The sequence below is a fragment of the Microcoleus sp. A6-C6 genome (assembly GCF_036705955.1).
GTDB lineage: Bacteria > Cyanobacteriota > Cyanobacteriia > Cyanobacteriales > Microcoleaceae > Microcoleus.
Genome location: NZ_JAUBVR010000031.1, coordinates 1 through 57,671, shown reverse-complemented (window position 1 = coordinate 57,671; position 57,671 = coordinate 1). Strand labels below are relative to the sequence as shown.

50 protein-coding genes and 1 tRNA gene are annotated in these 57,671 nt (G+C 45.5%); 37 read left to right on the top strand and 14 right to left on the bottom strand.

Translation table 11 applies throughout. The features are described 5' to 3' along the window. Positions 1-413: 413 nt before the first annotated feature. On the bottom strand, positions 414-1,487 hold the full coding sequence (locus QUB52_RS14650) for a radical SAM protein (protein ID WP_332972849.1): 1,074 nt from the start codon (positions 1,485-1,487) through the stop codon (positions 414-416). A 452-nt stretch (positions 1,488-1,939) separates the two neighbouring features. On the opposite strand from QUB52_RS14650, the gene QUB52_RS14645 reads away from it, so the two are divergent. The 3 genes from QUB52_RS14645 to QUB52_RS14635 all read left to right on the top strand — a co-directional run bounded on the left by QUB52_RS14645 (position 1,940) and on the right by QUB52_RS14635 (position 4,640). Then, entirely contained in the window at positions 1,940-2,734 is a 795-nt protein-coding gene (locus QUB52_RS14645) for an ABC transporter permease (protein ID WP_442923173.1), read from the top strand. Positions 2,735-2,936: 202 nt separating this feature from the next. Then, positions 2,937-3,800, top strand: a complete 864-nt coding sequence (locus tag QUB52_RS14640; RefSeq protein WP_265235928.1) for an aldo/keto reductase — start codon at positions 2,937-2,939, stop codon at positions 3,798-3,800. Positions 3,801-3,962: 162 nt separating this feature from the next. Continuing rightward, positions 3,963-4,640, top strand: a complete 678-nt coding sequence (locus QUB52_RS14635; protein ID WP_265235926.1) for a GIY-YIG nuclease family protein — start codon at positions 3,963-3,965, stop codon at positions 4,638-4,640. An 85-nt stretch (positions 4,641-4,725) separates the two neighbouring features. Here QUB52_RS14635 and QUB52_RS14630 read toward each other — a convergent pair whose 3' ends face one another. Continuing rightward, the gene (locus QUB52_RS14630; RefSeq protein ID WP_265235924.1) at positions 4,726-4,848 is read right to left on the bottom strand and encodes a hypothetical protein; all 123 of its coding nucleotides are present in this window, start codon (positions 4,846-4,848) and stop codon (positions 4,726-4,728) included. Between the two features lie 60 nt (positions 4,849-4,908). Between QUB52_RS14630 and rseP the strand changes: the two genes are divergently transcribed. From rseP to rpsN, 4 genes are all read left to right on the top strand, one after another. Next, positions 4,909-6,009 carry an RIP metalloprotease RseP gene (gene rseP, locus QUB52_RS14625; protein ID WP_265235922.1) on the top strand — a complete coding sequence of 367 codons (1,101 nt, stop codon included), beginning with the start codon at positions 4,909-4,911 and terminating at the stop codon, positions 6,007-6,009. 311 nt (positions 6,010-6,320) lie between these two features. Next, positions 6,321-7,100: a Uma2 family endonuclease gene (locus QUB52_RS14620; RefSeq protein ID WP_265235920.1), complete on the top strand. Its 780-nt coding sequence runs from the start codon at positions 6,321-6,323 to the stop codon at positions 7,098-7,100. A gap of 58 nt (positions 7,101-7,158) precedes the next feature. Next, positions 7,159-7,803 (top strand): endonuclease III, encoded by a 645-nt coding sequence (gene nth / locus QUB52_RS14615; RefSeq protein WP_265235918.1) that lies wholly within the window; start codon positions 7,159-7,161, stop codon positions 7,801-7,803. Between the two features lie 144 nt (positions 7,804-7,947). Continuing rightward, a complete protein-coding gene (rpsN, locus tag QUB52_RS14610) occupies positions 7,948-8,250 on the top strand; it encodes a 30S ribosomal protein S14 (RefSeq protein WP_265235916.1) in 303 nt (100 codons plus the stop codon). A gap of 223 nt (positions 8,251-8,473) precedes the next feature. On the opposite strand, the gene QUB52_RS14605 is transcribed toward rpsN, so the two are convergent. Then, complete coding sequence (locus QUB52_RS14605; RefSeq protein ID WP_265235908.1) at positions 8,474-8,803, bottom strand: hypothetical protein; 330 nt, start codon at positions 8,801-8,803, stop codon at positions 8,474-8,476. A 64-nt stretch (positions 8,804-8,867) separates the two neighbouring features. Here QUB52_RS14605 and aat point away from each other — a divergent pair, with 64 nt between their 5' ends. From aat to QUB52_RS14585, 4 genes are all read left to right on the top strand, one after another. Further along, complete coding sequence (aat, locus tag QUB52_RS14600; protein WP_332972850.1) at positions 8,868-9,446, top strand: leucyl/phenylalanyl-tRNA--protein transferase; 579 nt, start codon at positions 8,868-8,870, stop codon at positions 9,444-9,446. 100 nt (positions 9,447-9,546) lie between these two features. Beyond that, positions 9,547-10,206: a Uma2 family endonuclease gene (locus QUB52_RS14595; protein ID WP_265235904.1), complete on the top strand. Its 660-nt coding sequence runs from the start codon at positions 9,547-9,549 to the stop codon at positions 10,204-10,206. 250 nt (positions 10,207-10,456) lie between these two features. Next, positions 10,457-13,015 carry a leucine--tRNA ligase gene (gene leuS / locus QUB52_RS14590; RefSeq protein ID WP_332972851.1) on the top strand — a complete coding sequence of 853 codons (2,559 nt, stop codon included), beginning with the start codon at positions 10,457-10,459 and terminating at the stop codon, positions 13,013-13,015. Continuing rightward, positions 12,972-13,985 (top strand): alpha/beta hydrolase, encoded by a 1,014-nt coding sequence (locus QUB52_RS14585; RefSeq protein ID WP_332976205.1) that lies wholly within the window; start codon positions 12,972-12,974, stop codon positions 13,983-13,985. Before leuS ends, QUB52_RS14585 begins: the two co-directional genes overlap by 44 nt. 141 nt (positions 13,986-14,126) lie before the next feature. Here the strand turns inward: QUB52_RS14585 and QUB52_RS14580 are convergent, their stop codons facing one another. Then, positions 14,127-14,957 (bottom strand): SAM hydrolase/SAM-dependent halogenase family protein, encoded by an 831-nt coding sequence (locus QUB52_RS14580; protein WP_332972853.1) that lies wholly within the window; start codon positions 14,955-14,957, stop codon positions 14,127-14,129. Positions 14,958-14,975: 18 nt separating this feature from the next. On the opposite strand from QUB52_RS14580, the gene QUB52_RS14575 reads away from it, so the two are divergent. The 4 genes from QUB52_RS14575 to QUB52_RS14560 all read left to right on the top strand — a co-directional run bounded on the left by QUB52_RS14575 (position 14,976) and on the right by QUB52_RS14560 (position 19,253). Continuing rightward, on the top strand, positions 14,976-15,824 hold the full coding sequence (locus QUB52_RS14575) for a DUF3598 family protein (protein WP_332972854.1): 849 nt from the start codon (positions 14,976-14,978) through the stop codon (positions 15,822-15,824). Positions 15,825-16,323: 499 nt separating this feature from the next. Then, entirely contained in the window at positions 16,324-17,001 is a 678-nt protein-coding gene (locus QUB52_RS14570; RefSeq protein ID WP_265235894.1) for an ATP-dependent Zn protease, read from the top strand. A gap of 380 nt (positions 17,002-17,381) precedes the next feature. Beyond that, a complete protein-coding gene (locus tag QUB52_RS14565) occupies positions 17,382-18,806 on the top strand; it encodes an MFS transporter (RefSeq protein ID WP_332972855.1) in 1,425 nt (474 codons plus the stop codon). Positions 18,807-19,127: 321 nt separating this feature from the next. Further along, positions 19,128-19,253 (top strand): hypothetical protein, encoded by a 126-nt coding sequence (locus tag QUB52_RS14560; RefSeq protein ID WP_265235889.1) that lies wholly within the window; start codon positions 19,128-19,130, stop codon positions 19,251-19,253. A gap of 121 nt (positions 19,254-19,374) precedes the next feature. Here the strand turns inward: QUB52_RS14560 and QUB52_RS14555 are convergent, their stop codons facing one another. After that, complete coding sequence (locus tag QUB52_RS14555) at positions 19,375-19,725, bottom strand: hypothetical protein (RefSeq protein ID WP_265235888.1); 351 nt, start codon at positions 19,723-19,725, stop codon at positions 19,375-19,377. 206 nt (positions 19,726-19,931) lie between these two features. Between QUB52_RS14555 and QUB52_RS14550 the strand changes: the two genes are divergently transcribed. Further along, a complete protein-coding gene (locus tag QUB52_RS14550) occupies positions 19,932-22,310 on the top strand; it encodes a GumC family protein (protein WP_332972857.1) in 2,379 nt (792 codons plus the stop codon). Between the two features lie 22 nt (positions 22,311-22,332). Here QUB52_RS14550 and QUB52_RS14545 read toward each other — a convergent pair whose 3' ends face one another. After that, a complete protein-coding gene (locus QUB52_RS14545; RefSeq protein WP_332972858.1) occupies positions 22,333-24,792 on the bottom strand; it encodes a CBS domain-containing protein in 2,460 nt (819 codons plus the stop codon). A 357-nt stretch (positions 24,793-25,149) separates the two neighbouring features. On the opposite strand from QUB52_RS14545, the gene QUB52_RS14540 reads away from it, so the two are divergent. Beyond that, a complete protein-coding gene (locus tag QUB52_RS14540; RefSeq protein WP_332972859.1) occupies positions 25,150-25,824 on the top strand; it encodes a HEAT repeat domain-containing protein in 675 nt (224 codons plus the stop codon). Positions 25,825-25,904: 80 nt separating this feature from the next. On the opposite strand, the gene QUB52_RS14535 is transcribed toward QUB52_RS14540, so the two are convergent. Together QUB52_RS14535 and QUB52_RS14530 are read right to left on the bottom strand one after the other, a co-directional pair. Further along, positions 25,905-26,330: a PIN domain-containing protein gene (locus QUB52_RS14535; RefSeq protein ID WP_332972860.1), complete on the bottom strand. Its 426-nt coding sequence runs from the start codon at positions 26,328-26,330 to the stop codon at positions 25,905-25,907. Beyond that, on the bottom strand, positions 26,330-26,557 hold the full coding sequence (locus tag QUB52_RS14530) for a hypothetical protein (protein ID WP_332972861.1): 228 nt from the start codon (positions 26,555-26,557) through the stop codon (positions 26,330-26,332). Before QUB52_RS14530 ends, QUB52_RS14535 begins: the two co-directional genes overlap by 1 nt. A gap of 133 nt (positions 26,558-26,690) precedes the next feature. On the opposite strand from QUB52_RS14530, the gene QUB52_RS14525 reads away from it, so the two are divergent. The 20 genes from QUB52_RS14525 to urtE all read left to right on the top strand — a co-directional run bounded on the left by QUB52_RS14525 (position 26,691) and on the right by urtE (position 45,941). Then, the gene (locus QUB52_RS14525) at positions 26,691-27,290 is read left to right on the top strand and encodes a hypothetical protein (protein ID WP_332972862.1); all 600 of its coding nucleotides are present in this window, start codon (positions 26,691-26,693) and stop codon (positions 27,288-27,290) included. Between the two features lie 83 nt (positions 27,291-27,373). Continuing rightward, on the top strand, positions 27,374-27,628 hold the full coding sequence (locus QUB52_RS14520) for a hypothetical protein (RefSeq protein ID WP_332972863.1): 255 nt from the start codon (positions 27,374-27,376) through the stop codon (positions 27,626-27,628). A 99-nt stretch (positions 27,629-27,727) separates the two neighbouring features. Continuing rightward, positions 27,728-28,087 (top strand): ArsR/SmtB family transcription factor, encoded by a 360-nt coding sequence (locus QUB52_RS14515; protein WP_332972864.1) that lies wholly within the window; start codon positions 27,728-27,730, stop codon positions 28,085-28,087. Between the two features lie 116 nt (positions 28,088-28,203). Next, positions 28,204-29,232, top strand: a complete 1,029-nt coding sequence (locus QUB52_RS14510) for a PstS family phosphate ABC transporter substrate-binding protein (RefSeq protein ID WP_332972865.1) — start codon at positions 28,204-28,206, stop codon at positions 29,230-29,232. Positions 29,233-29,268: 36 nt separating this feature from the next. Beyond that, positions 29,269-30,420, top strand: coding sequence for an ACR3 family arsenite efflux transporter (arsB, locus tag QUB52_RS14505; RefSeq protein ID WP_332972866.1), 1,152 nt, complete (start codon positions 29,269-29,271; stop codon positions 30,418-30,420). A 6-nt stretch (positions 30,421-30,426) separates the two neighbouring features. Further along, positions 30,427-31,047 carry an arsenical resistance protein ArsH gene (gene arsH / locus QUB52_RS14500; RefSeq protein ID WP_332972867.1) on the top strand — a complete coding sequence of 207 codons (621 nt, stop codon included), beginning with the start codon at positions 30,427-30,429 and terminating at the stop codon, positions 31,045-31,047. A 224-nt stretch (positions 31,048-31,271) separates the two neighbouring features. Next, a complete protein-coding gene (arsC, locus tag QUB52_RS14495; protein WP_265235879.1) occupies positions 31,272-31,673 on the top strand; it encodes an arsenate reductase, glutathione/glutaredoxin type in 402 nt (133 codons plus the stop codon). Positions 31,674-31,833: 160 nt separating this feature from the next. Next, positions 31,834-32,820 (top strand): arsenosugar biosynthesis radical SAM (seleno)protein ArsS, encoded by a 987-nt coding sequence (gene arsS, locus QUB52_RS14490; RefSeq protein ID WP_332972868.1) that lies wholly within the window; start codon positions 31,834-31,836, stop codon positions 32,818-32,820. Beyond that, on the top strand, positions 32,799-32,996 hold the full coding sequence (locus tag QUB52_RS14485; protein WP_265235877.1) for a hypothetical protein: 198 nt from the start codon (positions 32,799-32,801) through the stop codon (positions 32,994-32,996). Before arsS ends, QUB52_RS14485 begins: the two co-directional genes overlap by 22 nt. Next, positions 32,989-33,717, top strand: coding sequence for a TVP38/TMEM64 family protein (locus tag QUB52_RS14480; protein ID WP_265235876.1), 729 nt, complete (start codon positions 32,989-32,991; stop codon positions 33,715-33,717). The genes QUB52_RS14485 and QUB52_RS14480 overlap by 8 nt, the downstream gene beginning before the upstream one ends. A gap of 472 nt (positions 33,718-34,189) precedes the next feature. Then, positions 34,190-36,694, top strand: coding sequence for an ATP-binding protein (locus tag QUB52_RS14475; protein WP_265235875.1), 2,505 nt, complete (start codon positions 34,190-34,192; stop codon positions 36,692-36,694). Positions 36,695-36,821: 127 nt separating this feature from the next. Beyond that, positions 36,822-37,721: a class I SAM-dependent methyltransferase gene (locus tag QUB52_RS14470; RefSeq protein ID WP_332972876.1), complete on the top strand. Its 900-nt coding sequence runs from the start codon at positions 36,822-36,824 to the stop codon at positions 37,719-37,721. Between the two features lie 432 nt (positions 37,722-38,153). Continuing rightward, positions 38,154-38,873 (top strand): HAD family hydrolase, encoded by a 720-nt coding sequence (locus QUB52_RS14465; protein WP_332970112.1) that lies wholly within the window; start codon positions 38,154-38,156, stop codon positions 38,871-38,873. Positions 38,874-39,002: 129 nt separating this feature from the next. Next, a tRNA-Ala gene (locus tag QUB52_RS14460) sits at positions 39,003-39,075 on the top strand. 475 nt (positions 39,076-39,550) lie between these two features. Continuing rightward, a complete protein-coding gene (gene urtA, locus QUB52_RS14455; protein ID WP_332972869.1) occupies positions 39,551-40,873 on the top strand; it encodes an urea ABC transporter substrate-binding protein in 1,323 nt (440 codons plus the stop codon). Positions 40,874-41,052: 179 nt separating this feature from the next. Continuing rightward, the gene (locus tag QUB52_RS14450; protein ID WP_332972877.1) at positions 41,053-42,210 is read left to right on the top strand and encodes an ABC transporter permease; all 1,158 of its coding nucleotides are present in this window, start codon (positions 41,053-41,055) and stop codon (positions 42,208-42,210) included. Positions 42,211-42,236: 26 nt separating this feature from the next. Further along, positions 42,237-43,379 carry an urea ABC transporter permease subunit UrtC gene (gene urtC, locus QUB52_RS14445; RefSeq protein ID WP_332972870.1) on the top strand — a complete coding sequence of 381 codons (1,143 nt, stop codon included), beginning with the start codon at positions 42,237-42,239 and terminating at the stop codon, positions 43,377-43,379. Positions 43,380-43,470: 91 nt separating this feature from the next. Then, positions 43,471-44,199 carry a TIGR00266 family protein gene (locus tag QUB52_RS14440; RefSeq protein WP_332972871.1) on the top strand — a complete coding sequence of 243 codons (729 nt, stop codon included), beginning with the start codon at positions 43,471-43,473 and terminating at the stop codon, positions 44,197-44,199. A gap of 227 nt (positions 44,200-44,426) precedes the next feature. Continuing rightward, entirely contained in the window at positions 44,427-45,173 is a 747-nt protein-coding gene (gene urtD, locus QUB52_RS14435) for an urea ABC transporter ATP-binding protein UrtD (protein ID WP_332972872.1), read from the top strand. A 69-nt stretch (positions 45,174-45,242) separates the two neighbouring features. Then, complete coding sequence (gene urtE, locus QUB52_RS14430) at positions 45,243-45,941, top strand: urea ABC transporter ATP-binding subunit UrtE (protein WP_265235868.1); 699 nt, start codon at positions 45,243-45,245, stop codon at positions 45,939-45,941. Between the two features lie 216 nt (positions 45,942-46,157). Here urtE and QUB52_RS14425 read toward each other — a convergent pair whose 3' ends face one another. The 6 genes from QUB52_RS14425 to QUB52_RS14400 form a co-directional block, all read right to left on the bottom strand. Further along, positions 46,158-46,295 (bottom strand): hypothetical protein, encoded by a 138-nt coding sequence (locus QUB52_RS14425; RefSeq protein ID WP_265235866.1) that lies wholly within the window; start codon positions 46,293-46,295, stop codon positions 46,158-46,160. Further along, on the bottom strand, positions 46,228-46,935 hold the full coding sequence (locus tag QUB52_RS14420; RefSeq protein ID WP_332972873.1) for a pentapeptide repeat-containing protein: 708 nt from the start codon (positions 46,933-46,935) through the stop codon (positions 46,228-46,230). Before QUB52_RS14420 ends, QUB52_RS14425 begins: the two co-directional genes overlap by 68 nt. Before the next feature lie 193 nt (positions 46,936-47,128). Beyond that, positions 47,129-47,605 (bottom strand): chemotaxis protein CheW, encoded by a 477-nt coding sequence (locus QUB52_RS14415; RefSeq protein WP_265235864.1) that lies wholly within the window; start codon positions 47,603-47,605, stop codon positions 47,129-47,131. A gap of 124 nt (positions 47,606-47,729) precedes the next feature. Next, positions 47,730-50,534, bottom strand: coding sequence for a hybrid sensor histidine kinase/response regulator (locus tag QUB52_RS14410; RefSeq protein ID WP_332976204.1), 2,805 nt, complete (start codon positions 50,532-50,534; stop codon positions 47,730-47,732). Positions 50,535-50,772: 238 nt separating this feature from the next. Then, complete coding sequence (locus QUB52_RS14405; protein ID WP_332973293.1) at positions 50,773-56,565, bottom strand: PAS domain S-box protein; 5,793 nt, start codon at positions 56,563-56,565, stop codon at positions 50,773-50,775. Between the two features lie 138 nt (positions 56,566-56,703). Beyond that, the gene (locus QUB52_RS14400) at positions 56,704-57,201 is read right to left on the bottom strand and encodes a chemotaxis protein CheW (RefSeq protein WP_265234632.1); all 498 of its coding nucleotides are present in this window, start codon (positions 57,199-57,201) and stop codon (positions 56,704-56,706) included. Positions 57,202-57,671 lie beyond the last annotated feature (470 nt).

Here is a 57,671-nt window from a genome sequence, read left to right as displayed (position 1 = left end):
CTAACAGCTTATAATGTTTGGTACAACTAAACGTTTTGTGAGTCAAGCATTGCTTGCTATGAGTTAAAAAAGGCTAGGAAGTTTGGTATCGCAGGGGAGGCTTTACTCAACCATGTAATTATAGTTCATTTGATCTGCTATATTTTCGCCTCACTCGTGAGTGTCAGTAACATGATATCTCATCTTTTTGAAAAAGGCTATAGTTGAGGTTCTGCTACTTGTTGATACTGGGTATCCTGGTGCTGGCAAGGAAAATTTTCTCCAAGTGTTTGTAGTGAAGACTCAAGTCCTCATTTTTTGAATAAAACTAAACTCCTCAGTACGAACCAAAATACAATTCATCAAACAGAAAACCGGGTTTGTTACCAAAACCCGGCACCATGAACACAAGCAATTTTAACACTGCTCAAACCTCAATTTTTTAATAACTTCATCCCCATTTTTACCTTGTCGAAAATCGTCTTTTGCGACACACAAGTAATCAGACAAAGCTTGCCACAATTCAAAGTATCCCGGCGAACTTCTTGAGCTTTTTCGCCGTACCAAATCGCGCGGGCGCTGCCTTCTTTCACATTGCCAATCACCGGATATTCATCACACAATTTCACGTCGCCGCGCGTATCGATCCAGTAATTACGCAGTCCAACGCGACAAGGGCGAGTTGAATCGGGAGCTTTTTCTTCTTGGAAGTGAGGAACCATCAAACGCAATACTTCATCGCTGTTCATAATTGGCGCGCCGTTTTTCTTCATCTCAATTAAGCGCTCAATCACCTGTGAAAATTCTTCCCTGTCTGCTTCTTCAATCCACAATTCCGAATAGGTTTCTGGTGTCCAGCGGTTGACTGGTTGGAAGTTCACCGTTGTGGCTCCAATTCCTTTCGCCCAGGTGACAATTTCCTCTAAGTGGCGGAAGTTGAGGCGGTTGATAGTTGGTTTGACGTTAATCGGAAACAGGACATTTTGCTTTTCTTGTTCGGCGCGCAGATAACCGATTCCTTTGGATAGTCTATCGAACAATCCGGGTTGACCGCGCAAATAATCGTGCAATTCTGCATTCGGCCCGTCAACGGACATATTCACATTAAAAGGACGCGCCGCCACAGTTTTAGCAGCATTTTCCTTGGTCATGCAATAACCGTTGGTGGTTACGCCGGCGTGGATGCCGTTTTTGTTTGCAAAAGCTAGCAAGTCTAGAAAACCTTTTTTAATATAAGGTTCGCCGCCGCTAAAGTTGATCGAAAATTCGCCCACAAATTCTTTGACGCTGAACAGGGCATTTTGCCAATCTTCGATTGTCATTTCGTCTTTATATTCTTTGAGCCGCCAATACTCGCACTGGCGGCATTTAACGTTGCAGCGTTCGTTAACAATGCCGTAAAAAGTGACGGGGCTTGTCACGTCGAATCCTGTATTAATCCTGAGCGATTCGGCTACTGCACTCTGGGTGTGTTTTACGCCCAGTCTGGATAATGTTAAAGCATCCATGTCTTGTTTTCCTTATGTGTTGTTACTTAAGTTGATTTATCGAACAGATTTTTGTACGTATTATTACGCATTGCTCCTTACGTATTCCTTACGAGTACGTAAGCACCATCCTAAGCGTTGGTTTTGGGTATGGCTAGATGTTTTTCAAAGATTTATAATGTTAAGCGTTGTAATATATTAGTTTTATTAATGTATTTAGCGATATTTCGTGTTCAAAGATGAAGTTTACTGAGTTTTTGGCAAAGCATCATATACGCTTAAAGCTGAGTTCAGCCCCAAAAATGTAACTTTAGTTAAAATTTGTTAAATTAACTTAATATTTTTCTATGTAATAATACTTAAGTATATTGTATTAATAACTTAAAGTTATCGTCAAATAAGCAGCTCGTACAAAAGTTGGCTTCACACCAGCTTTACAATAGGAGAGAATTTAAGTATTTGAAGAGCAAAAAATGGCGATAAATATGGGACGATATTTGCAGGTACTGAAATTGTTTTGGGGTGCGGCGATCGCAGCGGAACTCGAATACCGCATCAACTTTGTCCTCGCGACCCTGAGCAGCCTCGGAAACCTGGCTGGTAGTTGGTTCGGGCTGTCGCTGTTCTATCGTACTGGCTACAGCTTTTCAGGCTATTCGTGGGAGGAAGCTTTGGTTGTACTCGGCATTTTTACGATTTTGCAGGGGTTTTCGTCAACCTTTCTCGCGCCTAACCTCAACCGTATTGTCGATCGAGTCCAGCAAGGTACTCTCGATTTCGTACTCCTCAAACCCATCAGTTCCCAATTCTGGCTATCTGCAAACACAGTTTCGCCTTGGGGAATCCCAGATCTAATTTTCGGCGCGCTATTGCTGCTGTATGCTGCTAACAAGTTGGGAGTACAAATCGGCAACTATTTTTTAACAGCAATCCCGCTGTTATTTGGCACTATTACTCTTTACAGTATCTGGTTTATGTTAGGTGCAACGAGCATTTGGTTTGTGAAGATTTACAACGTGACCGAAGTCCTGAGAGGATTGTTAGAAGCGGGTAGGTTTCCGATGGCAGCTTATCCCGCAGCTTATCGATTTTTCTTCACTTTTGTAGTTCCCGTTGCCTTCTTGACGACTGTGCCGGCAGAAGCCATGCTGGGTAGAGGTGAAATCGTTTGGATCGCAGGGGCGGGCATATTGGCGATCGGGCTTTTATTTTTCTCTCGCTACTTCTGGCAATTTGCACTCCGCTTTTACACCAGCGCTTCCAGTTAGTTAAGTGTAAATAAACTGACCTACAAGCAGGTTTTGCATCAATAGACAGCCTGTTGGTAAAAATTCTGGCTAAATCCGCCTCCACAAATCTATACAAAATATTTTTTTATCTACTTGTATACTTCAAAATAAAGTAAAATTTCAACATATCCTTATATTGAAATCTCAACTCTCAATCAACCACGCAAACGAGGGCAAACGAATGAAAACAAAAAAACTGGGCAACAGTAATTTCAATATCAGTCCGATCGGTCTTGGATGTATGCCAATGTCCTTAAGCGGCAAGCCGCCGGAATCGCAAGCAATTGCGGTAATTCACCGCGCCCTCGATTTGGGTGTCACCCTGATTGACACCGCAGATTCCTATTGCGAAGATCAATCCGACAAACACCACAACGAGCACTTGATTGCCAAAGCTTTGCAAGAGTACACCGGAGATATTCGGGCGGTTACTGTCGCCACGAAAGGCGGCTTAATGCGCCCTCAAGGCGCCTGGACGCGCAACGGCAATCCCCACCATTTGCGTAAGACAATTCGCGAAAGTTTTGAAGCTTTGGGCGGTCAAAAGCCGATCGACCTTTGGCAGTACCACTCGCCCGATCCAGCCTATACAATCGAAGCAGCCCTAACACCCGCAAAAGAAGCAGTAGAAGCAGGAATGATTCGATTTATCGGAGTTTCCAACTTCTCTGTAGAGCAGATCAAACGCGCCCGCGACACAGTAGAAATTGTCTCGGTGCAGAATCAGTACAATCCGTGGCACAGACAGCCGGAATCCGACGGCGTACTGGAATATTGCGAAGCCGAAAAACTGACATTTTTCCCCTGGAGTCCTTTGGGGGGAAGCCGTCGCGCCACCAGCTTGCAAGATATGCCCGCGATCGCCAAATTAGCCGCAGAAAAAAACGTTTCAGTTTACTGTATAGTATTAGCCTGGTTGATGGCAAAATCCCCCTGCGTCGTTCCGATTCCCGGCGCGACAAAACTATCCAGCATTGAAGACTCCGTGGGGGCGATCGAAGTTAAATTGACTGACGAAGAATTGCAACAAATTGCAGCAAGTTAAATACGTAAGCTGTTGGGCATTTAAATTGCATATTTGGGGCGGGCTTGAAGCCCACCCCCCCACAAAATTTATTAATTTTTGATATACAATTTGAATGCAGAAGAGCTTATAATACCAGAGATTTAATTAGTTAAGTTACCCCTTTGTGAGGAAATGAGTTTTATGGAAGTCAATCAAGTGAATACCGATGGAGACGTAGCAATTGAACATCAAAACGTACCTATCGCCCATGAAGGACTGCACAATTTTTTATACAGTTCCGACTCAGAACATAGCGCATCGACGGCTATTTCGGAAGTAGAAAATGACGGTACGCAAGTAATGTCGATCGATACGTGGCGCGCTCTAGCAACTAACGCCAAAGTCGCCGGTGTTTACGCTGTAATCGACGCTTCCGGTAACACTCAATATGTAGGTTATTCGCGAAATATCCTGCTTTCAATCAATGGTCACATCGCCCAAAACGGCGAGGAAAATTGTGCTTTTTTGCGCGTGCAAACTTTCAAATTCCCCAAGCGGGAAGAAATGGAGAGTTTGCGGGATGCTTGGATAGCAGAACTCGGCACTATTCCGCCGGGAAACGATGTAGACAGCGAGATGTGGGCGAGTACGGTAGGTCAAGCAGCGCGATCGGCAATGTCGGCCACGGAGCAACAAGCTTATGAGGAAAAGAAGCTAAAATTGCGCAAAGCAATGGCAGATTCTACTCTTACTAAAGAGTTAGAAACAGCCGCTAAAATTGACGGCGAACGACACCAACATCTAGAAGCCGCAGTTAACAATGATGATTGGAGTGCGGTGATTCAATCGCAAACCCAGGAAACAAAGTCCGACGAATAAAATTCGCTGCTAGATCAACTTTCGTTTGTCGTAAAGCGGGGTGGGTTTTGTTCGGAGATTGCGTGCCGGATGCGAGGATTTCGCGCTAAAACCGCCCTACGAGTACGATCGCGCGATCGCTTGGTAGTGTCCGGTCGATCGCCACGCCGGGACTTCCCAAAAAAACATCATCTTCCAGTTTGACTGAAAATTGTTGATCGCCAGCCATCGATATTGAAAACAGATTAAAATAAGTCAAAGTCAAGTAAAAGCGTTAGTGGAATCCTTCATGTCAGTTTTGGCAGCGATCGCAGTTTTAGGTATCTTGATTGTCGTTCACGAACTCGGCCACTTCTTGGCGGCGAGACTGCAACACATTCACGTCAACCGCTTCTCCATCGGTTTCGGCCCCATCCTCTGGAAGTATCAAGGCCCGGAAACAGAATACGCCATCCGCGCCTTTCCCCTGGGAGGTTTCGTGGGTTTCCCGGATGACGATCCAGACAGCGCTATTCCTCCAAATGACCCGAATTTGTTGCGAAATCGCCCTGTGTTCGATCGGGCGATCGTGATTAGTGCAGGGGTAATTGCCAACTTAGTTTTTGCTTATTTCCTGCTGGTGGTGCAATTGACTACCGTCGGTGCAGCATCCCTGAACTACCTACCGGGTGTTAAAGTCCCGGAAGTGGCGGCGGAAGTTAGTTCGGCGGCGAAACAAGCGGGAATTCGATCGGGCGACATTGTTCTGTCCGTTGATGGCAAGGAATTGGGCGCTTCCGGCGAAGCAATCAAATCTTTAGTCGCAGCAATCCAAAATAATCCCAACAAAGCCCTGGCGTTGGAAATTCAGCGCGCAGAACAGAAATTTGTGGTCACAGTTACTCCTGAATTGTCACCTGACGGTAAAGGTAAGATTGGCGTGCAGCTAACTTCTAACGGTACTGTCGTGCGGCAGCGGGCGGGAATTGTAGAAGCATTTAGCAAGGCGGCGACTGAATTTGAGCGGATTGTAGTGCTGACGTTTCAAGGTTTCGGGCAGTTAGTTAGCAATTTCAGCCAGACTGCCGAAAAGCTGTCCGGGCCCGTGGCAATTGTAGCCATTGGTGCAGGGATTGCGCGATCGGATGCAGCGAATTTGTTTCAGTTTGCCGTGTTAATTAGCATCAATTTGGCTGTGATTAATATCTTGCCTTTACCTGCTTTGGATGGCGGTCAACTAGCTTTTTTGTTAATAGAAGCACTGCGTGGTAAGCCTCTGCCGAACCGCATTCAGGAAAATGTGATGCAGACTGGTTTGGTGCTGTTGTTGGGTTTGGGAATTTTCTTGATTGTTCGCGATACTGCTAATTTGGCTGGCTTTGATTTGGTGCGAACTCTCCGGCAGCAGTAGTCAGTTGACAGTAGTCAGTTGACAGTTGACAGTTGACAGTTGGCAGTTGCCAGTTGATAGTTGACAGTTGGCAGTTGGCAGTTGATAGTTGATAGTTATCATTAGTGATTAGTCAGCAGCCATTAGTCATGATCAGAAAGGATTGGTTTAAAGCCTCTCCTTTTTACGGAGAAATTAAAATCAGACGATTCATTACTCCAATCCTGTTCCTTCTAAGTAGAGTTCGCTGTCAACGGTCAACTGTCAACTGAATGAAATCACTGATGGCTGATGAGTAATATAAATCAACCAGTAAAATAGGAGAAACAGCAATGGTTACACAACTGCAATCTCCCGAAAAATCAAAAGTTATCTACCCAGATGATAACGGAGAACCAATGTCAGATAATACTGAACAGTTTAGATTGATCGTGTGGATCAAAGAAAATTTAGAACTGTTATTTGCCAGCATGGCCGATGTTTTTGTAGCGGGAAACTTACTGTGGTATCCAGTAGAAGGAAACAACAAAATTGCTCAAGCGCCAGATGTGATGGTAGCCTTTGGAAGACCGAAAGGTTATCGAGGCTCTTACCAACAATGGCATGAAGATAACATTCCGCCACAAGTCGCGTTTGAAATTTGGTCGCGGGGAAATCGCCTGACTCCGATGCTGCAAAAACTGAGATTTTACGAACAGTACGGCATAGAAGAATATTATCTTTACGATCCGGCAAATGTAGATTTAACTATATGGCAGCGCCGAGAGGAACGATTAGAACCAATCGAACAAGTCAACGGCTGGGTAAGTCCAAGAATGGGAGTGCGGTTTCAAGTATCAGAAACTGAACTGGAAATATTCAGGCCTGATGGAACACCGTTTGTGAGTTTTGTGGAGCTCGCTCAACTTCGAGAACAAGCAGAATCAAGAGCCGAACAAGAACAGCAAAGAGCCGAACAAGAACAGCAAAGAGCCGAACAAGCAGAATCAAGAGCGGAACAAGAACGGCAGCGCACTCAACAGGCAGAAACTATGCTGGAACAAGAACGATCGCGATCGCAGGCTTTAGAAGCTCGGCTCCGAGACATGGGAATTGACCCCAATCAGTTGTAAATGACTAAGATTAAGTTCGATCGATGACTAATGACTGATGACTAATGACTGATGACTAATGACTAAAAAGTTAAGTTTAAAACAAAAATCGCTCGAAATTTTGATTCGCCTCAAACGCCTGTATCCAGAAGCCCCTTGCACTCTCAACTACGAAACTCCCGTGCAGTTGATGGTGGCGACGATTCTCTCGGCTCAGTGTACGGATGAGCGAGTAAATCTGGTAACGCCGGCGTTGTTTGAGCGCTTCCCGGATGCGGTGGCTTTGGCAAATGCTGATTTGGATGAATTGGAGCGTCTTGTGCGATCGACTGGTTTCTACCGGAATAAGTCTAAAAATATTAAAGCTGCTTGTTGGGCGATCGTCAATAAATTCAATAATCAAGTGCCGCAGCAAATGGAACTGCTGCTAGAATTGCCCGGAGTTGCCCGCAAAACGGCTAATGTCGTTCTCGCTCACGCTTTTGGTCTTCATCTGGGCGTGACTGTAGACACTCACGTCAAGCGTTTGAGTCAGCGGTTGGGATTGACCGAACACGCCGATCCGATTCGGATCGAGCGGGATTTGATGCTATTGTTGCCGCAGCCGGATTGGGAAAATTGGTCGATTCGGTTGGTGTATCACGGTAGGGCGGTTTGTAATGCGAGAAAGCCGATTTGCAATATTTGCGAACTTGCAGATTTGTGTCCTTCTGCTAATAGTTAGATGTGGCACTATTTTCAGAGATAGGTAAGATCCCTGTGGCTAAAAATCTTGTTAAGAAAAAAATAATTAAAATAAAAGCGATCGCAAATGACCAGAATATAGTAAAATACTAGATTGTGATTTATCTAAGGATATAAACAGATTATGGCTAAAAAGAGCATGGTCGAGCGCGAGAAAAAGCGCCAAAGACTCGTAGACAAGTACGCTGACAAGCGCGAAGACCTGAAAGACCAGTTTGACCAAGCTGCGAATCAGATGGACAAAATGGCCATTCACCGCCAACTGCAACAGCTACCCCGCGGCAGTTCGCGCACTCGCTTGCGTAACCGCTGCTGGGCAACTGGTCGCCCCAGAGGTTACTATCGCGATTTCGGGCTGTCTCGCAACATGATGCGAGAAATGGCTCACGAAGGTCTTTTGCCCGGTGTTGTGAAGTCTAGCTGGTAGTAAAAAGAAGGAAGTTCGGCAACGGATTTCGTAACGAATTTAACGGATAGAAGAAAGAAGGGTTTAGTTATCGTCGCGAGAGAGGGAAGAAAGAAGAAGGAATGAAGAAAAACTTATGAATAATCGGCAAGATTATATTTAGGGTCAATTTTTGTTTCAGACTTTCTTCCTTCTTCCTTCTTCCTTCTTCCTTCTTCCTTCTTCCTTCTTCCTCTTTCTTACTTCATTGGCCGCAGCATTTATCGATGCCGAGACTTTCGAGTAATAAGTCACTGACGGCATTGGCGATCGCAAATTCGCCGTAAAAGCTTTTAGAAAAATCATAAGCCTGCATTTCGGTGACGATCGCAATTACGAGGCTGCCCACATCGTTTTCGCCTTCCATACGCTGGCGGAGGTAGATTTGGGCGGCTCTTTTAGCTATTTGCTGGTTGGCGGCTTCTGGGATAAACTCAGAGTCTAGCCATGCGAGGAGTGTTTCTTGCAGCCATTGGCTTTCCTGTTCGGGGTTTTGGGCGGGCGGTAAGGTAATAGGTTTGATGGTTTCAGACATAATTATTCCTAATTGCTAATGTTGACTTTGAAAGGTTAGTGAACAAAGGACAACTGATAAATATATGCAATATGATATACCGTCAATTATACAGGGATACGCGCAAGGCTACTTCTTGATGGCGAATGATGGCGAGGAGAGTTTGGGGTGGTATTCGAGCCGGCAGCGGGCGCTGATACCGCTGGATGAGAGATTTACCTATCCGCGCTCGCTCCGTCGGGCCTTGAATCAAAATCGGTTTTCGGTGGCTGTGAACCGCGATTTTGGGGCGGTGGTTGAGGGTTGTGCCGATCGAGAAACGACGTGGATTTCTAAGGAGCTCAAGCAGATTTACTGGGGTTTGTATGAGGCTGGTTGGGCTCACAGCTTCGAGACTTGGTGCGGCGACGAATTGGCGGGTGGTATTTTGGGATTGTCTATAGGTGGCGCATTTATCGGGGAATCCATGTTTTACCGCATTCCCGAAGGTTCTAAGGTGGCGATGGTGAAGTTGGTGGAGAGATTGCGCGATCGATCTTATCTACTTTTTGACGCTCAAATGAACAATCCCCACTTGGAAAGATTCGGAGCATATACTGTCAACCAAAAACAGTACAACACTCTTTTGCAAGCAGCTTTAAAGCGCCGCTGTTCGCTATTGTGAATATTCTTGTCAGGCAAATAGCACTGCCGCGTCCTCACCCGATATGCCTACTTCAAAAAATAGTATAATCAAGCATAAATACTTCTCGGACACAACCACAATGCAAGTCACAACCGAAGAAATCATTTATCCATCCAGCGACGGTGAACCAATGGCCGAAAGTACAATTCAATACAAATTAATTGTCACCATCAAAGAAGGTTGCGAGTCGCTATTTCAAGATAACCCCAACGTGTTTGTAGCAGCCGATTTACTCTGGTATCCGGTTGAGAGAAGAAATGACATTTCTCAAGCACCAGATACGATGGTAATATTGGGCAGACCAAAAGGCGATCGAAGTTCCTACATACAATCTCGCGAAGACAATATTGCTCCTCAAGTCGTCTTTGAGATTCGATCCCACAACGACAGCAACACAAAAATGCACAAAAAACTTTCATTTTACAATCGCTATGGAGTTGAGGAATATTACCTTTACGACCCCGAAATAAATGAGTTGGAAGGTTGGCAAAGAATTGAAGGAAGCTTAGAACCAATTGAACCGATGGAGGGATGGATAAGTCCGAGACTAGGAGTGCGGTTTGAGCTGCCAGAATCAGGGTTAGAAATTTATAAACCTGATGGAGAAAAGTTTCTTTCCCCTTCCGAAATAAATGCAGAGCGACTACTAGAGCGAGAGCGTGCCAAAGCAGCCTCGCAGCGTGCCGAACGTTTAGCCGCCAAACTGCGCGAATTGAACATTGATCCAGATAGTATCTAAGCCCAAACAACGAGTAGAAACCCGGTTTTTTAAAGAAATCGGGTTGCTACAGATTGCAGTTATTTACTTTTTTCAGGACAAACGGAGAGATTTGGTCGATCGCCCCCAACGAAAATCGCATATACTACAATATATAATACAGATATTTGAGCCAAAATCCTTGGGGGTGCAAAAGAATCCTAATCGTGGCCCCATGAATGTGCAAAAATACTGAAGCAAACATTACTAAACTCTGCACGGAGCAATTGCTGTGGACTCCAAATACAACCCCCAATCCATAGAAGAAAAATGGCAGCAGATATGGGCTGAGCAAAACTTAGACCAAATGCCAGAAGATACCGAAAAGCCTAAATTTTATGCCTTATCCATGTTCCCCTACCCGTCGGGAAGCCTGCACATGGGCCACGTCCGCAACTACACAATCATCGATGTAATTGCCAGACTCAAGCGGATGCAAGGCTATCGCGTACTCAATCCGATGGGATGGGACGCTTTTGGTTTGCCGGCAGAAAATGCTGCTATCGAGCGCGGAATTCCCCCCGCAAAATGGACGTATGAAAATATTGCCCAGATGAAAGGCTTATTTCGTCGCCTAGGTATTTCTTTCGACTGGACAAAAGAAGTTACAACCTGTTCTCCCGATTATTATAAGTGGACACAGTGGCTGTTCTTGCAATTTCTAGAAGCAGGATTAGCATATCAGAAAGAAGCCGCAGTTAACTGGGATCCGATCGACCAAACCGTCTTAGCAAACGAACAAGTAGACAACGAGGGTCGTTCTTGGCGTTCCGGTGCCAAAGTCGAGCGCAAATTATTGCGGCAATGGTTCCTCAAAATTACCGATTACGCCGAACAGTTATTAAACGACTTAGACAAATTGCCAGATTGGCCCGAAAGAGTCAAATTAATGCAAGCCAATTGGATTGGCAAATCAGTCGGCGCTTACTTAGAATTTCCCATTGTCGGCATGGATGAAAAAATCGCCGTTTTTACCACCCGTCCCGATACAATTTATGGCGTGAGTTACGTTGTTTTAGCACCGGAACATCCGTTAACTCAGCTCGTGACCACGGCAGACCAAAAAGCCGCTGTTGATACCTTCATCAAAGAAGTTGCATTGCAAAGCGAAATGGATCGCACAGCCGATGACAAACCGAAGCGTGGCATCCCCACAGGCGGCAAAGCAATCAACCCTTTCAACGATGAAGAAATCCCAATTTGGATTGCCGATTACGTGCTGTACGAATATGGCACCGGCGCAGTTATGGGAGTACCCGCCCACGACACGCGAGATTTCAAATTTGCTAATCAATATCAACTGCCAATTAAAGTAGTAATTGTGGATGATGATGAAGTTCCGCTGACGGAAGCTTACACCGAACCAGGAATTATGATTAATTCCGAAAGCTTCAACGGCATGGATTCAATTAAAGGCAAAGCAGCAATAATTAAATCTGCCGAAAATTCAGGTTGTGGCAAAGCGCGAGTGCAATATCGCTTGAGAGATTGGCTAATTTCTCGCCAGCGTTATTGGGGCGCTCCGATTCCGGTAATTCACTGTCCCAAATGCGGCACAGTCCCCGTTCCACAATCGGATTTACCCGTATTGTTGCCGGAAAATGTACAATTTACTGGTAAAGGTTCGCCCTTGGGAAAGATGCCAGAATGGGTAAACGTTCCTTGTCCAAGTTGCGGCACTCCGGCGCAGCGGGAAACGGATACGATGGATACTTTTATGGATTCATCGTGGTATTTTTTGCGTTATCCTGATGCTCAAAATCCCGATCAAGTCTTTGATTCTGCGAAGACGAATGATTGGATGCCGGTAGACCAATATGTCGGCGGGATCGAGCACGCAATCCTGCATTTGCTGTATTCGCGGTTCTTTACGAAGGTTTTGCGCGATCGGGGTTTAATCAATTGCGATGAACCATTTAAACGCCTATTAACTCAAGGCATGGTGCAAGCAAAAGCCTACAAAAATCCTGTGACTGGCAAATACGTTGCTGCATCAGATGTAGACCAGGAAAATCCTAAAGATCCGCAAACTGGCGAAGCTTTGGAAGTCTTCTATGAGAAGATGTCTAAATCTAAATACAACGGTGTTGACCCCTTGGAAGTTATGGGGAAATATGGGGTTGATACGGCGCGGATGTTTATTTTATTCAAAGCGCCACCTGAGAAAGATTTGGAGTGGGATGACGCTGATGTTGAAGGGCAATTTAGGTTTTTAAATCGCGTTTGGCGCGTGGTAACAGAGTTTGCTTCACCCCCCGCAGCCCCCCCTTACCAAGGGGGGGAGAAAGATGTGTTGAGTAAAGCTGAGAAAGATTTGCGGCGGGCGATTCACACGGCAATTAAGGAAGTGCGAGAAGATTTGGAGGGTGAGTATCAGTTCAATACCGCTGTTTCGGAAATGATGAAATTGAACAATGCGCTGGCTGATGCTAAATGTAAAGATTCGCCAGTTTATGCAGAGGGAATTAACACTTTAATTTTGCTGTTAGCGCCTTTTTCGCCGCACATTGCTGATGAACTATGGCACATAATTGGTAACAGCGAATCGGTTCACCTGCAAACTTGGCCGATTGCAGATTTATCTGCTTTAATTACTGATGAAATTACCCTGGTAATTCAAGTTATGGGCAAAACGCGCGGCACGATTCAAGTGCCTTCTGGTGCTGATAAAGCTGCTTTGGAAAATTACGCCCGCGAGTCGGATTTGGCGAAGCGTCATCTTGAAGGTAAGGAGATTAAAAAGGTGATTGTGGTTCCTGGAAAGTTGGTTAATTTCGTGGTATCTGGATAAAGATCAGAAACCCGGTTTGTTGGGAGTTAACCGGGTTTCTGATACTTGGAGTTACGAAGTAGGCGGCAAAATAATGAGTCAGCTAAAAATTAGAAAACCGCGTTTTTTGAGATGGCTATCGTCTTTAGTGAAATTTTTGACGATCGCCTATATCACCTGCTGCATACTATTATTTATTCTGCAAACTCGTCTCATCTTTAGTCCCACATCTGCGATCGCCAAAACACCTGATGCTTTCAACATCCCCTACGAAGAGGTTTGGTTGCCAGTTGGCGATCGATCGCCCAAAACAGAAAAAACAGATAAAATTCACGGTTGGTGGCTGCCAGCAGCCAATCCACAGCCACTAGGAACCCTATTGTACCTGCACGGCAAGGGCTTTAACATCGGCGCGAATATCAATCAATCTTACCGCTTTCGGCAATTGGGTTTTTCCGTATTGCTGATAGATTACCGGGGTTACGGGCGCAGTCAAGGCAGTTTTCCCAGCGAAAATCGGGTGTATGAAGATGCGGAAACAGCTTATAATTATTTAGTCAAACAGCGGCAATTGTCGCCCAGCGAAATATTTTTGTACGGCCATTCACTGGGAGGTGCTGTTGCTGTAGAATTAGCAGTAGCACATTCTGAAGCTGCGGGCTTAATCGTTCAAAGTTCGTTCACTTCCATGCTGAATATGGTAGAAAGCTACAGTATAATGCGACTATTTCCAGCGAGGCTGCTGCTGACGCAAAAATTTGATTCTTTGAATAAAGTTAAATCGATCAAAATTCCGGTTTTGTTCGCCCACGGAAGCGCTGACACTTTGATTCCCGCTGCGATGAGTAAAAAGTTGTATGCTGCTTCTGGTGAACCCAAGCAAATTTTGCTCGTTGCGAAGGCTAAGCACAATAATGGAGATACTTTTTTTAACAGCAGCGAATACCGCCAAACTATTGTTAATTTTGCAAAGCAATATAGAATTAAATGAATAAGGTGTTTTTAGAACCGATCTGAAATCTAGACTTACGAATCAAGACCAAAGAAACCGGGTTTTTCACCGATATTAAAAGCTATGATGCAATATTTTTGTAAAAAACCCGGTTTCTGCCTCCACGACTATAAATGCAGATTACACGTAATCTCTGTAAATTACTTCTACCATATCTCCAAATTGTAGCTGCAAAACGGATTGAGCGCTACCGCCATTAACGGCAATTTCTAGCCAACCGTCAGAACCAATTATCGCAATTAAATCACCGGGATTGCTATCGCTGTAAGTTTTACCGCTGGGAATGCGAATTGGATCGCAACTATTGCTAATTATCACTGACCAATTGTTAGATACAATGCAATTATTCGGGATATTAGTAATTAAATTGCCGAAGCGATCGACATATTGAACGCAACCAGTCGCACCTGTGGCTGTAACGGCGCAATTTGGTATCTGTAGCTGCACTAAACTCGCAGGGCTTACCGCCCTTCCCAACTCTTCCAGCGGCACTTCATTCGCCAAATGAGCGCCCACTGCTGCGAAAATATCGCGACCATGAAAGGTGCTGCTGGGTTCGGGTATACGCCAATATTGCGAATTCGTCAACTCCACAGCGGCGATCCTCTTCGAGGGCTTCGCTAACGCACTTTCCCGACTCAACACCCCGCTAAACAACCCGTTATCAGGCCCGACAAGGAAGCAATTAGCACATTTAATTGCAACTGCGCGTCTGTTGCTACCCACACCCGGATCAACAACCGCAATGTGTACGGTTTCCGCTGGAAAATAAGCAAAAGCAGCCATCAAACAAAACCTCGCCGCCGCAATATTTTGCGAGGGTATTTGGTGCGTAATGTCAATGACTTTTAACTGCGGGTTAATTTGGGCGATCGTACCTTTCATCACTCCCACATAAACATCACTTAATCCAAAATCCGTCAGTAGAGTTATAATTCTATTTTTAGACATAAATCCAAAGGTAAGAATATGGTAGCGCAGTGGGAAAACTTTTTGCAAAACTTAGGAGAATGGCACGGTTCCTTCACTCAGCTATCAGTGCGGGGAGAGGTAATGCAAGATACTCCAAGTATTATTTCTATCGAAGGACTCAACGAGAACAAAACTGTACGATTAAAACTGCGGCGTTTCTCCCCAAATCCTAGCGGTGTCGGCGAACCCCAAGTCAGCGAACTTTTTCGAGAATATCAAACTTTGGGACGAGATATCCTATTTTTTGAGAATGGATTTTTTTCTCAGGGTACTATTCAACTAGCGCCTTTTTCTGAGTGCGGTGCCGAGTTTGGTTTTATCTACAATAATCGCCGGTTGCGCTTCCTTATGATCTACAATACCGACGGCAATTTCTCACAACTTACCTTAATTCGCGAAAAACAGCTCGATAAAAATGTCCCCGAACGTCCGCCTTTAACTGTTGGTGATTTGCTGGGAGAATGGGAGGGCGAGGCCGTGATGATGTATCCAGACTGGCGTTCTCCCGATCGTTATTCTACCAAACTACAATTGGATTTGCAAAATGGCGATCGCCTCGTGCAGAAAATCACTTTTGGCAGTAATGCTAATGTTATCAGTTCTAGTGGCAGCATTGACGGCTCTGTGATTAATTTTAAGGAAAGTGCTTCGCCCGTGCAAGTTTTGCTACTTCCTGACGGCGGTTCTTGCACTTTACCTGTCAAAATTGAACTCAGAAAACCTATATTTTTTGAGGCCGGTTGGTTGGTAGAACCTGACTTGCGATTTCGGATGATTCGCAGTTATAATGACAAAGGTGAATGGGTCAGTTTGACTTTAGTTACTGAACGCAAAATTAGTCATTAGTCATTAGTTAGTAGATACCGCCTGTGTTTTTTTATGTGCGCCTGTCATCAGTAATGGGAGCTTATCTACGCAACAGACTTGTGATAGTCTAAGGGGCGGGCTAACTTCACCAATTTCTGATATCCGATCACAACACTTTTTACTCTCACCTGTACCTTAAGTAAGAAACTTTAATTGTTTCTTTATGTTTACTCCCGTTCCGGTTCTCTTGCCTGCGCTCTACGGTTATCTCACAACCGTGTTTGCGGTTCTCTTGCCTGCGGTCTGTGGTTCTCTTACCTGTCTCTTTCAAGATACAAGGGGCGGGTTTAGCTAAAAATCACTCCTATACAAGCGAGAAGAACAAGGCAAAACCCGCCCTCCCCATCTAAAAATCACTCCTATACAAGCGAGAAAAACAAGGCAAAATCCGCCCTCCCCATCGCCCCATCTAATGTTTATTTGTACCGACCTACCTACCAATTCCAAATTACCAATTGCCCATTACCAATTATCAAATATGAAAGACACTTCTTTGAATATTATCGCGATTTCTATCTTCGCCATCACCGTTTCGATTATATTGGGCCCCCTATTCAACTTACCAGAGGCCGTACCTGCGATCGCCACTTTTTGCCTATTGGGGCTAGCCACCCTCGACAGTTTCCAGTGGCAAGGTCAAGGCGGTACAATATTAGTAGATTGGCTGGGGGGAAGTTCCAAGCAAAAGCGCGATCGCATCCTCCATCACGAAGCCGGACATTTCCTAGTCGCGCACCTGTTAGGAATTCCCGTAACCAGCTACGCCCTCAACGCTTGGGAAGCCTTCAAACAAGGTCAAACCGCCCAAGGTGGCGTCCGATTTGAAGACAAACAATTAGCATCTCAACTACAAAGCGGCAATCTTTCATCCCAACTTTTAGACCAATATTGTACCGTGTGGATGGCCGGAATAGTCGCAGAAAACTTTGTTTATGGCAGTGCACTAGGCGGCGCAGAAGATCGCACCAAAATCAGCGCCATTTTAACACAACTCCGCCGTCCCAATTCCGAAATTCAACTCAAACAAAACTGGGGTTCGCTGCGAGCAAAAAACCTCATCGAAAGTCATAAGCCAGCTTACGAAGCTTTAGTCACAGCAATGGAAGAAAGAGCAACCGTTGCTGAGTGTTGCGACATTATCCAGCAAAACTTGTAAAAACCCAAAAATGATCTCAAAACAAAATTGTTTTTGGAGTAAGATGTTACGCATTTAACTTGAATATTCGGGGCGCTGTCGGAGCAACTGCCCACAATAGTTTGATTGCTTTTTGACATACAATAATTGAAACATAGAACACTTTATGACTTCGGAATTACCAAGTATTCATGCTCAGACCGATCGCTAAAAACAACTTAGTAAGCCCGCCCGCATCTAATTTTAACAATTCTATTTCTTGAAACCATGAGTGGACCGTTGCTCTGAGCAGCGCCCTGAAAAATTAAATCCAAATGCTGCAACAGGTGATTAAGCCATAGCATGAGTTATACTCCTACTGGAAAGACTGCGCCTGCCCAAAAATCCCGAAACAAAAGTTTATGAGCAACACTTCCCCGCCTGAACCAGCGGCCAATAACCCCGAAACCAAAAAACTCAGCTTCTCCACAAAATTAGCTTACGGTGCAGGAGACCTCGGCCCCGCAATTACGGCGAATGTTCTGGTATTTTTCCTGCTGTTTTTCTTTACTAACGTAGCCGGTTTGGCTGCGGGGACTGCTAGCAACATTTTGCTAATCGGTAAGGTTTGGGATGCCATCAATGACCCGATTGTCGGGGTTTTGAGCGATCGCACATCTCATCGCTGGGGCCGCCGCTATCCTTGGATGGTTTACGGCGCAATTCCTTTCGGCATCTTCTTCTTTTTGCAGTGGATTGTGCCCAGCAAAGACCCCACGATACTATTTTGGTACTATGTGGCGATCGGCATTTTGTTTAATACAGCCTACACCGCCGTCAACCTGCCTTACACCGCCCTCACCCCAGAATTAACCCAAGACTACAACGAACGTACTAGCCTTAATAGTTTCCGGTTTACTTTCTCGATCGGTGGCAGCATTTTGTCACTAATCATAGCGCAAATTATCTTTGCAATAGTTAAAGATGATACCCAAAAATACTTAATATTAGGCGCACTCTGTGCAGTGATTTCAGTATTGCCTTTGTACTGGTGCTTTTTGGGAACCCGCAAACACGTCTTATCTCAATTAGCAGAAAATCCCGTAGACGACTATTCAACTTCCTTGCCGATAGGAGAACAGTTGCGGATTGCTTTTAACAATCGTCCTTTTTTGTACGTAATTGGAATTTACCTCTGTTCTTGGTTGGGAGTGCAATTAACTGCTTCGATTTTGCCATATTTTGTCATCAACTGGATGGGACTGCCGCCAGCAACTTTTACTCAAACCGCGATCGCCGTTCAAGGCACTGCACTCGCCATGTTATTTGTTTGGAGTAGAGTCAGCGAGCGATATGGCAAAAAAGCCGTTTATTTTATGGGCATGAGTTTGTGGATTATCGCCCAAGCCGGACTGTTTTTCCTGCAACCAGGACAAGTAGTCCAGATGTACCTGTTAGCAGTTATGGCCGGTGTGGGAGTTTCTACTGCTTATCTCATACCTTGGTCGATGATACCGGATGTGATTGAACTCGACGAACTCCAAACAGGCGAAAGACGCGAAGGCGTGTTCTATTCATTTATGGTGTTGCTGCAAAAAATTGGTTTGGCGATCGGCTTGTGGTTTGTAGGCCAAGCATTAGAACAAGCTGGATTTCTCGCCACAATTCAGGGACAGGCTGCGCCCGTACAGCCTAATTCTGCGCTGTTTGCGATTCGAGTTGCGATCGGGCCGCTGCCCACAATTGCTTTAATTTGCGGCATGATTCTCACATATTTCTATCCGATTACCCGCGAAGTTCATGCAGAAGTTTTGTTGAAACTTCGAGAAAAGAAAGCACAGAATTAGTTGACAGTTGACAGTTGACAGCGACTTCTACCTGGAAGGAAGAGGAGTGGAGTAAGGAATCGTCTGATTTTAATTTCTCCCTACAAGGGTTCCGACTTTAAACCAATTCTTTCTGGTAATTAGTAAAGTCAAAAACCAATAACTACAAAAATCTCATCTGGGCGATATCCAGAGAAATTATCGCATCACTTGCGAACTCTTTCTCTTCCCTTAGGAATCTGTCATCAGCCTCTTTCATCTGTTCCTCAAAAAAAAACAGCCAGTTGCGCGTTTCCCGCTACTATTGGTGCGATAACTCTTCTCGGATGGCGAATCACAGCGATGGTTTTAGTAAGACTGGAAAAGCCCAGAAACCGCATATTTCTCCGACATCACATCGCCCAGCGCCATCCGCCCGCTAGCAAAACCCAGAAGGCTTCAGTTTTTCCAGATGTCGATCGAGTTTGAGCGCACCAAGTATTAATTTTTATGTCGTTTTCGTACTATCGAGATCAATTTGTGATACTATAATTAGGCTGTCTAATTATATAAATTTAAACACCTATCCATATCGTCAAAAAATTGACAATTAAAAGATAAAAGCAGATTTTTGTCGGAAATTGATTCGATTCCTTGCCGTTCCAAACATCTGCCCAATGGTGTTAATTATTATATCTACGTGGAAAATGTCAAACTTTTTAGCCGATTTCGCGGGTAAGTTAAACAGGTGCTGCTGTCGTTGGTGGCGATCGCCAAAATGGCAGAGATGAGAAGGCAATACCAGCACGATCGGTAGCCCAGGTGTGATCCGAAATTGTAAAATTTTGGTAAAGTTATGGCGCGAGCTGCGGTGAAGCTCAGCGATACCAGAAAAAGTTGGCAGAGTCCCCCAGAAACCCGGAATACAAGCAGAACACAGCCGACAGAAATACAGTCGCATACAACTCTCTCTTCAGTTAGTAAAATAACTTTTGCAGCCGGCACAAGATATGAATTTAGTTATTTTTGTATACTATGTGAAAGTAGTGACAACTATTGGCAGGAAATAGAGCCAACCAACCCAGAATCTCCTGTGATATCCTGAAGTCAAGGGTGAAAGTATCAAGCAGAAGGCTCGCAGAATCAAGCTGATTTTACCAAAAAAATATGAAAGAGGTCAACATGGAAAAAGAACAGGACGCTCATATCGTACCAATTAGCAACCAGAGCAGACAGGTGCAGCAATTTCCCGTTGACGAGGGAGAAGAGTTAAGCGGGCCGCCTCAGAAAGGATTGAATCTCAAGCCCTTGTTTAGAACTCTTGGGCGACAAGCCCTAGTCATCATTGGGATTGTCGCTCTAGCAGGCGGTGGAATTTATTTTCAGATCAAGCAAAGCAAAAAAACATATCAAGGCGATTTTCGGCTGCTAGTGGAACCCGTGACAACGGAGGCAAGAATTGCTGACCCCGCTGCTCTCGCCAATCGCAGCGAGGGGGGGGGAGTGCCCAGTCGAGATTTTTTTAGTTTGGACTACGCAACTCAACTGCAAATTCTCCAGAGTCCTCAGATGCTATCGGCTATTACGAAACAAGTCCAAAAAAAATATCCAAAAATGACCGAGGAACTTCTTCAAAAAGGATTAGTCGTTTTGCGCCTCGGAGAGAATGAGTTGACGCTAACTAAAATTTTGGAAATTCGTTTCCTGGGCAATGAACCTGAATTAATTAAGTTTGTTTTACAAGAAGTTAAAAAGAAATATTTAAAGTACAGCCTTGACGAACGCAAGAGTCGTATTGGTGAAGGTGTTAATTTTATTGAAAACCAGCTTCCTGGACTTAGCAAGCGCGTAAATGACCTGAAGTCGGAGTTACAGGTGATACAGCAGCAGCAAAAAATTACCGATCCTAAAGAACAAGGCGCGCAATTGATCGTGCAAGTTCGCGCCGTAGAAACTTTAGAGTTAGAAACTCAAAGGCTGCTCCAGGAACAGAAAACGCTGTACGCTAATTTGCAAAAGCAATTAGATTTTACACCAAATGAAGCTATTGCCGCTTCAGCTTTAAGCGAAGAACCTCAATATAAAGAGTTGCTGACCAAGGTTAAGGAAGTAGAAGGTCAGATTGCTATAGAAACAGCTCGTTTTAAATCTGCTAACCCGATAGTGGAAGCTTTAGAGCGCAAGCGGGCAAATTTAGTAGCTTTGCTCAACCAGCAAACGGAGCGAATTTTGGGGCAAAATTTAGTAGGCCCTCAAGCCAATGCTAAAGTTCAGAATTTTCAAAATTCGATTCGCATAGGTTTGATCAAACAATTGGTTGATACTGCTAACCAAGTTCAAGTTTTAGAAGCTCGCAGTCAGGCGATCACCCAAACAAAAAATGATTTGAGCCGACAAGCAAGAGAATTTCCCAGTATAGCTCGTCGCTACAACGAACTGCAACAGCAATTAGACATAGCAGCCCGCACCCGCGATCAACTTTTAACTCAGCGAGAAACTCTGCGCGTCCAAGCAGCTCAAAGCCAAGTACCTTGGGAAATAATTTCTGAGCCGCAGATACCGCGAGAGCCTAAGAGTGGCGAATATATTCCCGTGGCCTCGAAAAATGCCAACAAATTTTTCATGGCAATTGTTGGGGGGCTAGTTTTGGGTGTGGCCGTGGCTATCCTGATTGAAAAGTTACGCAATATTTTCTACTCTGCTGATGATGTTAAAGATGCGTTTGATCCACCTTTATTGGGAGTGATTCCTCGGGACAAAAATGCTAAAAAATTTCCGCCTTCTATTGCTAATGCCTATGCTTATCTTGAAGGAAAAGAGGGGGATAAAAAAATAGCTTCCGAATTTATAGAAGCTTTTGACTCTCTTTATACTAATATCCGTTTTCTTTCTTCAAATCGAACTATTGGATCTTTGGCAGTTGGTTCGGCTACAGTTGGCGAAGGCAAATCTACCGTTGCTTTAAACCTAGCCCACGTCGCAGCGCTGGCGGGCCAGCGAGTGCTGTTAGTAGATGCCGATTTGCATTCGTCCAGCTTGCACTTGCTCTTGGGACTGCCTAATATCAAGGGATTGAGCAACTTGCTCGACGACAGTAAACACGAACCCAATGAAATTATCCAGCGATCGCACCTAGCAGATAATCTGTTTGTATTAACTGCCGGTCTTCCTGTCCCCGGTACTGCCAGACGGCTTGCCTCATCTCAGATGCAGTATTTGATGGAAGAACTGCACGCAACATTTGACTTAGTTATCTATGATACGCCGCCGCTGGTTGACAGTAAAGATGCGAATTATTTAGCGGCGCGCACCGATGGAATACTGATGGTTGTATCAGTTCGCCAGGTCAAGTTTTCTGTAGTCAAAACAGTTTTCAGTCAATTAGAAAATTTTGGCATACCCTGCTTGGGCACCGTTGCGAATCACCCCACCAAAGGCAAGAAGTATCAAGTATCTAAATCATCACTTGTGGAAGATAAAAATGAATATTTGAATTTTGTACCAGTAGAGTCTGGCATCCGCAAACTAGCTCCCAAAAAAGAGTGAGAGCAAAAAAGATGACGGCGGACTAATTCTCATCCTGGTTAATAGGAAATGTTACGGTAAAATTAGTCCAGCCATTGCTGCTTTCAACCTCAATTTTTCCCTGCAACTGTTCGATAAGTTTTTGCACCAAAGCTAAACCCAAACCTGTACCTCCTTGTTTCCAGGGATCGGCGTTGGGAACTCGATAAAATTTCTCAAAAATTCGAGGCAATTCCTCTATCGAAATAGACGATTGATTGCTGAGTGTAAATTGAATTTCGGAAGCCAGAACACTTGCTTGTCGCGGATTTTTCTCGATTCTTCCTTTTTCCCAGTCTCTCTTTTTGCACTCAACTTTCAAAGAGATTTCGCCGTCATTGGCAGTATATTTACAGGCATTGTTGAGGAGTTCTGCTAAAATTCGTCCTAAACTAGCGCGGTTGGAACTGATCGTGGGGAGGTGGCGATCGCACTCGACTCGCAAATGCTGGTGGCGGTTCTGGGCCCTGGTGTAAAATGGCTCGATAATCGCAGGCAGCCAGATTTCTAAGTTTACTGGTTCGAGGTCGATCGGGCAAGCGGCTGCTTCGAGGCGCTGCAAATCGAGCAAAGCATTAATCAAATCGGTTTCTCTAGTACATTCTGTTTCTAAAATTTCTAAATAAATCTGCCGTCTGTCTGGTGTGGGAGAAACTTTCAGCATATGAATAGCCATTTTCATATTAGCTAAAGGCGTGCGTAGTTCGTGAGAAACTGTGCTGAGAAATTCATCTTTGAGAACGTTTAAATGCTGGAGTTCCTGCACTTTTTGCTGCAATTGGGCGGTGCGTTCTTGGACTTGGCGTTCGAGGTCGGTGTTGAGATTTTGTACTTGCTGGTAAAGTTGGGCTTGCTGAATGGCGATCGCGATTTGAGTTGCCAGTTGCAGCAGCAAATCCACTTCCGAAGGTTGCCAATGTCGCGATTTAGAACACTGATGGACGCACATCACGCCCCACAAATTGCTGTCTTGCAAAATTGGTACAATCAAATAAGCTTTGATTTGCGCTTGCTGCAAGCGCGCAGATGTTTCGGCATTTAAATTAGCTTGCTCGATGTCGGGGACGGCGTATATTTCCTGTTCGATCGCCAGCGAAGATTCATGCCACATTGTATCTGGCATGATTTCTCCCAAGATTGAAGACCATTTCGAGGCAACGGATTCTGCCACGACAATGCCCAAATCCTTCGACTCCAAACGCATGATCGCTACTCTGTCGGCTTGCAGAACTTGCCGGACTTCATCGACGCTGGCGTTGAGAATTTCTTCGAGGTTTAAGGATTGGTGAATCCGCAAGGAAATTTGAGTTAACAGCCGATCGCGCTGCACCTGTTCGTGGAGTTTGGCAGTCCGTTCGCGCACCTGCTGTTCCAATTTGGCATTGCGGCTTTGCAGCAGTTCCAATTTTTCTGCTTGTAGTTGATAAACCGACTGCTGCAACTGTTTGACAACTCGGTACATTTCTGTCGGATCGAGGACTCGGAGCAAGTTGGTTTGGGTAATAATTCCCAACAGTTCTCCGCGCCCTCCGCACACCACCAACCGCTGCACTTCTTGCTGCTGCATTTGTTTGTGCGCCGTCCACAGGGAATCGGAAGGTTGCAGAAACTGCAGGGGAGTTCTCATCACTTCTTGAGCTGGGGTTTGCTCGAAATTTACTTCAAGAAACAGTGCCTGCACGATGTCGTATTCGGTAATAATTCCCAGAGGTTGCTGAAAGGAATAGTGAAAAATGGAGGTATAGTCATCTTTGGGCTTCTCCATTGTCAATTCTTTGTTTTTTGTAATGACTACACAACTGACTTGATGCTCTGACATCAGTTCGGCTATGCTCAGCAGCGACGCGGTGTGGGGCGCTGTAATTGGCGTAGTCATCAATTCTGCTACCCGCCGCAATTTCAGAATGTTGGAAGGTTGCAATACTTGGCGAATTCTTTCCCTGGTGAGCACTCCTACCAAGTGCTGGAATTCATTGACGATCGGCAAATAGCGAATTTTGTGCTGGCGAAATAAGGATAAAGCGCCGAACACGTCTTGATCCTCGGATGCTGTGAGGACAACCGACACCGGAGACATGATGTCGGAAATTGGTATTTTGTGCAGGGCTCTTTTTTTGTGAGTGTCTATTTTGCCAGAAGCGATCGGCCTCACTAAGTCGGCGGGAGTTAATATCCCCAGTAACAGCCCGCGGCTGGGGTTGTCGGATAAGTTGTCTGTGGTAATAGTCTGCTGGTCTTGCACCACGAGCACGCAGGAGGCCCGCACCTGTTCCGGCGGGGAGATTTCGGTCATCGCCCCCGGTTCTGAGGGTAAAGGTGTTTTGGTGAGGGGACAACTATTTTCCAACTGACTCATCAGGGCGATCGCCGCTGCTAAGGAAGTTTCTGGTACGGCGGTTAGCGGGTAGCGGTCGATCGCCTGTTCTAATGCTGAGGAGTAAAAGGGTGGGTGGTAAAAGGACATAATTGATGGGGCAGGTTGTCAGAGGGCGGCTAATACCATTTTTGATTGTGGATGGGGAATGATTGATTGTATAAGGGTTTGGAGCGCGGGCTACCGAGTTGCATTTTTGGGAAAACTGGTATAAATATCGGCAAAGCGTTAGGGAATGACAGAAACACCAGAAACACTTAGCCTGTGCTTGGGATTTTAATAATAGACTTTCTAATTCATTATTTCCATTAATCCGAGCTTTCGATCGATAGTGCGATCGGTTTGCAATCTCAGATGGGGGCGGTTTTTACTGCCTGCTTTTAACCGGAGACTCACTTATAATCAAAATAACCAGAATGTAAAGTTTTACTACAAGATTTACTGATAATGACAACTTTAAGCTTAGAGCAAATTGCAGCCAAGTTAGAAAGCGAAAATTCTGCCGATCGCATGGTGGCCTTGGCTAACTTGCGGAACGTCCCTGCAGCAGAGGCTGTACCTTTGATTAAAAAGGTGTTGAATGATGAAAGTTTGCAAGTGCGATCGATGGCTGTGTTTGCTCTCGGAGTCAAACCGACAGCAGAGTGTTATCCCATTTTAGTCAAATTACTAGAAACTGACCCGGATTACGGCATTCGCGCTGACGCTGCGGGTGCTTTGGGCTATCTGGAAGATATCAGAGCTTTTGAGGCTTTGGTGCGGGCTTTTTACGAAGATACTGAATGGCTGGTGCGCTTTAGTGCGGCGGTTTCTCTGGGAAATCTCAAAGATCCGCGGGCTCGCGACGTGTTGCTGAAAGCTCTCGAATGCGAGCAAGTGGTGATCCAGCAGGCGGCGATTTCGGCTTTGGGGGAAATTAAGGACATTGGCGCGATCGATCGCATCCTCAACTTTGCTCAGTCGGAAGATTGGCTGATCCGCCAGAGGCTGGCTGAAGCTTTGGGCAATTTGCCGAGTGTTAAAAGCGTTTCGGCTTTGAAATACTTAGAAAAAGATAGCAATTCTCAAGTATCAGAAGCGGCAACAATTTCTCTCGATCGCCTTTCCAAAGCAGAAGAGTAACAGATATTTTCTACCTTATTTTGTAAGTGTTTCATTTCCGCGCTTTGAAGCCGGGATGAAACACCGATCGCCTAATTGATTTAGCCCTCTGCTAGGTCAACCGATTTCTCAGTTCTTGAGGTGAAAAAACGGGAATCGGCAAAGAGTGCGAATCCATTTATATCACGGGTAACGATCGCCTCTAACTCTAACTCGATCGCACACGCTATCTGCACCGCATCTTCAAAATCCGGCAATTCCAGCGCAATCGCTTGCTCCAGAACCTCTCGATCCACCGCACAAATTTCCATCAATGCCAACAGTCGAGTTACGGCGGCAATCGCAGATTCAGAACTCTTGGTTTGTCGTCCAACCAAATAATGCACATCCGTAACCGTTGTCGCCGACATAAACCCTTCAACTCGCCCTGATTCAACTGCATTCAGTAAAAAAGCAGCATCCGCTACAAAAGGTTCGCGGGCAAGCATTGCATCCAGTAAAACATTGGTATCGAATAAAACTTTCATCACAGATATTTTTGCACTAACCGCTCATCTAACATTGCCTTTACTTCGACATCTGTAGGTGGTGGCGCATCCGTTTTCGCAATGCCAATTAAACTAGCGGCTAAACCCTTCGGTTTTACCTTCGATCGGGGTTTCGGTTGGAGCGATCGCATCAAGGCATCGATCAACTGCCATCGCTCCTCGGCCGACAACCTCAGTGCTCGGTCTTGAAGTTCGCGTAACGTCATAGTAATTGTTTTTGACAGAAAGCATTGGACAATCAGGCAAGTATATAAATACCCCCGCTTCAAAATTTTAGCGCCTAAAGTGATATAATGTTAGCTGCTTAAAAACACTTAATTTTTCGGGAGAGGGAGTTAAATGCCCTACAGTCAATTTAGCGTCGAACAAATCAAGGCAACTTTCGGCATAACTTTTACTAGAACGGTTGGCTTGTTTGCCAATATCCCTGAAATAGAACCCAGCAATTTTTTGCAAGAAACTTTGCAATTCAATCTGCCTTTAGCATTAGAAATTAATTCCGAGAAAGCTCGCTCCGAGCTAATTGTCGCGCCAATATTAGTTGAAATCAAAAAAATGCTACCGGAACGGATGAGTTTATTTTCAGGTCGAGAATTCAATGTAGACGCTGCTAGGGGTTTGAGCGGTTATTGCGATTTTTTAATTAGCCGATCGCCCGAACAGCTAGTCATTGAATCCCCAGTAATCGCCTTGGTTGAAGCAAAAAACGACAACATTCAATCCGGCTTAGGACAGTGCATGGCAGAAACGATCGCAGCACAAATATTTAACCAGCGTCACGAAAATGATATTCAGACAATTTATGGAGTTGTGACAACTGGAAGTATCTGGAAATTCTTTAAGCTAAAAGGAATTGCGATCGAAATTGACACAGACGAATATTTTATCAACAATGTTGCTAAAATCCTCGGTATCTTAATAAATTTTATCGAGTGTTGAGTAAATCCAGAATTTATTATTTAAGCTGCGACGGCAAATCGCAAGTTAAAATAGTTGTTGATATCCTTTAACCAAAGCCAGCCATGAATCAAGCACCCAATCCTTTTAACTCAAATCCATCGAATCCGCTAGACCCCTTGGATCAAGAACTTGACGAGCAAGGTCAAGAGTTACCGAGCCAGTACCACCCGGCTACTAAAAAAACTCTCCAAAAAGGCTTTCTCATCCTGGTAGTTGTTGGGGCAATTATTGGGGGAATTTTATCTATAGGGGTGATTTCGCTGCTGCAAAAAGCCGGACTTACTGATGTGCCGGCGCGGGTACAGACTCCGAAGTAATATCGACTCGGAAGGATCTGTCGATGCTAAATGCACCAATGTTTTGGGATGAAGCTTGAGAAAATATGATGTTTTGTATGGATTTTTTCAAAATAATTGATGCTTAAAAATTCGACAGCCAAGCCCGATCGCACTCCACAACCCCCAATTGAGCAAAAACTGGTCTCCGCAGGCTTTCACGCTCTTTCTGACCCCCTGCGGATTCAGATTTTGGAGTTGCTGCGGGAACAGGAGTTGTGTGTTTGCGATTTGTGCGATCGGCTTTTGGTCTCTCAGTCCAAACTCTCTTTTCACCTCAAAACCTTGAAGGAAGCAGCTTTAGTCCGCAGCCGCCAAGAAGGCCGCTGGATCTACTACAGCCTCAATTTAGCTCAGTTTCTCGCCCTGGAACAGTACCTGTCGGACTACCGCCGATGCGGCCAGATTCTGCCGGCGCGCCCCTGTTCCGACGCAGATTAATCAATCAACATTTCTTAATGCGTTTATTGTCTGTTTGTCTTCTACCATACTTGACATATCAACTTTTATTGATATGATGCAACTGTACCCCTTAGTTATGGCATTGGGTGAGGTCAATGAACCCAGCAGAAAAGCCCAAGGTTTTCGCACTAAGTATAATTGCTTTGACAATAGGTGCGATCGCGCTCCTTAACTCCTGCACTCAAGTCCAGTCGCAAGAGTCGCAAAGCATTAAAATTGACGGTTCCAGCACTGTGTATCCCATTACGGATGCGATGGCCAAAGAATATCAAAATACGCATCCCAAAAAAGCACAAATTACTGTTGAATTTTCCGGCACTAGCGGTGGATTTAAAAAGTTTTGTGCTGGCGAAACTGACATCAGCAACGCCTCGCGACCCATCCGGCCCGGTGAGATGGAAGCCTGCAACAAAGCTGGCATCCGCTACTACGAATTGCCAGTCGCATTTGACGCGCTCACAGTAGTAGTCAATCCCAAAAATGACTGGGCAAAAGACATTAGTGTAGAGGAATTGAAAAAGATTTGGGAACCAGGAGCCCAAGGAAAAATTACTAGCTGGAATCAGATTCGACCAAATTGGCCAAATCGACCGATAACCCTCTACGGTGCAGGCAAAGATTCCGGTACATTTGACTACTTCACAGAGGCCATAGTGGGTACTGCTAAAGCCAGTCGCACCGACTATACAGCTAGTGAAGATGACACAGTTTTAGTGCAGGGAGTTATTAAAGACGAAAATGCTTTGGGTTACTTTGGATTTGCCTATTACGAAGACAATCAAAGTAAATTGAAAGCTGTAGCTATTGACAGGGGTAAAGGAGCCGTGCTACCGTCGCGCGAAGCTGTAGAAAAAGCTCAATATAACCCCCTGGCACGACCTCTATTTATCTATGTCAACTACAACTCTGCTCAAAAGAAAGTAGAGGTACGCAACTTTGTAGAATTCTACATGAAGAAAGCTCCGACCTTAGTTAGTTCTGTGGGTTATATTCCTTTACCCAAACAAGGTTATCAACTAATTTATCAGCACTTCTACAATGGCAAGGTGGGGACAGTGTTTGGTGGCAAGGCTCAGCTTGACTCGACGATTGAGGAGTTATTGCGACAGCAGGCTAAATTTTGATTTTTTCTCATGAATTTTCACTGACCAGTTAACTAAATGAACCATCCTCAAGCAACTAACTCACCTGTCCAAGCAGGAAGCAAGCTCAGTTTTTTTGAAAGATACCTCACCCTTTGGGTATTCCTTTGCATTTTAGGCGGTATTATTCTCGGTAAATTATTCCCCAGCGTCGCCGTCACCCTTGATGCTATGAGCGTTTATCAGGTGTCAATTCCTATTGCCATTTGTCTATTTTTTATGATGTATCCCATCATGGTAAAAATTGACTTTACCCAAGCGGCAAATGCAGCGCGAACGCCCAAACCAGTGATCTTAACATTAGTCGTCAACTGGCTCATCAAACCATTGACAATGGTAGCCTTTTCTCAGTTTTTCTTGGGTTGGCTATTTCGCCCCCTCATTACAGGCACCGAAATAATTGGTGGCAGTGAAGTTTCCATCGCTAGTTCCTACATTGCGGGTACAATATTATTAGGAATTGCCCCCTGTACTGCGATGGTTTTAATGTGGTCATATCTCTCCTACGGCAATCAAGGACATACCCTCGTTATGGTTGCTGTTAATTCCCTAGCCATGCTGTTTTTATATGCACCACTAGGCAGATGGCTGTTAGCAGCAAATGATTTAGTTGTTCCTTGGCAGACAATAGTATTGTCTGTATTCATTTATGTCGGTTTGCCCTTAGCGGCCGGAATGTATAGCCGTTTCTGGATTTTCCAACATAAAGGGCGAGAATGGTTTGATCGAGAGTTTATGCAATATCTGAGTCCAGTTGCTACGGCTGCTCTTTTGATTACGCTAATTCTTTTGTTTGCCTTCAAAGGAGAGTTGATTATTAACAATCCTCTGCACATTCTTTTAATTGCTGTGCCTCTGTTTATCCAGACAAACTTCATTTTCCTGATTTCTTATGTAGCAGCTTTAAAACTCAACCTGTCCTACGAAGATTCAGCACCTGCCGCGCTGATTGGGGCTAGCAATCATTTTGAGGTAGCGATTGCTACGGCTGTCATGCTTTTTGGCTTAAACTCAGGTGCAGCATTGGCCACAGTTGTCGGTGTTTTAATTGAGGTTCCAGTGATGTTAATGTTGGTAGAAGTCTGCAAGCGAACAGCATTTTGGTTTCCCCGAAAACCAGAAACTGCCTCGCTGCGAGACCCTCGTTGTCTTCCCAATTCCAATTGCTAGAATCTCATGAACGAATTTACTCATAAACCCCGAATTCTGTTTTTATACGGCTCTTTGCGAGAGCGTTCTTACAGCCGTTTGTTGGCGGAAGAATCGGCTAGAATTATTCAAGATTTTGGTGCAGAAGTTCGGTTTTTTAACCCTCTTGAATTGCCGATTTATGGCAGCGTTCCCGATACGCATCCGAAGGTTCAAGAATTGCGGGAATTGAGCTTGTGGTCGGAGGGTCAAGTGTGGTCGAGTCCAGAAATGCACGGCAATATTACGGGGGTTCTGAAAAATCAAATTGACTGGATTCCTTTAACTATTGGGGCTGTTAGACCGACACAAGGCCGCACTTTGGCGGTGATGCAGGTTAGTGGCGGTTCTCAGTCTTTTAATGCTGTTAATACTTTGAGGATTTTGGGCCGCTGGATGCGGATGTTTACGATTCCGAATCAGTCTTCGGTTGCTAAGGCTTATCAGGAGTTTAATGAGGATGGGACGATGAAGGATTCGCCTTTTCGCGATCGCGCGATCGACGTAATGGAGGAACTTTATAAATTTACCATGTTGTTGCGGGAGCAAACGGACTATTTGACCGATCGCTACAGCGAACGCAAAGAACAAGAATCACACGGCGATTGAAATCGCAACTACACAGACAAAACCCGCCTCCGCGGGTTGAAGAATCACCGGGCGATTGAAATCGCGGCTACACAGACAAAACCCGCCTCCGCGGGTTGCAGAATGAAAAATTTGGGATTTCTCTTCAGTCCGCGGAGGCGGACATCGTTTGTGTAGCCGCGGTTTCTAACCGCCGGGGCCTTAACTAACAACTAACAACCAATAACCAACAACTAACAAAAACCATGAAAAAAGTAATGTTCGTTTGCAAAAGAAACTCCTGCCGATCGCAAATGGCAGAAGGATTCGCTAAAACCATCGGCAAAGACAAAATTGCCGTCAGCAGTTCCGGCTTAGAATCAAGCAGAGTTCACCCGACAGCAATTCAAGTCATGTCAGAAATCGGCATTGATATCACCGACCAAAAATCTAACGCATTAAGCGAATTCAATGCCGAAGACTACGACGCAGTAATTTCTCTGTGCGGCTGCGGCGTGAATTTACCCGAAGCGTGGGTATTGCGAGAAGTATTTGAAGATTGGCAACTCGACGATCCCGACGGACAACCTATCGAAACTTTTCATCGCGTTCGAGGTGAAATTAAAGCACGAGTTGAAAAATTAGTTGACTCTCTCAAAACAGATTAATCTTGAAATTATCATCCTTGGCTTGGGGTGGCGATCGATTCTCAACTGACAGATTTTAACCTGTCGCTGTCGCATCCAAAGAATTAGTGCTAAATTATGAGAGGCGTTCCCCCGGAACGCCTCTATATTCGTTGCGAGCACAGACTAAAAAATTTAGCACATGATTCAGACAGCAATCACACCTTTCAAAAAGAAACTCAACTCAGCTTTAACTAAAAAGCCGATTACAGTTTTACAAATTAATCTAGGAAAACGCTGCAATCTCGCTTGCACTCACTGTCACGTAGAAGCTAGCCCAACACGAACAGAAGAACTTTCCCCGGAAATATGCGACCAATTAATCGAAATCATTCGCCGTTTTCCTCAAATTAAAACTGTTGACCTCACTGGCGGTGCTCCCGAAATGCTTTACGGTTTTAAACCGCTGGCGGAAGCTGCCCGGACGACAGGTAAAGAGGTAATTGTTCGTTCTAATTTGACGATTTACTTTGAAAAGGGTTTTGAAGATATTCCCGAATATTGCGCGCAACACCAACTTAGAATAGTGGCATCGCTTCCCTGCTACCAAGCTGATAATGTTGACAAAATGCGCGGTAGCGGTGTTTTTGACAGTTCGATTCGAGCGCTGCAAAAGCTAAATCAGTTGGGATACGGGAAAAACCCCAATTTGATTCTGGATTTGGTGTACAATCCGCAAGTGCCGGCAACAGATAAGTTTTCGCTAACAGCGGAACAAGGTAAGTTACAGCAAGATTACAAGGTTTATTTAGCCGAACATTTTGGGATTTGTTTTAATCACTTGTTCGCGATTACTAATTTGCCCGTGGGACGGACTAAGTTTCATTTGGAACATAAGAAACTTCACAAGCCTTATCTAGGATTTTTGGAGGATAATTTTAATCCCGGTACTCTGGAACATTTAATGTGTCGCAACGAATTGTCGATCGACTATTTGGGCAATGTCTACGACTGCGATTTTAACCAAATGGAGAATCTGCCGGCTAAAACTGGCAGCGGGGAAAGGATAACTGTTGCTAAATTGCTAGAATCTGGTAGTTTAGATGTAATTCCAGAGGTGCAAACTGCTGCTTATTGTTACGGCTGTACGGCAGGTTCCGGTTCTAGTTGCGGCGGTACTTTGATTTGAGAAGGAAGAAGGAAGAAGGAAGAAGGAAGAAGGAAGAAGGAAGAAGGAAGAAGGAAGAAGGAAGAAGGAAGAAACTATGCTTTTGGGCCCGATTCCCGATTCCCGATTCCCCATGCTTTTGGGCCCAATGCCCCATGCCCATATTATTGAGAATGGAGATTTTAAGTTATGAATGATTTGCGATCGCCCGGTGAAGAAAATCCACCACCATCAAATAAATGGAAGCTAATTGTAGGGATTGGTTTGGTTGTGGCTTTGATTGTGGCGGGAAAGTTTTTCAATTTTCAAGGAATTCTGAAAAATGGGCTGGAGTCGATCGCCAATCTCGGCCCTTGGGGCCCCGCAGCTTTTATCGTAATTTATATTATCGCAACAGTTTTATTTATCCCCGGTTCTTTGCTGACTCTCGGTTCTGGCGTTTTATTCGGAGTCGTTGGCGGCACGGTTTGCGTTTCTATCGGATCGGTTTTGGGCGCAACTTGCGCTTTTTTAATAGGTAGGTATTTAACTCGCGATTGGGTTTCCAAACAGATAGAAGGAAATCCCAAATTTCAGGCGATCGACTCCGCAGTTGCTTCGGAAGGATGGAAAATTGTATTACTGACGCGGCTTTCGCCAATTTTTCCGTTTAATTTACTTAACTATGCTTTTGGAGTCACGCAGGTGTCTCTCAGAGACTATTTTTTCGCCTCTTGGATTGGTATGATTCCCGGAACCGTGATGTATGTTTATATCGGCTCCCTGGCTGGGAGTTTGGCTGCAATCGGAGCCGAAGGGCGATCGCGCACTACTGCTGAGTGGGCTCTATACGGCATTGGTTTGCTAGCAACGATCGCCCTCACCGTTTATGCAACCCGCTTGGCCAAAAAAGCTTTAGACGAAAAGATTTCTGCTTGAAGCTCTAGCGCAAATTTGTAAAAATGTCAATACGGTTTTGCCCATAATTTATAATACATTGCTAATTTAAAAAACTCCGTATTTTCTCTGTGTTATTTACAAAGATTTTGTTATACAAACGAGATAGATATTAAATATATCGTAAAGCACTAACCTCCAGAAAGTACACTCAAAGGTCAAAATACAAAATTGATGTCAAAATAGAATGCGATATTGCGATCGAAATAAAAATAGTTGGCAGCCAGAAATCCACATCCCGATCGGCAAAACCTAGGAGGAATCAAGTGGGATCGTCGTAGTGCTGTCTCCCTCACGAGCCTTATATAGGTCGCTCAGGGCCAACAGCAATCGAAAAAAAATGCTTTTTACAGAAATAAAATGCTCCCACTCAAGTCCTCACTGCTGACCTGATATTAATTCTGCCCATTGACCAATGCCGTTCGATCGATTTGACTCTCGACGAGAACATTTGATGATGCAAAAACCAGCAAATCAAGCCCGACCCGTTTCTGCGCCGCCGCCCCACCAAAGGCAAAAACTGCGCCATTTTTGGCAAAATATCAGCATCAGCGCTCAATCGCGCTGGCAGCAACTGCAAAGTCTTTCGCAGCACAGACGGCAGCGGCGCCATTTGCTGACCCTGCTAATTCTCGGCACCACGGCTTTAACCATTAGCACAACTACTTGCGTCAGCTATTTTTTTGTGCGCGGGCTAATCCTGGACAATTTAAAGGAAATAGCACTATTAAAACTACAAAAAGGCACCGATGAAATCGATCGCTGGCTCAGCAGCCGCAAAGCAGAAATAGAAACCATCGCTTACTCTCCAAAGGTTCGCACTCTCAATTGGGAATTAGTAGAACCCCGGTTGCAAGGAGAAATATACAGGTTAAAAGAGTATTTCATCCTGGCATTAATTCAACCCGACGGCTCACTAACTAACACTCTAGGCAACCGCACGAATGTCAAAGACCGCCAACACTTTAAAAAAGCAATCGCCGGGCAGATTAACGTTTCTGACCCGCTGATCAGCCGCAGTACACAAGTTTCGACGATTGTCGTTTCAGCTCCTGTTTGGGCATTGCCACAGGCTTCCAATCAAGTAATTGGAGTCCTATCGGGCAGCATTAAATTAGACAGAGTAGCAAATGTTGTTAACAGCCTGCATTACGGTTCCGAGAGTTATGCTTTTGCGCTCAATTCAGAAGGAGTGCCAATTGTTCATCCCAACAATAACTTAATCGGAAATAGCGATCGGCCTGCTCCAAGCTTTTTACAGTCAAAAGATTCCGCACTCTCCACAATTGCGCGGCACATGATCGCTCGCCAGACGAACATCGAACTGGTAAACATAGATAACAAATGGGTCTATGCGGTCTACGCTCCCCTCGAGGAAGTGAATTGGTCGATGGCCTTAATAATTCCCCGTGAAAATATTGAATCCAAACTGCAAGCATTAAATTTTCTGACATCCGTCGTCGTCGGACTGCTCGTTCCGGCAATGCTAGCAGCAATTTGGCTAATTTATTACTCGGAAAACAATCACGCCAGAGCCGAGCGAGAAGCCATGCTCAACCGGATTGCTGGACGCATTCGCGCTTCTCTAGAATTAGACAAAATCGTGCAAAGTACAGTCGAAGAAATAGTAAATTTGCTGCATCTAGAACGAGCGGCTTTTGGTTGGTACGAACCGCAGAACAAAACTTTACAAATTTTGTGGGAATCTTCCCAATTTGATTGTCCGAGACAAGCGATAAACTTTGAGCCTTACTTGGTGGAAAATTTGTCAGTAGGGAGCGACCAATCAGAGCCAATTATTTTTACTGGCGACACTTGGACTAGGGGTGCAAGTCAACCGCTCGAACTGAAAGCTAATAGCTATTTAGCCGTGCCTGTGCCGACTCAAAACCAGCGACAGGGTTATTTAGTTTGCAGCCACGCTACTCAGTGGTTTTGGAGCGGGGAGGAAATTAAACTGTTAAAAGCTGTAGCAGATCAATTGGCGATCGCAATTACTCAATCTCACCTTTACACTCAAACCCAAGACCAAGTAAAACTGCTGAATAGTGCCTTACACGAACTAAAAAAGACTCAAACCCATTTAGTGCAGAGCGAAAAAATGTCATCCCTCGGTCAAATGGTGGCGGGGATAGCGCACGAAATCAACAACCCGGTTAACTTCATTTCGGCTAATTTGCCTCACACCACAAAATATACTAAAGATTTATTAGAATTGGTGAGTTTGTACAAACAAACATTCCCAGAAGTTCCCCCAGAAATTGCCGATTTTACCGAAGAAATCGAACTAAATTTTATTGAAGAGGATTTGCCACATATATTAAATTCTATGAAAATAGGAACCGAACGCATTCGCAGCATAGTTCTTTCTTTACGCAACTTTTCTCGCCTCGATGAATCTGACAAAAAAATGGCGGATATTCACGAAGGTATGGAGAATACCTTGCTGCTGCTCTCCAACCGTATCAAAAATGGCATTTACATAGTCAAGAGATACGGAAAAGTGCCTTCAGTTGAGTGTTATCCTTCTCAGCTAAATCAGGTGTTTATGAACTTGCTGAGCAATGCGATGGATGCTTTGAATGAGATCGATCGCCTGGATAAAATAATTACTATTTCCACGGGAGTAATTCGAGAAAATGGCGGTAAATTTCTGAAAGTGGCGATTACCGACAACGGCCCGGGCATTCCCGACAACATTCAAGATCAAGTTTTTAACCCATTTTTTACTACAAAACCAGTTGGGCAAGGGACTGGTTTGGGATTAGCAATTAGCTACAAAATTGTAGTGGACGGACACGGCGGTAGCATCAAAATTTCTCAACCTCCGGCTGGCGGGACGGAGTTTTTGATAAAAATTCCGATTAGTAACGAACAGCAAGAAGCAAGCAGGAAGAAGCAAGTTGGGCAACGGATGAGTGTCGCGGAGGCAAACTCCCATCTAAAATCTAAAATCTAAAGAGGTTCGGCAAGAAGCAGGGTACGGGAGGTAAACGCCAATCTCAAATCGAAAAATGGAAAATCTCAAATCGACTAACTGGCTGGCGTTGGCTAAAATTAAAAGAGTTGTTGTGCAAGGAGTTTTTATGGCTGTTGGTAAGGATACAATTTTCGAGCGCTTTTTGTCGCCGCTGATCCGACTGGCGATCGACGAAGAAGCAATCAAACGACTCTACGAGGGTATTGACTGGGAAACAGCGGGCGATCGCCACCGACAACCCAACCTAGTTTATCCCGAATATTACAGCAGCCAAAACTTTCACGGCATCAAAGGCGGCTACCTCAACCCCAGTGCAGCGGTTTCCTACGATCCAATCACGCAATACGTTTTGCCTCCCCACGAAACAGTCGCCAGACAATGCTTGATTGACGCTGTGCGGGTAAAACCGCGCCGAATTATTGATTTGGGATGCGGCACCGGTTCGACCACACTGATGCTCAAACAAGCCTTTCCTGAAGCGGAAGTTATCGGCCTGGACTTGTCGCCTTATATGCTGGTAGTCGCCGAAATGAAAGCGCAAAAAGCTGGGTTAAATATCGAGTGGTTGCACGGAAATGCTGAAAGCGTGGGTTTTGCTGACAGCAGCTTCGATTTAGTCGCAGCTTCGTTGCTGTTTCACGAAACGCCGCCTGCTGTCTCGCAGGCAATTTTGCGAGAAAGCTTCCGACTGCTGAAGGTTGGGGGACAAGTGGCAATTTTGGACGGAAATCAAAAAACTTTGCGGCAGACAGAGTGGCTGACTGATATCTTTGAAGAGCCTTATATTAAGTCTTACGCGGCTGGTAGTATTGATGCTTGGGCGGGGGCTGCGGGATTTGCTGCGGTGCAAACTCAGGAACATTGGTGGGTGCATCAGGTGACGCAGGGCGTGAAACCTCTTCTTGGAGAAGATTTCGAGCCGGTGCGTCAGGCGAAGGTGTCGAATTTGGGCGATCGCACTCCTGATTTTGATGGCGATTTACCTGGCATTCCGGCTCCCGCTTGATTTATTGTTAGTAATACCAATTTAAAAAAGTTTTGCGACAATCCTGAATCTTATATCAATTATTAAAAGTCGCAGATCCCGGTAAGGACACGGCATTGCCCAAGGCGTGTCAACTTAAGCTGCGAACGTAGTCACAGACGGCTGTTTGGCGATTAAGGCCAGATCCCCCCTTAGCTTGCCCCCTACTCCCCCTTAAGAAGGGGGGGACAAGAAGCACTCAAAGTCCCCCTTGCTTTCGGGGAATTTAGGGGGATCTGGCCTCTGCTATAAACGAGAGATACAAAAGTTTTTAGGCTTAAGTTGACACCAATGGACATGGCGCCATGTCCCTACAGATGATCGCGCATAATCTATGTGTTACCGTACTTTGAATAATTGATACAACTTCATTCTTCCCTCTTCCTTCTTCCTTCTTCCTTCTTCCTTCTTCTAATGACTCTAAAAGCAGTTTTATTTGATTTTAATGGCGTTATTATTAATGACGAGTCGATTCACGAGAACTTAATCGATCGCCTGATGCTCGATGAAAATCTCCAGCTCAAACGTGGGGAGTTTCGAGAAGTTTGTTTGGGAAGGAGCGATCGCACTTGTATTACCGAACTGCTGAAACGCCGGGGACGATATCTGACAGAAACATACCTCGATCGCTTGCTACTTGGCAAGGCCAAAGCTTATCAGGAAACAATCAATAGTTTGGAAACATTGCCCATTTATGCGGGTTTGGCAGAATTTATTGACAAAATTCGGGTTTCGGGACTAAAAATGGCGGTAGTTAGTGGGGCAATGCGATCGGATATAGAATTGGTGTTAGATCGATCGGGTTTGGCTGCAAATTTCGAGTTAATTATCGCAGGCGACGACTTGGCGGCGAGTAAACCAGAACCTGACGGCTATCTGTTGGCTGTGGAACTTCTCAACCAGAAATATCCCGGTTTTAACTTGCGGGCGATCGAGTGTTTGGCATTAGAAGATACTTTTGCAGGGATTGAAGCGGCGAAAAAAGCTGGGATTCAGGTAGCGGGAGTGACTCACACTTACCCGTTTCACATGATCCAGCGCCAAGCTAATTGGACGGTGGACTATTTTGCTGATTTAGAGTTGGACAGAGTAGCGGAACTTTGCTCGATCGCCCCGACTCCACCAGCAGCATAAAACACTTGACGTTTTTAGCAGTTACGTGCTAACGTAGTTGACGGTCTGCCAAAGTCAGTAAAAATGCGACCTGTAAGCCTCTGAGATTCGGCAATCCCGCATCTAAAATGCTAAATTGAAAGTCAATCAGGGGAATTAGCTCAGTTGGTAGAGCGCTGCGATCGCACCGCAGAGGCCAGCGGTTCGAGTCCGCTATTCTCCATAAATCAGTTGACAGTGGACAGTGGACAGTGGACAGTTGACTCCGAAAGCAGTTGCAGAGTAGGGGAATCAAACCATTTATGCTATAGGTTCTCGGCTGTATTGATTAGGTTATTTATGTCCGCGCCCGATGTGGCTGTTGCTATATTTGTAGAAAGGGCGATCGTCATCTGCTTTGATATTTGCCTATGAGTGTGCGATCGACCAGTTACTGCCTAACTCCAAGCATTCATCAGGTATTTCTCTAAAAAAAGCGGGTTTCTAATTTCAGACTGATTTTTGAAATGACGTATCTTGGTGTCTAAACTCCATTTCTGCCACAGTTGCCATCAATCCCCACAAAACCTTAATTTTGTCAATCAATAATAAGTTTTGTATCTAAACATACAAAAGTATTCTCAATCTAGTCTTAATATCAAGTCGCTATATGTTATTCTCAATCATCTGACTGAGCTATTTAAGAGTAACAAGAAAAAATGACAAAGCGATTCGATCGGCGGAAATTTCTTTTATACGGTTCTGCTACCCTCACATCAAGTTTATTTCTAAAAGCTTGTAGAACTCCGACTCCAACAGCCACCCCAGCCGCTTCTCCAACCGGAACTACACCAGCATCACCAGCAGCAGTCAGTGGAAACACGATCAAAGTAGGAATTTTGCATTCCTTGAGCGGCACAATGTCCATCAGCGAAAAAAGCGTGGTTGATGCCGAACAATTAGCGATCGAAGAAATTAACAAAGCTGGTGGCGTCCTGGGAAAACAAATCCAAGCAATAGTAGAAGACGGCAACTCAGACTGGCCAACTTTTGCCGAAAAAGCCAAAAAATTGATCGATCAAGACAAAGTTGTCACCGTCTTTGGCTGCTGGACATCTGCCAGCCGCAAAGCAGTATTGCCAGTATTTGAAGAAAAAAATCATATGCTCTGGTATCCCGTACAATACGAGGGTCAAGAGTGTTCCAAGAATATCTTTTATACCGGGGCGGCGCCGAACCAGCAAATAGAACCAGCAGTAGACTGGCTGCTAGAAAATAAAGGCAAAAAATTCTTCTTAGTTGGGTCTGACTACGTTTTTCCCCGCACGGCAAACACGATTATCAAAGCACAACTAGCAGCCAAAGGCGGAGAATTAGTTGGCGAAGATTACATTCCTTTGGGCGGTACAGAAGTCACGCCAATTATCACTAAAATCAAGGCAGCTTTGCCCGACGGTGGCGTCATTTTCAATTCGCTCAACGGCGACAGCAACGTCGCATTTTTCAAACAGATGCAGGGTGCAGGTTTGGGCCCTGACAAATATCCGTCCATGTCTGTCAGTATTGCAGAAGAAGAAGTAAAGGCGATCGGCGTAGAATATCTTAAAGGCCATTACGCCGCCTGGAATTACTTCATGACTGTGGACTCTCCCGCAAATACAAAGTTTGTCGCAGCATTCAAAGCAAAATACGGCAAAGACAGAGTGACAAACGACCCGATGGAAGCAGCTTACATCATGGTTTACCTGTGGAAGCAAGCCGTCGAAAAAGCAGGAACAGCCGACGATTTGGACAAAGTGCGGGCAGCAGCTTTGGGTCAAACTTTTGACGCGCCGGAGGGCAAAGTAACGCTGGAAGCTAACCACCACCTTGCTAAATTTGTGCGATTGGGCCAAGTAAGAGAAGACGGTTTGTTTGAGATTGTTTTTGCTACTCCAGAAGCAGTGAAGCCTGTTCCTTGGAATCAGTTTGTCGCTGAAACAAAAGGCTTTTCTTGCGATTGGTCAGATCCGGCCAAAGGCGGCAAGTTCAAGACGAGCTAAGTAACAGTTGACAGTTGACAGTTGACAGCGAAGTTTTTAGGCAGTTTGTAGGGTGCGCATTCCGCACCTTATTTCTTAGATAACTGCGCACCTAAAAGGTGACTCTTGGTGCGCAATGCGTACCTTACCCCCTTACATAACTGCACCAAATATTATAGAAAAACAGGAGTAAAAAAGTGCTGAGCGGCTTATTGGACGGTTTATTCAACGGCATTAGCATCGGCGCTGTTTTACTAATTGCAGCCCTGGGATTAGCGATTATTTTCGGGTTGATGGGCGTGATTAATATGGCTCACGGCGAATTGATGATGCTGGGGGCTTATACAACTTTTGTAGTGCAGAATGTTTTCAAAGGTATTGGAGGATTTGCCTTTGAAATGTATATTTTATTTGCGATTCCCCTAGCTTTTTTAGTAGCGGCGCTGGTAGGATTAATTCTCGAACGAGGTGTGATTCGCCATCTCTACGGGCGGCCCCTAGAAACTTTGCTGGCGACGTGGGGCGTAAGTTTAATTTTGCAGCAGTTTGTCCGCAGTGTTAGTTGGGTGCTGGTAACGGGAATAGTAGTTTTTTGTTTGCTATTTTTTGGCGGCTTGCAGGTGCTGAAATCGCGATCTGATTTCGATCGCATTCGCAGCAAAATTATCGCCATAATTTTGCCTTTATCTTTGGGTATTTCCTGGGCTGTCAGCGCACTTTTAAGCGAAACTTACAAACTCGCAGTAACTAAACCTTGGTTTGGCGCTCAAAACGTTGATGTGACTGCGCCTGCATGGTTGCGCGGCGGCATCCCGCTGGGCAATTTTCAACTCCCCTACGCCAGACTTTTTATTATTGCGCTGACAGGAGTTTGTTTGGCGGGAATTTACCTATTTTTGCAAAAGTCTGTGTGGGGATTGCGGATTCGCGCTGTGACGCAAAATCGCAGCATGAGCGCTTGTTTGGGAATACCTACCGAGAAAGTAGATGCGCTGACTTTTGCTTTGGGTTCTGGGTTGGCTGGTGTTGCTGGCTGCGCGATTAGTCTGATCGGTTCGGTAGGCTCAAATACCGGACAAAATTATATTGTCGATACTTTTATGGTTGTGGTTGTGGGCGGTGTGGGCAAGATTATGGGGAGTGTAGTTGCTGCAATGGCGATCGGCACTGCAAATTACTTGATAGGTTCGGGAACCTTAGCAATAATGTTCGCTCCTGTCAAGCCTTTAGCGGACTTCTTCACATTTTTCGCCACAACCAGCATGGCAAAAGTCATGGTATTCGCCTTAATTATGGCTTTTCTGCAAGTGAAGCCAGGAGGAATTTTTCCGCAAAAAGGACGCACTGTTGAGAATTAACAACTACAGCTTCGATCGCCAAAAAAATGAAAAATACACAAAAAAAGGCACGGCTAAAAGAAGCAGCAATTGTAGGGGCGATCGCCCTAATTGCGATCGTGCTCATCCCAGGAATAGTTCCTGACGCTCGTCTCAACCAATTAGGACGATTTTTAGCACTAGCAATTGCAGCCCTCGGCATAGACTTAATTTGGGGATACACAGGTTTACTCAGTCTGGGACATGGCGTGTTTTTTGCCCTAGGTGGCTACGCATTCGCCATGCACCTAAAACTGCAAATTCCCCCAACCGCCAGCACTCAATTGCCCGAATTTATGAGCCTCTACGGCGTTACTGAACTGCCTTGGTTTTGGCAACCATTTTACTCTTTTCCCTTCTCAATCATCGCAATATTCCTAATTCCAGCCATCTTAGGTGGACTTTTAGGTTACTTAGTATTCCGTAATCGAATTCGAGGCGTTTACTTTTCAATTCTCACCCAAGCAGCAACAATAGTATTTTTCAACTTTTTCAACGGTCAGCAAAAACTGATTAACGGAACCAACGGACTCACCGACTTTAAAACCCTGTTCGGAGCCACAGTCAACAGTAGAGATACTCAATATATTTTCTACATTCTCACCATACTATTTCTAGTAGCAACCTACGCCCTCTGTCGGTGGCTGACAAGCGGGCGTTTTGGGCGCTTGCTACTAGCAATTCGCGACGACGAAGTGCGCCTGCGTTTCTCCGGATACAATCCCACAGGATACAAAGTTTTAGTATTTGCAATATCCGCCGGTTTAGCCGGAATAGCAGGCGCCTTATTCACAGTACAAACCGGAATCATTTCCCCGAAAGCAATGGACATTGCATTTTCGATCGAAATGGTAATTTGGGTAGCCGTAGGAGGCCGCGCCACATTATCAGGAGCAATATTGGGAGCGCTGCTAGTCAACTTTGGCAAAAGTTTCTTGAGCGAACAATTTCCTGAAGTCTGGCTATTTTTCCAAGGCGCGCTATTTTTAATAGTCGTCACAGTCCTGCCAGATGGCTTAGTTGGATGGCTGCAAAATCACGATTTTGAACACATCCGCCGCCTGTTCAAAAAACCAAAGTACGCATCTACTTATCCCAGCCTGGAACAAGACCCCGAAGTACAGCGAGAAAAAGAAGAACTTGAACATTGAATGCTCAACAATGATATACGTTATGCTTGCGGATTGTCCAGGAAAGATTTTGTAGTAAAATATTGAGTTATTTAATTTTAGGGACAAAGAGATGGCAGATATTATTGACTACAAAATCTACGGCGACGACTTGCAACTCATCGAAATTGAACTAGACCCCAGAGAAGGCGTCAGGGCTGAAGTGGGAGCCATGACATACATGGAAGGTGACATCCAGATGCAAACAGCCACAGGTGGTGGCATATTTCAAGGTTTCAAACGGATGCTGACAGGGGAAAGTTTTTTTATTAGCACCTTTGTCAACAGCGGAAATCGCAAGGCCCGCGTCGCTTTTGCCGCCCCCTATCCTGGGAAAATAATTCCCCTCGATTTAGGTCAACTTGGCGGCAAATTTCTGTGTCAAAAAGACTCATTTCTCTGTGCGGCAAACGGTATTGACATTGATGTAGCTTTCACCAAGCGACTCGGTGCTGGTTTCTTTGGCGGAGAAGGCTTTATTCTGCAAAAATTGCAGGGTGACGGGTTAGCTTTTGTTCATGCGGGAGGAACAATAGTTGAGAAAAATTTGGGAGTTGGCGAAGTGTTGCGAGCAGACACTGGTTGTTTGGTCGCTTTTTCGCCGACTGTAGATTACAATATTCAGTTTGTGGGCGGGTTTAGAAATGCTTTATTTGGTGGCGAAGGCTTGTTTTTGGTCAAGCTAACTGGGCCTGGTAAAGTGTATTTGCAAAGTCTGCCACTCTCGAAATTGGCTGAGCGAATTATGGCTGCACATAAAGCTCCTGTAACGAGCAGTTCTAGCAGTTTTCAGTTAGAATAAATCGGCTGTAGGGTGCGTCATCCTGCAAATTTATTTGTTTTTTCCAATACTATTGGCTGACGCACCTTGCAAGAAACTCCCATTAAATTCATTTGCTCTGCATTCTAAAAAATATCTGCGTTTATCTGTGTTAATCTGCCTTAAATCGGCGGTTGCCGTATTAATCAAAGATTTATGCAATGCAAGTCTAAGGCAAACCCGTTGTTGTATATTGCAGAATTAAAATTATGAATGGAAAAGTATTAGAAATCGAAAATTTGACTGTTAGTTTTGATGGTTTCAAAGCCATCAACGGTTTAAATTTCAGCATGGATGCGGGCGAACTGCGAGTGATCATTGGCCCCAACGGTGCGGGGAAAACAACTTTTCTCGATTCGATTACTGGGAAGGTGCAGCCGACGGAAGGGCGTGTGTTATTTAAGGGAAAAAATTTGCGGAAATTGTCGGAATATCAGATTGCTCGCCTGGGTATTGGCCGCAAGTTTCAGACGCCGCGAGTTTATTTGAATTTAACGCCGCGCGAAAATTTAGAGCTATCTTGCAACGGCAATAAAAATGTATTTCCAACTTTGTTTAAGCCTGCTCCTACTGCTGAAAAGCGCACGGTTGCGGGTTTGTTAGAAACAATTGGTTTGGTGGCTAAGGCTGATGTTTCGGCTGGTTTGCTTTCTCACGGGGAAAAGCAGTGGTTGGAAATTGGGATGTTGGTGGCGCAATCTCCTGATTTGTTGTTGGTGGATGAACCTGTGGCTGGTTTGACTGATGAGGAAACGGCGCTGACTGGAGATTTGCTGATTTCGTTGGCCGAAAGTCATTCGGTGTTAGTGATAGAACATGATATGGAGTTTGTGCGGCAAATTGCTCAAAAGGTGACGGTGCTGCATCAGGGTTCTGTTTTGTGTGAGGGAACGATGGATGAGGTGCAAAATGACGATCGCGTAATTGAGGTATATTTAGGAAAACCTGACAGTTGATAGTTGACAATTGTCATTAGTCATTAGTCATCAGTCATTGATCATTAGTTATTACCCATTATTAAATATATGCTGCAAGTCTCTGATTTGAATGTTTATTACGGCGAAAGTCACATTTTGCGCGGTGTCGATTTAAGCGTCAATGCGGGGCAAATGGTTTGTTTGATCGGCCGCAATGGTGTTGGCAAAACTACGATGCTAAAAACGATTATGGGGTTGCTGCAACCGCGCAGCGGCACAATTAATTTTGGCGGACAATCTATTGCTTCTAAGTTGACTCACCAGCGGGCTAAAATGGGCATTGGTTATGTGCCTCAAGGGCGCGAAATTATCCCCCGTTTGACTGTGAAAGAAAATCTTTTGTTAGGTTTGGAAGCGAAACCAACTCTGACAAAAAATCCTGAAGTTCCTGATGAGATTTTTGAGTTATTTCCGGTTTTGAAGACTATGCTCGATCGCATGGGAGGCGATTTGAGTGGGGGACAGCAGCAGCAGTTGGCGATTGCTAGGGCTTTGATGGGTGAGCCGAAATTGCTGGTTTTGGATGAACCGACGGAGGGGATTCAACCGTCTATTATTTTGGATATAGAGGCTGCGGTGCGCCGCGTGGTTGCGACTAGGGGAATTTCGGTTTTGTTGGTGGAGCAGCATTTGCATTTTGTGCGGCAAGCTGACTGGTATTATGCTATGCAAAAAGGTGGGATTGTGGCTTCTGGAAGCACTGGCGAATTGAGCGATGAGGTGGTTCAGAGATTTTTGGCTGTTTGAATCGAAGGAAGAGGGAAGAAGGAAGAAGGAAGAAGGAATTGGTGTCAATTTTATGTGAAACTTAACTGGTTCCAAGGTTCTGCCTGGGAACCCATATCAGCGAGGCTCTGCCTCGATTGCGAAAGAGGAAAAAGGAGGCAGAGCCTCCAGATATTCGTTACCAGGCTCTGCCTGGTAACGATTTTAAAAACCCGGTTTTTGCCTGTAGGAATTTCATTACTTTTTTCTTCTTTCTTCTTCCCTCTTCCTTCTTCCTTCTTCCTTCTTCCTTCTTCCTTCTACTGTGTTATTGCTTTTTGCTGCCGTCTGGCATTGTGGTGCCGGCCATGCTTGCTCGATCGATACTAGCGCCATCTATATTAGCATTGCGGAGGTTCGCATTTGACAGATTTGCGTCTCTGAGGTCGCAAAATCGCAAGTCTGCACCGTCTAAATTGGTTCCTGTCAAGTTGGCTTTTCGGAGGTTGGTGTTGCTGATTCTTGCTCCGATTAACTGGGTTCCGCTTAAGTCTGTGCGAGCCATATTGGTGTTGACAAAATCTGAGATCTCGAAGGTACTGCCGCTGAGGTTGGCGTCTGATAAATCTGCTCCTGTGACGATCGCATTTTTTAAGCGTATGTTAACTAATTTTATCGCTCGGAGGTCACACCGGACGCAGCTTTGGGTTAGCAACAGCGTTTCGACGTTGGCGTTAATTTGGTCAATTTGTTGCTGGGAAAATTTTTCGGCAAATTCTGGGGAGACGTAGCCGAGGTTTTTGGGATCTTCTGCTTTTGGTTGGGGTGTTGGTGTTTGGGGTGTTGGTGGTTGAGTTGTTGGTGGTTGGAGTCTTGGTGGTTCGGGTATTTGTGGTTGGATGATTGGTGGTTGAGGTGTTTCTGGTTGGATGATTGGTGTTTGGGCGATCGCCCTTTGTTGCAGTCCCACCTTCGGATATTGTAGAGTAGCGGCAAACATTAGCAGGGCGATCGACAATCTTGTGATTTTTTTCATAAAAACATTGCAAATAAATCATTTATATTGTATGATATTATGCGCCTTTATTGCCGTATTATATGATAATAATTACGTTATATGTGTTTGACATAAAAATATAAAATTGGTTGGTAGTGAGGATTTTAGTCCTCAGATTTTCAAGAAAACTCAAGTCCTCATTACTACCTAACATTGATTAGCAGCGGGCGCGCTACATTTCGCTAAATAGATCCAAATTCAGATAAAAGACTTCAGAACCGTCGGGTGCGCGAATTATCTTTTCTATTACCGGAGGTAGTTGCTGTTTGCGGTACAATTCGGGAATTTCGCCGAAGCTTTCTTCAGAAATTTCCAAAATCTTGGGCATATCAGGAATGGGAATTCCCAGGCGATCGCTCTTATTTAAGCTGCAAACAATCAGGTAGTTGCAGTCAGCAATGCTCCGACTGCTAGGAAATATTTTGGATAAATTAATCAAGGTAATCAGTTCTTCTTGGTGCCGCACTAAACTTTGACCGCTATTTAAAAAACCGTAGGGATTAAAGTCTTTAACCACGCGCTGCACTTTTTCTATAGAAACTGCATAATTAACGTTTCCCAGTTCAAAGGAAATAAGTTTTCGAGGAGGCGTTCTGACAGCGCCTTGTTTCTTGCTGCGAAAACGACGATTGTAATTCGTGTGAGTCATGCGATTTTAGATTGGGGGATTGGTAATTGGTAATTGGTAAATCCAAAAGCTCGAAACATTTGTATTCCTAATGACTAATGACTACTGACTACTGACTACTGACTACTGACTACTGACTAATTATTTAATGTTTGATTAATTTGGGTATAGCTTCTAAAAGTTGGGATTCGCTGTAAGGTTTGGTGAAATATTGATTAGCGCCTAATTCCATTGCCATTTGCCGATGTTTTTCGCCGCTGCGGGATGTCAGCATGGCTACGGGAATCTTAGCAAACCGCTGGGTCGATCGCATAGAGCGCAATAATTCAAATCCATCCATCCGGGGCATTTCAATATCAACAATCGCCAAACTGCAATCGAGACCATTTTGCAGCTTTTCCAGGGCATCCAAACCGTCTTTAGCCTGCACGACTCGGTAGCGGGCGCGAGTCAGCATCAGAGACAATAACTGCCGAATTGTATAGGAATCGTCCACTATCAAAATCTGGGGTGACTGACTCGAACTCGGCGCCATATGCGGCGTTGTACCCGACACAGGCGCGATCGAACTATTGGACAAAGGTTGACCCACCAAATCATCCACATCCAAAATAGTCACCACCCGCCCGTCCCCCAAAATCGTACTCCCCAAAACCCCGCGAGGCTTCGAGAGAGGCGGCGGCAGAGGTTTAACCACAATTTCCTGCTGGCCGATCAGGCGTTCCACTGCTACCGCCAGCATTCCTTCGCTAGAAGCCAAAACCAGCACGGGAATGTGATCTTGAGTCAAAGGGTCTGGGGAGGGGCCATCGGGGCCGAGAACGCTGTATTCGAGCAAATCTTGCATCCGCACCAAACGAATAAATTCATCCCGCCACCACAACATTGGTTGATTGCCGGCGGTGTGAACTTCCGAAGCTTTAACGTGCAGAATTTCCTCGACTGCATCCAGTGGAACTGCTATTTTATTGCGATCGGTCTTTACCATCAAAGCCTCAGTAATCGACAGCAACAGCGGCAGTTTGATGATAAAACTCGTACCTTTTCCCAGGCGAGAATCCACCTTCACCGTCCCGCGCACAGTCCGCAAATTTGTTCGCACCACGTCGAGTCCGACTCCCCGCCCGGAAAGATCGCTCACTTCTTCGACAGTGCTAAAACCGGGCCAAAATAGAAAATCATAGAGTTCAATAATCGAAAATTCTTGAGCTTGTTCTTCCGTCGCTAAACCTTTTTTAACAATTTTGCTGCGAATGATTTCCGGGTCAATTCCTTTGCCATCATCGGCGATAGTAATAATAGTTTGACCGCCTTGGTGACGGGCTTCTATTTCAATTTGACCGCTGGCTGGCTTGCCGATTGCTTGCCGAATTTCGGGCATTTCGATGCCGTGATCGAAAGCGTTTCTGACTAAGTGTATTAAGGGGTCGCGCAAAGCATCCAGCAAACTTTCGTCAATTTTGGTATCTCTTCCTACTAACAGCAAGTTGACATCTTTATCGTAGGTGAGGCACATATCTCGAAGCGCCCTAGGTAAGTGATCTACGGCGCGACTGAAACTCACGACTCGCAACTGCATGACGCGGCTGCGTAGCTGTTCGGTAATGCGGCGCAGTTGGTCGGTACTGCGCTCGAATTTCATTGCTAAAGTGTCTAATTTGGTGGCGGATTGTGAAATTGATTCGGCGGTTTCGATGACTTCAGATGCTGTCGAGTGGAACTCTGTATAACGATCCATCTCTAAGATATCGAAGTGATTATGGGCGATCGAGGATTTGACGTTAGCAAGCAGTGGAAATTCTGTTTCTGCTGCTGCAATTTTTCCCACCAATCCCGAATTGTCGTTTCCCCCTCTCCAATCGGCAAAACTCAGTCTGTCGTATTCTTCCCGCAACTGGCCGCCGAATTGGTTTAAATCTACGATACTGCGGCGAATTCGCTTGACTTCGCCCCGCAATTCTGATTCTTGCAGTTCCAAATTGGTACGGTTGATGACTAATTCTCCGACTAGATTTACTAATTCTGTTAAGCGTTCTAAATCTACGCGGATTGTTGGTCTTTGCGGGTTGGGGAGAGGGGAAGAGGGGGAGAGGGGGAGAGGGGGAGAGGGGGAGATTGGGGGAGGGGTTTCGGATGCTTGTGATTCGTCGGAGGGTGGGGGGGAGATTTGGGGGAGTTCGATCGCCCTTCCGTCTAATATCTGCTGGCGTGCGGTTTGCAAATTTTGGGCGATCGCCCAACCGTCGGACTGCAACCGTTGTAGAGTCAAGTCCTTTGAGTCGATCAAATCTCTGAGGGGTTCAGCGACTGTCCCAAAATCTGGCAATTGCAGCATTCCAGCCAAACCGGATAGTTGGTAATAAACCTGGTTGAGGGCGGTGACGCTTTTTGGCAAATCTGCCTCAGAAGCTTGCGAAAGCTCAGTTTCTAGGCGATTGAAGATTGGCGGCAATTCGTGTTCAAAAATCAATTTCAGGGTTTCGGGGGCTGGCGATTGGCTGGCTGGGGGAACTGGTGGCGGTTCGGGCTTACCGTATTTTGCCTCGAACTGGGCGTGAATTTGGGCGATCGCCTCCAAGTTTGCCGTTTGATCGGGAGTGGTGACATCCGAGTGCTGGATGGCTTCGATCGCAATCTTTTTGAGAGCATCCACACCTTGCAGCAAAATAGTCACAGTTGCCTGTTCCAGGGCCGACAAGTCTGTGCGATCGCGCAAAATGACAAAACAGTCCTCCAGCGTGTGAGCAGCCGCCGACACGTTTTGAAAGCCCAACATCGAACCCGCACCTTTAATCGAGTGAGCGCCCCGAAACATTTCTTTAACAGCCGCTTGTCGCCCTTTCAAATCGGCGGATTCCATCGCCAGCAAGTGAGTCTCCATTGACTGAAGAAACTCTTGCGTTTCTGCGGTAAAAGCATCTATTAATTCGTTTAAATCATCGTCATTCATATTAGTCGGTTGTCGGTTGACTGTTGACTGTTGGCTGTTTTTTTTATATGTCAGGTTAATTGACTGTAATTATTTTAGGGGCGGATTGACGATTATCAATACTAAATCCGGCATTCTTAGTCCGCTAGCAGTGGACTTCGTTTGTTTAGTAGCGATTTCAATCGCCGAATTATCTAATCTGACAATCGTCAACTGACAACTGTCAACCGTCAACAGTCAACTGTCAACAGTCAACTGACTAACTGCGGAAATTTGCCACCGACTTTTGCAATTTGTCAACAGAACCGGATAGATCGTCCAAAGATGCTTTGACATCCGAACCCTTTTGTGCAGTAGTATTAGCAATCTCGTTGACTTGCTGCATACTGTTAGAAATTTCCTCAGCCGAAACAGTTTGCTTAGCTGAAGCGCGAGTAATATTCTGCACCAAAGCATTCATTTCTCGACTAACTTCGATGATGGCATTCAGGTGAGTTTTAGCTTCGCTGGCTAGCTTAGTGCCTTCCACTACCTCCAAAGTTCCCGATTCCATTGCCTTCATCACGCGGCTGATTTCTTCTTGAATTGTACCGACAATTTCCGAGATTTCTTCAGTAGCGCCGGCCGATCGCTCTGCAAGCTTCCGCACCTCTTCGGCGACAACCGCAAAACCCAAACCTTGTTCGCCCGCTCGTGCCGCTTCAATCGTAGCATTGAGAGCTAACAAATTGGTTTGGGAAGCCAGTTGAGAAATCGAAGTGACAATTTTGCCAATTTGCTGCGAAGATTCGCCCAAACGCTTCATCATTTTTGAGGTTGAGGCGATCGTCAACCGGAGTCCGTTAATGCCTTCGACAGCGCGATCGACCGCCATACCGCCGACTTCTGCGGTGTGAGAAGATTGCTGGGCGACTGTTTCAGCCCGCACCGAAACATCTCGCACGTCGCGGATCGAATTCACAATCCGCTCGATCTCCCGCATGATCGCAGATATTTTTGTTGCTTGAACTTCCGCCTGTTGGGTGAGTTGGCTGGTATTGCTGATTGACTCGCCAGTGGCAGATGTTACCTGTTCGGCTAAAGTTTGAATCCCCGTTACCACCTTCCGCAGAGAACCGATTAAGAAGTTGAAAGAATCGGCGACAGCACCTAAAACATCGTTGGTAACTTCCGCCCTGACTGTCAAATCGCCTTGAGCCGCGCCTTTAATTTCTCCCAACAATTTGAGGACTTGCTGCGTCATCGAATCGGCTTCAGCTTTGCGTTCTGCTGCCAATTTTTCCAGCCGTTCTTCTGCTTCTTTGCGTTCGGTGATATCAAAGCGGATGGCGATATATTTGATTATTGTGCCACTGGTATCGAAGATGGGGGCGATCGTCGAATCTACCCAATAAAATGAGCCATTTTTAGACAGATTTTTGATTTCTCCTTTCCACACCAAACCGCGCGAAATTGTCATCCACATTTCGGCAAAAAATCCTTTGGGATGGTAGCCGGAATTGACGATGCGGTGGTCGCGGTGCAGCAATTCTCCCATGCTGTAACCGGAGATTTGAATGAATCTGTCGTTGGTGTAGGTAATCAGGCCTTTGATGTCAGTTTCGCTGACGATCGCAGCTTCGTCTAGGGCATTTTGCCGCGTTTTGAGTTCTTGCAGCAAGCGTTGCTGTGTCTCGGCCAACTCCTGCATCTGCTGCTGGGATGCTCTTTCTTGGGTGACGTTGCGGCAAACGACTACACCGCCTTTGATTGCTCCGGTTTCGTCTTTGAGCGGGCTGCCGCTAATTTTTATCCACAGGCCCTCCGGCTGGGCTGCGTGGCGAGTGAAAAGCTCTACTTCGCGTACTGATTCTCCTCGAATTGCGCGCGCTAAAGGTATGTCGGCTGTGGGATAGGGAGTGACTCCATCTGGCAAAAATAAGCCGTATTTTCCCGACCACTCGTCGGGGGGAGTATCTGTCGAACCCAAGCCAAAGATATTTTCGGCGGCGGGGTTGAATAAAACAAAATTGCCATTTTCGTCGGCAGCAACTACGCCGTCGCTAATGCTGTCAATTAACAGTTGCAAAAGATTGCTTTGGCCTCTAAATTTGTCTTCGGAGCTGGCTAATTGGGCTGTTGTTGCTTGCAGTTGGACGATCGCCTGTTTGCTTTGGGTAATGTCGCGAGCGACTGCATACATGATCTTTTCTTCTATTAGCGGTCGCGACTTCCACGACAGCCATTTGTAGGAACCGTCTTTGCACCGGTAGCGGTTTTCAAAAGCGATTACTTCGGCCCCGTTAGCTATTTTTGCCGTTTCTGCTAAGGTTTTTTCGCAGTCTTCGGGATGGACGAAATCGATAAAAGATTGGTCTTGCAGTTCTTCTACGGTGTAGCCGAGGGTTTTTGCCCAAGCGGGATTGAGGCGCTTGAATTTGCCTTCAAAATCGGCGATGCAAAGCAAGTCGAGGGAGAGGGTGAAAAACCGATCGCGCTCTACTTCTGCTTTTTTGCGATCGGTAATTTCGATCGCCACACCGCCGACACCCATCGGTTTGCCGTCCTCTCCGGCCAAAGGAAAGTAAGACGCCAGCCAATCTCGGATAACGCCCGGTTGGTTGAGAGTTGTTCCCGACACCTCAACGTTTAAAAACGGTTGGTTGGTGGCGAGAACCTGCTGCAAAATCGGCTCTAGGGTATCAACCATGTCCGGTAAAACTTCCCTCACCGTTTTGCCGAGGTGTTCGGCAACTGAAACGCCGGTAGTTTCGGCTAATTTCTCGTTTGCTTGCACGAACCGCAACTGGTCGTCAAAGATAAACATGGCGGCCGGGGCGGCTGCAAAAAATGCGTCAAAGCGGGATTGACGCAAAACTAATTCTCGTTCTAAGGCTTTGCGATCGCTAATGTCGCGGCCTTCTGGAATCAGCATCACGATTTTGCCACTGTCGTCTACGATCGGCTTGAGGGAGAAGTCCACAGTCATCACAGCACCTCCAGCAACCAGCACGTCGGCTTCGTAGCGGACAAATTCGCCGGCGGCGGCAGAGGCGATCGCAGCTTCGATTTTTTGCTTGGATTCTGGGGAAATCTGCCACCACAGATTGTCGGCAAACTGCGTGCCCACGAAGTCTTTGCGCCCGAGTCCGGCGATTGTCATGGCTGTTTGGTTGATTTCTAAGACGGTGCCATCTGGTTCTAGCATCCCGACTAATTGGAACGATTGGTCGAAAATGGCTCGGAACAGTCTTTCGCGATCGCGCAGCATCTCTTCTGCGCGTTTGCGATCGCTAATGTCGCGGCTAACTGTTGCGAACCCCATAGGCTCGCCAGTTTCTGGGTTTTTGACTGTAAATAGGGTGAAGTCAACGGGAATATTTTCGCCGGTTTGAAAGTTCCTCAAGCGGAATTCGCCCTGCCAAAAACCGTCTCGCACAGTAGCAGGCACGATTTCTTCTCTGAAAATCTTAGCGTCTTCTGGTGTGAAGAATTCATACATACTTTTGCTTTGGACTTCTTCAATATTTTGCAATCCCGCGAGCTTAATTCCAGCGGCATTCATGTATTTTGGCTTTCCCTCCATTGTTGCCATGCCGATAAAATCAGAGCTGCTTTCTACGAGCAAAATCAATTTTTGGTTTTCGATTTCAGCCAGCTTGCGATCTGTAATATCGTTGTTAATTTCTAAAATTGCTTTGGGTTTTCCCTGTTCATCCCGCTGCAAAGTCCAGCGGCTGAATACGGTAATTTTGGTGTGGTAATTAGTGGTGTGAATCAGTTCTCCTTCCCAATAATCCTGCTGTTCTAGCTGTGCTGAAATTGATGCTAAAGGTTGGGGATATCTCGTATCAAACAAGCTGTGAGTAACTTTTCCTAAAGCTTCTTGCTTTTTCCAGCCGTAGATTTTTTCAGCGCCTTGATTCCAGTAATCAATCGTGCCGTCGAGCTCTCGAATAATCAAAGCATCGCTGGCTAGGTCGAGCATTTGCAAGTTCTGCTGCAAGGATTGTTCCGCGCGCTTGCGATTGCTGATGTTGCGGGCGATCGTTGACATAAATTCAACTTCTCCGCTCTCGGATTTGTGGACAATAATTACTTGAGAAACCGGTATTTCTTCGCCGTCTAAAGTCTGCCAAATTGTCTCGCCGCTCCACACCCCATCCCGACTAGCTGCGGGGATGCCGACGTTCATAATAGTATCAACACTTTTGGGCGATGTCAGGTCGGAAATTCTGACTTCGGCTAAACTTGCGTCCGCGCCAACTTTTAACATTTCTCTGGCGGCCTGGTTGAGATAGATGGTGCGCTGCTGGCAGTCTGCCATCCCTACCCAGTCTGTTGTGGCTTCTAGGATGGCTTTAAGCCGCAGTAGCTGCTGTTCGGATTCGCGGCTTTCTGTGATATCGCGCGCGAAGCCGAGAACGCCTATAATGTTGCCTTCTGCGTCTTTGAGGGACAATTTCTGGGTGTCGAAGACGTGTATTTTGCCGTCGGCTAAGGTGGCGGAGTCGTTGGGAGCCGGCGCAGTCTGGTTGTCGGCCCGGAAGTTTTGGATTTGGTTCTGGGAGTCTGTTTCGGCGTGGGTGTTACCGAAGATGCGATGATCGACCGATATACCGATTTCTGCGTCGTCTTTGCCGATAATTTCTGCTTGAGTTTTGCCGAAGGCGGCGGCGAAACCTGCATTGACTAGGGCGTAGCGGCCGTCTTGATTTTTGACGAAGATGCAGTCTGGGGTGGCGTCAATTACTGTCCGCAGCAAACGTTGGGAATTTTCTACTTTTGCCAGTGTTTGCCGCATTTGTTCTTCCATTTGCAGGCGCTTGGTGATATCTCTCATCGCGCAAACGAGGACTTTCCTGCCACAGGCATCTACAAATGTTGATTTTTTGCCGCAAAGAAACCGGGTGTTTCCTGCTGAGTCTGTGATAGTTTTTTGGCTTTCGGTGCTGGTATTTGACAAGAAAGCTAATTCGTCTTTTTCTCGATATATCTCTGCTTCCTCTTTGGGCAAGAACAGGTCGTAGGATTTGCCCATTAGTTCTGATCTGCTGCGACCCATGTATTGACAAAAGGCATCGTTTAATGTTAACCAGCGGTGCTGTTCGTCTTTGACGTAAATCGGGTCTGGGATGGCGTTGAGGATGTTGTTTAAGAATTCTTCTGAGGCTTTTAATTGCTCTTGAACAGCGGTGCGATCGCGAACTTCCTGTTGCAATAGTGCGTTGGTTTCCTGAATCTGCTGGGTTCTTTCTTTGACTCGCTGCTCTAGTTCTGCGGTGAGCTGCTGCAATTGGGCTTCTGTCTCTTTCAACTGGGTAATATCGCGGCCTTCGGCGAGAATTTGATATACTTCTCCTGTTTCATTTAACAGCGGTTTAAACGACACGTCAATGACTGTCACCTGGTTGTTGGCTCCGGTGATTTCGTATTCTTCCCGCACAAACTTGCCGGTCGAGACTTGTTGAATGTTGGTTTTTAGGCGCTGCTGGTTGGTTGGGGATGAGGCCCACCAAGGTGTGTGCCAAAATTTCAGCCCCAGCACTTCTGATGCTTGGAAATCGCCCAATTCTAGTGCTGTCCGATTGGCTTCGAGCAGAGTACCGTCTGGCTGCAATAATGCGATCACTTGAAAAGCTTGGTCGAAGATTGCCTGAAATCGCTGGGTAGTTTCGCTCAGCGCTTGTTCTGTTTCTTTTTTGGAGTTCAGGATTTGGGTGGAACCTACTAATAACTGGTAGCGGTTGGACAAACTCAAAAATCCGATCGCCGGAATGACAGTTATCCAATCGGAGACAGTTTGCATTACCGGGGAGTGCGGCAGTCCCAGATATTCGGCGGCGTGGCCGCTGTGTCCGAAAGCGCAACTCCAAAATATGCCTGCTGTGACTGTGGCGAAGATATCGAACCCAAATTGACGGTTTCGCCACAAACCTAAGCTGATCAGCGCAGCAATGGCAAAATAACAGACACAAATGATGCAATTGGCAACCCCAGTTAGCATCGATGGGGAGAAGTCAGGTAATGTGAGGGTGAATGTCGTGGCGATCGAGCTATAGAGAAGTTTCATGATAAAATTTATAGTTGGCAACTTAAATGCGGGCGATGGATCAATTTTAGATTTTAGATTTTAGATTGACTCCATATTCTTCCTTCTTCCTTCTACTTGATGACTACTGACTACTGACTTCTTCCTTCTTCCTTCTACTTACCAGCGTTCGGAATGGGCGATCGCTTCTACATCGACAATCATTAGCAAGCGTCCTTCGGAATTGTACAAACCTTTTAAGAATGGAGCTAGGTCAGGACTGACATCGATTGCTGAGACAATGCGATCGGGATTTAAAGGTAAAACTCCTTCGACGCGGGAGACAGCCAAGCCCATCCGCATTCTCGACAATCTCACGTCTCGCGGATCTGGCGCTTCCACCACTAAGATGCGGCTGCTTGGGTGGTGGGTGTCAACCGGCTCGATACCTGCAAACCGTCCAAAGTCTGCTGCTGCTAAGATTTCGCCCCGCAAGTTGGTTAATCCCAGCAAAAATGGCAGGGTGTTGGGAACCGGGGAAATCGGTTGTTCTTTGAGGGAAAGGACTTCCCGCACTGCTTCTAACTCTACGCCAAAGAGACTGCCTCCTTGACCGAAAAGGAGAAATTGCTTTGTTCCACTTGTCTGATTCCCCACCGGGGGAGCAGTTGTTTTCATTGCTGATTTTTTGTTTCTAGTGTATCTTACAAATTAGGATTTTGGTTGGTCAGGAAAGCCGATCGCTCGCTGCAAGTTTTCAGCATTAGTTTTGCAGGATCAAATGGTTAAATAAATCGCGGGTTGGGCAACGGGAATGATTGCTATCATTATAGATACAATTTTTAATGGATTCATAAACCCAGTGTATTTGAAAAAATGTAGTTTCTCGCTATGATGTTTTATGAAAGCTTCTGAATACTTGATATAGCGCTTTTCAAGTTAGTTTGGTCAAGCGCAAGCGATGATCGATGACCAATTTTCAATTCCCAATTTTCAATTCCCAATTTTCAATTCCCAATTCCCAATTTTCAATTCCCAATTCCCAATTCCCAATTCCCAATTCCCAATTTTCAATTCCCAATTCCCAATTCCCAATTCCCAATTCCCAATTCCCAATTCCCAATTCCCAATTCCCAATTCCCAATTCC

Bases quoted from the DNA above. Each gene is read 5' to 3' on its own strand.
- QUB52_RS14650 (WP_332972849.1), bottom strand. From the start codon at position 1,487: ATGGATGCTTTAACATTATCCAGACTGGGCGTAAAACACACCCAGAGT.
- QUB52_RS14645 (WP_442923173.1), top strand. From the start codon at position 1,940: ATGGCGATAAATATGGGACGATATTTGCAGGTACTGAAATTGTTTTGG.
- QUB52_RS14640 (WP_265235928.1), top strand. From the start codon at position 2,937: ATGAAAACAAAAAAACTGGGCAACAGTAATTTCAATATCAGTCCGATC.
- QUB52_RS14635 (WP_265235926.1), top strand. From the start codon at position 3,963: ATGGAAGTCAATCAAGTGAATACCGATGGAGACGTAGCAATTGAACAT.
- QUB52_RS14630 (WP_265235924.1), bottom strand. From the start codon at position 4,848: ATGGCTGGCGATCAACAATTTTCAGTCAAACTGGAAGATGATGTTTTT.
- rseP (WP_265235922.1), top strand. From the start codon at position 4,909: ATGTCAGTTTTGGCAGCGATCGCAGTTTTAGGTATCTTGATTGTCGTT.
- QUB52_RS14620 (WP_265235920.1), top strand. From the start codon at position 6,321: ATGGTTACACAACTGCAATCTCCCGAAAAATCAAAAGTTATCTACCCA.
- nth (WP_265235918.1), top strand. From the start codon at position 7,159: ATGACTAAAAAGTTAAGTTTAAAACAAAAATCGCTCGAAATTTTGATT.
- rpsN (WP_265235916.1), top strand. From the start codon at position 7,948: ATGGCTAAAAAGAGCATGGTCGAGCGCGAGAAAAAGCGCCAAAGACTC.
- QUB52_RS14605 (WP_265235908.1), bottom strand. From the start codon at position 8,803: ATGTCTGAAACCATCAAACCTATTACCTTACCGCCCGCCCAAAACCCC.
- aat (WP_332972850.1), top strand. From the start codon at position 8,868: ATGCAATATGATATACCGTCAATTATACAGGGATACGCGCAAGGCTAC.
- QUB52_RS14595 (WP_265235904.1), top strand. From the start codon at position 9,547: ATGCAAGTCACAACCGAAGAAATCATTTATCCATCCAGCGACGGTGAA.
- QUB52_RS14580 (WP_332972853.1), bottom strand. From the start codon at position 14,957: ATGTCTAAAAATAGAATTATAACTCTACTGACGGATTTTGGATTAAGT.
- QUB52_RS14575 (WP_332972854.1), top strand. From the start codon at position 14,976: ATGGTAGCGCAGTGGGAAAACTTTTTGCAAAACTTAGGAGAATGGCAC.
- QUB52_RS14570 (WP_265235894.1), top strand. From the start codon at position 16,324: ATGAAAGACACTTCTTTGAATATTATCGCGATTTCTATCTTCGCCATC.
- QUB52_RS14565 (WP_332972855.1), top strand. From the start codon at position 17,382: ATGAGCAACACTTCCCCGCCTGAACCAGCGGCCAATAACCCCGAAACC.
- QUB52_RS14560 (WP_265235889.1), top strand. From the start codon at position 19,128: ATGGTTTTAGTAAGACTGGAAAAGCCCAGAAACCGCATATTTCTCCGA.
- QUB52_RS14555 (WP_265235888.1), bottom strand. From the start codon at position 19,725: ATGCGACTGTATTTCTGTCGGCTGTGTTCTGCTTGTATTCCGGGTTTC.
- QUB52_RS14550 (WP_332972857.1), top strand. From the start codon at position 19,932: ATGAAAGAGGTCAACATGGAAAAAGAACAGGACGCTCATATCGTACCA.
- QUB52_RS14545 (WP_332972858.1), bottom strand. From the start codon at position 24,792: ATGTCCTTTTACCACCCACCCTTTTACTCCTCAGCATTAGAACAGGCG.
- QUB52_RS14540 (WP_332972859.1), top strand. From the start codon at position 25,150: ATGACAACTTTAAGCTTAGAGCAAATTGCAGCCAAGTTAGAAAGCGAA.
- QUB52_RS14535 (WP_332972860.1), bottom strand. From the start codon at position 26,330: ATGAAAGTTTTATTCGATACCAATGTTTTACTGGATGCAATGCTTGCC.
- QUB52_RS14530 (WP_332972861.1), bottom strand. From the start codon at position 26,557: ATGACGTTACGCGAACTTCAAGACCGAGCACTGAGGTTGTCGGCCGAG.
- QUB52_RS14525 (WP_332972862.1), top strand. From the start codon at position 26,691: ATGCCCTACAGTCAATTTAGCGTCGAACAAATCAAGGCAACTTTCGGC.
- QUB52_RS14520 (WP_332972863.1), top strand. From the start codon at position 27,374: ATGAATCAAGCACCCAATCCTTTTAACTCAAATCCATCGAATCCGCTA.
- QUB52_RS14515 (WP_332972864.1), top strand. From the start codon at position 27,728: ATGCTTAAAAATTCGACAGCCAAGCCCGATCGCACTCCACAACCCCCA.
- QUB52_RS14510 (WP_332972865.1), top strand. From the start codon at position 28,204: ATGAACCCAGCAGAAAAGCCCAAGGTTTTCGCACTAAGTATAATTGCT.
- arsB (WP_332972866.1), top strand. From the start codon at position 29,269: ATGAACCATCCTCAAGCAACTAACTCACCTGTCCAAGCAGGAAGCAAG.
- arsH (WP_332972867.1), top strand. From the start codon at position 30,427: ATGAACGAATTTACTCATAAACCCCGAATTCTGTTTTTATACGGCTCT.
- arsC (WP_265235879.1), top strand. From the start codon at position 31,272: ATGAAAAAAGTAATGTTCGTTTGCAAAAGAAACTCCTGCCGATCGCAA.
- arsS (WP_332972868.1), top strand. From the start codon at position 31,834: ATGATTCAGACAGCAATCACACCTTTCAAAAAGAAACTCAACTCAGCT.
- QUB52_RS14480 (WP_265235876.1), top strand. From the start codon at position 32,989: ATGAATGATTTGCGATCGCCCGGTGAAGAAAATCCACCACCATCAAAT.
- QUB52_RS14475 (WP_265235875.1), top strand. From the start codon at position 34,190: ATGATGCAAAAACCAGCAAATCAAGCCCGACCCGTTTCTGCGCCGCCG.
- QUB52_RS14470 (WP_332972876.1), top strand. From the start codon at position 36,822: ATGGCTGTTGGTAAGGATACAATTTTCGAGCGCTTTTTGTCGCCGCTG.
- QUB52_RS14465 (WP_332970112.1), top strand. From the start codon at position 38,154: ATGACTCTAAAAGCAGTTTTATTTGATTTTAATGGCGTTATTATTAAT.
- urtA (WP_332972869.1), top strand. From the start codon at position 39,551: ATGACAAAGCGATTCGATCGGCGGAAATTTCTTTTATACGGTTCTGCT.
- urtC (WP_332972870.1), top strand. From the start codon at position 42,237: ATGAAAAATACACAAAAAAAGGCACGGCTAAAAGAAGCAGCAATTGTA.
- QUB52_RS14440 (WP_332972871.1), top strand. From the start codon at position 43,471: ATGGCAGATATTATTGACTACAAAATCTACGGCGACGACTTGCAACTC.
- urtD (WP_332972872.1), top strand. From the start codon at position 44,427: ATGAATGGAAAAGTATTAGAAATCGAAAATTTGACTGTTAGTTTTGAT.
- urtE (WP_265235868.1), top strand. From the start codon at position 45,243: ATGCTGCAAGTCTCTGATTTGAATGTTTATTACGGCGAAAGTCACATT.
- QUB52_RS14425 (WP_265235866.1), bottom strand. From the start codon at position 46,295: ATGGCGCTAGTATCGATCGAGCAAGCATGGCCGGCACCACAATGCCAG.
- QUB52_RS14420 (WP_332972873.1), bottom strand. From the start codon at position 46,935: ATGAAAAAAATCACAAGATTGTCGATCGCCCTGCTAATGTTTGCCGCT.
- QUB52_RS14415 (WP_265235864.1), bottom strand. From the start codon at position 47,605: ATGACTCACACGAATTACAATCGTCGTTTTCGCAGCAAGAAACAAGGC.
- QUB52_RS14410 (WP_332976204.1), bottom strand. From the start codon at position 50,534: ATGAATGACGATGATTTAAACGAATTAATAGATGCTTTTACCGCAGAA.
- QUB52_RS14405 (WP_332973293.1), bottom strand. From the start codon at position 56,565: ATGAAACTTCTCTATAGCTCGATCGCCACGACATTCACCCTCACATTA.
- QUB52_RS14400 (WP_265234632.1), bottom strand. From the start codon at position 57,201: ATGAAAACAACTGCTCCCCCGGTGGGGAATCAGACAAGTGGAACAAAG.